At 59.0% G+C, this 56,375-nt stretch carries 54 protein-coding genes (2 of these 54 cut by a window edge); 27 read left to right on the top strand and 27 right to left on the bottom strand.

The features are described from left to right. From ACR0AJ_RS08650 to ACR0AJ_RS08610, 9 genes are all read left to right on the top strand, one after another. Positions 1–737, top strand: the 3' portion of a protein-coding gene (locus ACR0AJ_RS08650; RefSeq protein WP_480740608.1) for a heme/hemin ABC transporter substrate-binding protein. Its footprint begins 115 nt before the window's first position; 737 of the gene's 852 nt are visible here — the last part of the coding sequence; its start codon lies beyond the left edge, outside the window; its stop codon occupies positions 735–737. After that, on the top strand, positions 730–1,794 hold the full coding sequence (locus ACR0AJ_RS08645; protein WP_480740607.1) for a FecCD family ABC transporter permease: 1,065 nt from the start codon (positions 730–732) through the stop codon (positions 1,792–1,794). The genes ACR0AJ_RS08650 and ACR0AJ_RS08645 overlap by 8 nt, the downstream gene beginning before the upstream one ends. Positions 1,795–1,797: 3 nt before the next feature. Then, entirely contained in the window at positions 1,798–2,568 is a 771-nt protein-coding gene (locus ACR0AJ_RS08640) for a heme ABC transporter ATP-binding protein (protein ID WP_480740605.1), read from the top strand. A 106-nt stretch (positions 2,569–2,674) separates the two neighbouring features. Then, positions 2,675–3,655 carry a biotin synthase BioB gene (gene bioB, locus ACR0AJ_RS08635; RefSeq protein WP_170349946.1) on the top strand — a complete coding sequence of 327 codons (981 nt, stop codon included), beginning with the start codon at positions 2,675–2,677 and terminating at the stop codon, positions 3,653–3,655. After that, the gene (locus ACR0AJ_RS08630; protein WP_480740604.1) at positions 3,652–4,785 is read left to right on the top strand and encodes an 8-amino-7-oxononanoate synthase; all 1,134 of its coding nucleotides are present in this window, start codon (positions 3,652–3,654) and stop codon (positions 4,783–4,785) included. Before bioB ends, ACR0AJ_RS08630 begins: the two co-directional genes overlap by 4 nt. Further along, positions 4,782–5,402 (top strand): dethiobiotin synthase, encoded by a 621-nt coding sequence (bioD, locus tag ACR0AJ_RS08625; protein ID WP_170349944.1) that lies wholly within the window; start codon positions 4,782–4,784, stop codon positions 5,400–5,402. The genes ACR0AJ_RS08630 and bioD overlap by 4 nt, the downstream gene beginning before the upstream one ends. Then, a complete protein-coding gene (gene bioA, locus ACR0AJ_RS08620; RefSeq protein ID WP_480706028.1) occupies positions 5,399–6,685 on the top strand; it encodes an adenosylmethionine--8-amino-7-oxononanoate transaminase in 1,287 nt (428 codons plus the stop codon). Before bioD ends, bioA begins: the two co-directional genes overlap by 4 nt. Further along, positions 6,682–7,302: a pimeloyl-ACP methyl esterase BioG family protein gene (locus tag ACR0AJ_RS08615; protein WP_170551998.1), complete on the top strand. Its 621-nt coding sequence runs from the start codon at positions 6,682–6,684 to the stop codon at positions 7,300–7,302. Before bioA ends, ACR0AJ_RS08615 begins: the two co-directional genes overlap by 4 nt. Continuing rightward, positions 7,299–8,057: a methyltransferase domain-containing protein gene (locus tag ACR0AJ_RS08610; RefSeq protein ID WP_480740601.1), complete on the top strand. Its 759-nt coding sequence runs from the start codon at positions 7,299–7,301 to the stop codon at positions 8,055–8,057. Before ACR0AJ_RS08615 ends, ACR0AJ_RS08610 begins: the two co-directional genes overlap by 4 nt. A 6-nt stretch (positions 8,058–8,063) precedes the next feature. Here ACR0AJ_RS08610 and ACR0AJ_RS08605 read toward each other — a convergent pair whose 3' ends face one another. Beyond that, complete coding sequence (locus tag ACR0AJ_RS08605) at positions 8,064–8,672, bottom strand: GntR family transcriptional regulator (RefSeq protein ID WP_170349940.1); 609 nt, start codon at positions 8,670–8,672, stop codon at positions 8,064–8,066. A 265-nt stretch (positions 8,673–8,937) separates the two neighbouring features. On the opposite strand from ACR0AJ_RS08605, the gene ACR0AJ_RS08600 reads away from it, so the two are divergent. Beyond that, positions 8,938–10,179 carry an acyl-CoA dehydrogenase family protein gene (locus ACR0AJ_RS08600; RefSeq protein WP_480647306.1) on the top strand — a complete coding sequence of 414 codons (1,242 nt, stop codon included), beginning with the start codon at positions 8,938–8,940 and terminating at the stop codon, positions 10,177–10,179. 4 nt (positions 10,180–10,183) lie between these two features. Here the strand turns inward: ACR0AJ_RS08600 and ACR0AJ_RS08595 are convergent, their stop codons facing one another. The 3 genes from ACR0AJ_RS08595 to ACR0AJ_RS08585 are packed head-to-tail and all read right to left on the bottom strand — an operon-like array spanning position 10,184 to position 14,145. Further along, positions 10,184–10,963, bottom strand: a complete 780-nt coding sequence (locus ACR0AJ_RS08595; RefSeq protein WP_480647304.1) for a carnitinyl-CoA dehydratase — start codon at positions 10,961–10,963, stop codon at positions 10,184–10,186. A 3-nt stretch (positions 10,964–10,966) separates the two neighbouring features. Further along, a complete protein-coding gene (locus tag ACR0AJ_RS08590; protein WP_480740598.1) occupies positions 10,967–12,982 on the bottom strand; it encodes an acetate--CoA ligase family protein in 2,016 nt (671 codons plus the stop codon). A gap of 2 nt (positions 12,983–12,984) precedes the next feature. Further along, complete coding sequence (locus tag ACR0AJ_RS08585) at positions 12,985–14,145, bottom strand: acyl-CoA dehydrogenase family protein (protein ID WP_170349936.1); 1,161 nt, start codon at positions 14,143–14,145, stop codon at positions 12,985–12,987. Positions 14,146–14,242: 97 nt separating this feature from the next. On the opposite strand from ACR0AJ_RS08585, the gene ACR0AJ_RS08580 reads away from it, so the two are divergent. Continuing rightward, the gene (locus ACR0AJ_RS08580) at positions 14,243–15,166 is read left to right on the top strand and encodes a GlxA family transcriptional regulator (RefSeq protein ID WP_254440210.1); all 924 of its coding nucleotides are present in this window, start codon (positions 14,243–14,245) and stop codon (positions 15,164–15,166) included. A gap of 17 nt (positions 15,167–15,183) precedes the next feature. Here ACR0AJ_RS08580 and ACR0AJ_RS08575 read toward each other — a convergent pair whose 3' ends face one another. Genes ACR0AJ_RS08575 through napF form a run of 8 tightly spaced genes read right to left on the bottom strand, consistent with a single transcriptional unit; the run spans position 15,184 to position 21,690 of the window. After that, positions 15,184–15,441, bottom strand: coding sequence for a hypothetical protein (locus ACR0AJ_RS08575; protein WP_480740596.1), 258 nt, complete (start codon positions 15,439–15,441; stop codon positions 15,184–15,186). Positions 15,442–15,454: 13 nt separating this feature from the next. Then, positions 15,455–16,156, bottom strand: coding sequence for a NapC/NirT family cytochrome c (locus ACR0AJ_RS08570; RefSeq protein ID WP_170349934.1), 702 nt, complete (start codon positions 16,154–16,156; stop codon positions 15,455–15,457). A 29-nt stretch (positions 16,157–16,185) separates the two neighbouring features. Further along, entirely contained in the window at positions 16,186–16,623 is a 438-nt protein-coding gene (locus ACR0AJ_RS08565; protein ID WP_170349933.1) for a nitrate reductase cytochrome c-type subunit, read from the bottom strand. A gap of 12 nt (positions 16,624–16,635) precedes the next feature. Further along, complete coding sequence (napH, locus tag ACR0AJ_RS08560; RefSeq protein ID WP_480740594.1) at positions 16,636–17,553, bottom strand: quinol dehydrogenase ferredoxin subunit NapH; 918 nt, start codon at positions 17,551–17,553, stop codon at positions 16,636–16,638. Next, positions 17,550–18,368 carry a ferredoxin-type protein NapG gene (gene napG / locus ACR0AJ_RS08555; protein ID WP_170349931.1) on the bottom strand — a complete coding sequence of 273 codons (819 nt, stop codon included), beginning with the start codon at positions 18,366–18,368 and terminating at the stop codon, positions 17,550–17,552. The genes napH and napG overlap by 4 nt, the downstream gene beginning before the upstream one ends. 27 nt (positions 18,369–18,395) lie before the next feature. After that, positions 18,396–20,888 (bottom strand): nitrate reductase catalytic subunit NapA, encoded by a 2,493-nt coding sequence (gene napA / locus ACR0AJ_RS08550; protein WP_170349930.1) that lies wholly within the window; start codon positions 20,886–20,888, stop codon positions 18,396–18,398. Then, complete coding sequence (locus tag ACR0AJ_RS08545) at positions 20,885–21,178, bottom strand: chaperone NapD (RefSeq protein ID WP_170349929.1); 294 nt, start codon at positions 21,176–21,178, stop codon at positions 20,885–20,887. Before ACR0AJ_RS08545 ends, napA begins: the two co-directional genes overlap by 4 nt. Further along, positions 21,175–21,690, bottom strand: a complete 516-nt coding sequence (napF, locus tag ACR0AJ_RS08540) for a ferredoxin-type protein NapF (RefSeq protein ID WP_170349928.1) — start codon at positions 21,688–21,690, stop codon at positions 21,175–21,177. The genes ACR0AJ_RS08545 and napF overlap by 4 nt, the downstream gene beginning before the upstream one ends. Before the next feature lie 312 nt (positions 21,691–22,002). Between napF and ACR0AJ_RS08535 the strand changes: the two genes are divergently transcribed. The 3 genes from ACR0AJ_RS08535 to ACR0AJ_RS08525 are packed head-to-tail and all read left to right on the top strand — an operon-like array spanning position 22,003 to position 26,970. Next, positions 22,003–24,414 (top strand): DUF3141 domain-containing protein, encoded by a 2,412-nt coding sequence (locus ACR0AJ_RS08535; RefSeq protein WP_480740591.1) that lies wholly within the window; start codon positions 22,003–22,005, stop codon positions 24,412–24,414. Continuing rightward, positions 24,411–25,805 carry a bifunctional enoyl-CoA hydratase/phosphate acetyltransferase gene (locus ACR0AJ_RS08530; protein WP_170349926.1) on the top strand — a complete coding sequence of 465 codons (1,395 nt, stop codon included), beginning with the start codon at positions 24,411–24,413 and terminating at the stop codon, positions 25,803–25,805. Before ACR0AJ_RS08535 ends, ACR0AJ_RS08530 begins: the two co-directional genes overlap by 4 nt. Further along, entirely contained in the window at positions 25,798–26,970 is a 1,173-nt protein-coding gene (locus ACR0AJ_RS08525) for an acetate/propionate family kinase (protein ID WP_170349925.1), read from the top strand. The genes ACR0AJ_RS08530 and ACR0AJ_RS08525 overlap by 8 nt, the downstream gene beginning before the upstream one ends. Before the next feature lie 3 nt (positions 26,971–26,973). On the opposite strand, the gene ACR0AJ_RS08520 is transcribed toward ACR0AJ_RS08525, so the two are convergent. The 5 genes from ACR0AJ_RS08520 to ACR0AJ_RS08500 form a co-directional block, all read right to left on the bottom strand. Continuing rightward, positions 26,974–27,447, bottom strand: a complete 474-nt coding sequence (locus ACR0AJ_RS08520; RefSeq protein WP_170551961.1) for a hypothetical protein — start codon at positions 27,445–27,447, stop codon at positions 26,974–26,976. A gap of 10 nt (positions 27,448–27,457) precedes the next feature. Next, positions 27,458–27,715, bottom strand: a complete 258-nt coding sequence (locus ACR0AJ_RS08515) for a hypothetical protein (RefSeq protein WP_170349923.1) — start codon at positions 27,713–27,715, stop codon at positions 27,458–27,460. A gap of 145 nt (positions 27,716–27,860) precedes the next feature. Continuing rightward, positions 27,861–28,532 (bottom strand): D-lyxose/D-mannose family sugar isomerase, encoded by a 672-nt coding sequence (locus tag ACR0AJ_RS08510; protein WP_170349922.1) that lies wholly within the window; start codon positions 28,530–28,532, stop codon positions 27,861–27,863. Between the two features lie 17 nt (positions 28,533–28,549). Then, positions 28,550–29,476: a carbohydrate kinase family protein gene (locus tag ACR0AJ_RS08505; protein ID WP_170349921.1), complete on the bottom strand. Its 927-nt coding sequence runs from the start codon at positions 29,474–29,476 to the stop codon at positions 28,550–28,552. Between the two features lie 38 nt (positions 29,477–29,514). Beyond that, the gene (locus tag ACR0AJ_RS08500; RefSeq protein ID WP_170349920.1) at positions 29,515–30,570 is read right to left on the bottom strand and encodes a glucokinase; all 1,056 of its coding nucleotides are present in this window, start codon (positions 30,568–30,570) and stop codon (positions 29,515–29,517) included. Between the two features lie 372 nt (positions 30,571–30,942). On the opposite strand from ACR0AJ_RS08500, the gene ACR0AJ_RS08495 reads away from it, so the two are divergent. The 7 genes from ACR0AJ_RS08495 (at position 30,943) to ACR0AJ_RS08465 (ending at position 39,005) form a co-directional block, all read left to right on the top strand. Continuing rightward, positions 30,943–31,494 carry a hypothetical protein gene (locus ACR0AJ_RS08495; RefSeq protein WP_170349919.1) on the top strand — a complete coding sequence of 184 codons (552 nt, stop codon included), beginning with the start codon at positions 30,943–30,945 and terminating at the stop codon, positions 31,492–31,494. Positions 31,495–31,568: 74 nt separating this feature from the next. Next, on the top strand, positions 31,569–32,321 hold the full coding sequence (locus ACR0AJ_RS08490; RefSeq protein WP_170349918.1) for a sugar phosphate isomerase/epimerase family protein: 753 nt from the start codon (positions 31,569–31,571) through the stop codon (positions 32,319–32,321). Beyond that, the gene (locus tag ACR0AJ_RS08485) at positions 32,321–33,367 is read left to right on the top strand and encodes a LacI family DNA-binding transcriptional regulator (protein ID WP_170349917.1); all 1,047 of its coding nucleotides are present in this window, start codon (positions 32,321–32,323) and stop codon (positions 33,365–33,367) included. Before ACR0AJ_RS08490 ends, ACR0AJ_RS08485 begins: the two co-directional genes overlap by 1 nt. Positions 33,368–33,389: 22 nt before the next feature. Continuing rightward, a complete protein-coding gene (locus ACR0AJ_RS08480; RefSeq protein ID WP_170349916.1) occupies positions 33,390–34,139 on the top strand; it encodes a basic amino acid ABC transporter substrate-binding protein in 750 nt (249 codons plus the stop codon). Positions 34,140–34,204: 65 nt separating this feature from the next. Further along, a complete protein-coding gene (locus ACR0AJ_RS08475; protein WP_480740588.1) occupies positions 34,205–35,848 on the top strand; it encodes an amino acid ABC transporter permease in 1,644 nt (547 codons plus the stop codon). Further along, positions 35,845–37,809 carry a beta-galactosidase gene (locus tag ACR0AJ_RS08470; protein WP_480639309.1) on the top strand — a complete coding sequence of 655 codons (1,965 nt, stop codon included), beginning with the start codon at positions 35,845–35,847 and terminating at the stop codon, positions 37,807–37,809. Before ACR0AJ_RS08475 ends, ACR0AJ_RS08470 begins: the two co-directional genes overlap by 4 nt. Before the next feature lie 71 nt (positions 37,810–37,880). Continuing rightward, on the top strand, positions 37,881–39,005 hold the full coding sequence (locus ACR0AJ_RS08465) for an ABC transporter substrate-binding protein (protein ID WP_226689454.1): 1,125 nt from the start codon (positions 37,881–37,883) through the stop codon (positions 39,003–39,005). 3 nt (positions 39,006–39,008) lie between these two features. On the opposite strand, the gene ACR0AJ_RS08460 is transcribed toward ACR0AJ_RS08465, so the two are convergent. The 10 genes from ACR0AJ_RS08460 to ACR0AJ_RS08415 all read right to left on the bottom strand — a co-directional run bounded on the left by ACR0AJ_RS08460 (position 39,009) and on the right by ACR0AJ_RS08415 (position 50,275). Then, entirely contained in the window at positions 39,009–40,928 is a 1,920-nt protein-coding gene (locus ACR0AJ_RS08460) for a beta-galactosidase (RefSeq protein ID WP_480647280.1), read from the bottom strand. Next, on the bottom strand, positions 40,925–41,785 hold the full coding sequence (locus ACR0AJ_RS08455) for an SMP-30/gluconolactonase/LRE family protein (RefSeq protein WP_170349911.1): 861 nt from the start codon (positions 41,783–41,785) through the stop codon (positions 40,925–40,927). The genes ACR0AJ_RS08460 and ACR0AJ_RS08455 overlap by 4 nt, the downstream gene beginning before the upstream one ends. Next, on the bottom strand, positions 41,782–42,387 hold the full coding sequence (locus ACR0AJ_RS08450) for a 2-dehydro-3-deoxy-6-phosphogalactonate aldolase (RefSeq protein WP_170349910.1): 606 nt from the start codon (positions 42,385–42,387) through the stop codon (positions 41,782–41,784). Before ACR0AJ_RS08450 ends, ACR0AJ_RS08455 begins: the two co-directional genes overlap by 4 nt. After that, positions 42,384–43,277 carry a 2-dehydro-3-deoxygalactonokinase gene (locus ACR0AJ_RS08445; protein WP_480639312.1) on the bottom strand — a complete coding sequence of 298 codons (894 nt, stop codon included), beginning with the start codon at positions 43,275–43,277 and terminating at the stop codon, positions 42,384–42,386. Before ACR0AJ_RS08445 ends, ACR0AJ_RS08450 begins: the two co-directional genes overlap by 4 nt. Before the next feature lie 4 nt (positions 43,278–43,281). Next, on the bottom strand, positions 43,282–44,049 hold the full coding sequence (locus tag ACR0AJ_RS08440; protein WP_170349908.1) for an SDR family NAD(P)-dependent oxidoreductase: 768 nt from the start codon (positions 44,047–44,049) through the stop codon (positions 43,282–43,284). Continuing rightward, a complete protein-coding gene (locus ACR0AJ_RS08435) occupies positions 44,049–45,758 on the bottom strand; it encodes an IlvD/Edd family dehydratase (RefSeq protein WP_170349907.1) in 1,710 nt (569 codons plus the stop codon). Before ACR0AJ_RS08435 ends, ACR0AJ_RS08440 begins: the two co-directional genes overlap by 1 nt. A gap of 24 nt (positions 45,759–45,782) precedes the next feature. Then, the gene (gene melA, locus ACR0AJ_RS08430) at positions 45,783–47,123 is read right to left on the bottom strand and encodes an alpha-galactosidase (RefSeq protein ID WP_480662606.1); all 1,341 of its coding nucleotides are present in this window, start codon (positions 47,121–47,123) and stop codon (positions 45,783–45,785) included. 21 nt (positions 47,124–47,144) lie between these two features. Then, the gene (locus ACR0AJ_RS08425) at positions 47,145–47,993 is read right to left on the bottom strand and encodes a carbohydrate ABC transporter permease (RefSeq protein WP_170349905.1); all 849 of its coding nucleotides are present in this window, start codon (positions 47,991–47,993) and stop codon (positions 47,145–47,147) included. Position 47,994: 1 nt separating this feature from the next. Further along, entirely contained in the window at positions 47,995–48,918 is a 924-nt protein-coding gene (locus tag ACR0AJ_RS08420; protein ID WP_170349904.1) for a carbohydrate ABC transporter permease, read from the bottom strand. A 97-nt stretch (positions 48,919–49,015) separates the two neighbouring features. Beyond that, positions 49,016–50,275 (bottom strand): ABC transporter substrate-binding protein, encoded by a 1,260-nt coding sequence (locus ACR0AJ_RS08415; RefSeq protein ID WP_170361732.1) that lies wholly within the window; start codon positions 50,273–50,275, stop codon positions 49,016–49,018. Positions 50,276–50,415: 140 nt separating this feature from the next. On the opposite strand from ACR0AJ_RS08415, the gene ACR0AJ_RS08410 reads away from it, so the two are divergent. The 6 genes from ACR0AJ_RS08410 to ACR0AJ_RS08385 all read left to right on the top strand — a co-directional run. Further along, on the top strand, positions 50,416–51,222 hold the full coding sequence (locus ACR0AJ_RS08410) for an IclR family transcriptional regulator (RefSeq protein ID WP_170349902.1): 807 nt from the start codon (positions 50,416–50,418) through the stop codon (positions 51,220–51,222). Further along, positions 51,219–52,277: an ABC transporter ATP-binding protein gene (locus tag ACR0AJ_RS08405; protein ID WP_170349901.1), complete on the top strand. Its 1,059-nt coding sequence runs from the start codon at positions 51,219–51,221 to the stop codon at positions 52,275–52,277. Before ACR0AJ_RS08410 ends, ACR0AJ_RS08405 begins: the two co-directional genes overlap by 4 nt. 160 nt (positions 52,278–52,437) lie before the next feature. Beyond that, positions 52,438–53,397, top strand: a complete 960-nt coding sequence (locus ACR0AJ_RS08400) for a dihydrodipicolinate synthase family protein (protein ID WP_170349900.1) — start codon at positions 52,438–52,440, stop codon at positions 53,395–53,397. Continuing rightward, positions 53,388–54,320 carry a 4-hydroxyproline epimerase gene (locus ACR0AJ_RS08395; protein ID WP_170551915.1) on the top strand — a complete coding sequence of 311 codons (933 nt, stop codon included), beginning with the start codon at positions 53,388–53,390 and terminating at the stop codon, positions 54,318–54,320. Before ACR0AJ_RS08400 ends, ACR0AJ_RS08395 begins: the two co-directional genes overlap by 10 nt. Then, complete coding sequence (locus tag ACR0AJ_RS08390; protein WP_480740584.1) at positions 54,317–55,555, top strand: NAD(P)/FAD-dependent oxidoreductase; 1,239 nt, start codon at positions 54,317–54,319, stop codon at positions 55,553–55,555. The genes ACR0AJ_RS08395 and ACR0AJ_RS08390 overlap by 4 nt, the downstream gene beginning before the upstream one ends. A 9-nt stretch (positions 55,556–55,564) precedes the next feature. Next, positions 55,565–56,375: the 5' portion of a trans-3-hydroxy-L-proline dehydratase gene (locus tag ACR0AJ_RS08385; RefSeq protein ID WP_480662601.1), read on the top strand. It continues 215 nt past the right edge of the window; 811 of the gene's 1,026 nt are visible here — the first part of the coding sequence; the start codon lies at positions 55,565–55,567; the stop codon falls past the right edge of the window.

Below are 56,375 nucleotides of genomic sequence, written 5' to 3'. Positions count from 1 at the left end.
AGATCATTTATGCGCTGGGACAAGAACACCGGTTGGTGGCACGCGACAGCACGTCGAACCATCCGCCGCAGGTCGCCGCATTGCCAAACATAGGCTACGTGCGCCGCTTGTCCGCCGAGGGGTTGCTGTCGGTCAGCCCCGATCTGATCTTGGCAGAAGAGGGCGCAGGCCCGCCGGAAACGCTGGAGGTTCTGGCCGAAACTCATATCCCTTTTGTCAGTATACCGATGGGCCATGATCGCGCGGCGGTTGTCGCCAAGATCAAGGCCGTTGCCAAGGCGCTGGATGTTCCTGACGAGGGCGAAGCACTGGCGCAACGCGTTGGCGGCGCAATCGATGCCGCCACTGCGCAAAGTGAATTGGCCGATCAGCGTGTTCTGTTTGTACTGGCAATGCAGAGTGGGCGCGTGCTGGCCGCTGGGCAGGATACGGCAGCGCAGGGTATTATCGAACTGGCCGGGGCCACAAATGCTGTTGAGGGGTTTCAGGGCTATAAACCGTTGGGGGATGAAGCGATCATTACAGCAGCCCCCGATGTCATCTTGCTGATGGAGAGCGGCCGACAGATTTCCCTGACAGATGAAGAGGTTCTCAAACACCCTGCGATTGCGGCCACACCGGCAGGTCAGAACGCTAAATTGTTGCGGATGGATGGCATGTTGTTGTTGGGTTTCTCGGTGCGCACCGGGCAGGCCATCTCTGATCTTGCAGCTGGATTGCGCGGCGCCAATGGCTGACCAAACCGCTGACGGGATGGCAATCGACGGCGACCGGAGCGTAACCGCGCGTCGGCTCAGCTGGGTTTTGATCGTTGTATTGAGTGTGGTGGTGCTGACCGGGCTTGCAACGGGATCAGCGGGCACGTCGTTGTGGCAGGCATTGATTGATATGGCACAGGGCCAAGACCTGTCCTTGCGGGACCGGGTGGTTTTGCTGGATATCCGCGCGCCCCGTGTGATCATGGGTTGTCTTGTTGGGGCGGCGCTGGCTGTGTCTGGGGCGGTGCTGCAGGGCTTATTCCGCAACCCGCTGGCCGATCCGGGCATAGTTGGAGCCAGCGCCGGGGCCAGCTTGGGGGCGGTCGGTGCGATTGTTCTGGGCGGGACTTTGACCGTTGCCGCCGGGCTGGCAACATGGCTTGTCCCGATTGCTGCGTTCCTTGGCGCCTGGATCACCACAATGCTGCTCTATCGGGTTGCAACGCGGCGTGGCCGAACCTCTGTTGCAACGATGCTGCTGGCCGGGATTGCGCTGACCGCACTGGCGATGGCATTGACAGGCATCCTTGTCTATGTGGCGGATGACGCGCAGTTGAGGGATTTCACCTTTTGGTCCATGGGCTCTCTGGCGGGCAGCAGTTGGGGCAAGATCATGGTTGCGGCCCCGTTGATCCTGATCCCCCTAATGCTGTCGCCATTTCTGGCGCTGGGTCTGAACGGTCTGGCCCTGGGCGAAGCCGCAGCCGGGCATATCGGCATCCGCGTGCAACATCTGAAAACCTGCTCCATTCTGGTCGTCGCCGCATCGACCGGGGCAGCTGTGGCCGTCAGTGGTGGGATAGGGTTTGTGGGTATCGTGGTGCCGCATCTGCTACGACTGGCCTCGGGGCCCGATCACAAATACCTGCTGGTCAATTCGGCCCTTCTGGGTGCGGCGCTTCTGGTGCTGGCCGACCTGATCAGCCGAATGATCATCGCGCCGTCTGAGCTGCCCATTGGGATTGTCACCGCAGTCATCGGCGCGCCGTTCTTTCTGTGGATTTTGTTGAGGCAACGCGGAATTGTGGACCTTTAGACCATGTTGATTGTCACAGACCTGAGCGTTCAGCGGGGACGCCGCACGATCCTAAGCAATCTGTTTTTCTCAGCCCAGCCCGGACAGGTGACTGCTGTTGTCGGCCCGTCGGGGGCGGGTAAATCTACCTTGTTGGCCGCGCTGACCGGCGATCTGGACCATGACGGGGCCGTTACGTTGAACGGTCGGGATATCGCGCGAACCAGCGCTGCTGAGCTATCCGACATTCGTGCCGTCTTGCCACAAGCGACTCCGATGAGCTTTCCTTTCACCGTGTTAGAGGTGATCCGCATGGGGCGTATGCGCAGGGCTATGGACGACCGGATTGCCCTGCAAGCGCTGACCCGTGTTGGTTTGGGTGGTTTTGAAGGGCGGTTCTATCAGGAACTGTCAGGGGGTGAGCAGCAGCGTGTTCAACTGGCCCGCGTTCTGGTGCAGGTGTGGCAACCGACCGGGCCGACAGGGTCGCGCTGGTTGTTTCTGGACGAACCCGTTTCCAGCCTGGATATCGGCCACCAATTGCAGGTGATGCAAATTGTTCGGGATTTCGCGGCCAGCGGCGGCGGGGTGGTCATGGTGATGCATGATCTGAACCTGACGGCCATGTGTGCCGACAATGTGATTCTACTGTCGGATGGGCAAATCCTCAGCCAGGGCACGCCGGTGGATACATTGTGCGACGATTTGCTCAGTCAGGCGTATGGCTGCCGTATTGCGGTCAATTGTGCCCCTGAAACAGGAGTCTACCTTTTACCGCAGGTGGCCGGGCTTTGATCACGCTTCGCGGTTCGGCGCTGTTGAATTAGATTTAAGTTGTAGTTTGTCGGATTATCGATATTAGAAAGGCTAGGCATGGAGTTTTGGATAGATTATCGATAAAATGGAAAACACCTCCCCCACTTGGACCCGCGAGGCGGCGCAGGCCGTATATGATCTTCCCCTGATGGATTTGCTGTTCCGCGCGCAGACCGTGCATCGCGAGAATTTCGATCCCAACAAGATTCAGACCTCCAAGCTGTTGTCGATCAAGACAGGTGGTTGTGCCGAAGATTGTGCCTATTGCTCGCAATCGGCGCGTAACGGCTCGAAGCTGTCGGCCTCGAAACTGATTGAGGTTCAGCGCGTGCTGGCCGAGGCCCGCAAGGCCAAGGATGGTGGTGCTACCCGGTTCTGCATGGGCGCGGCCTGGCGTGAACCGAAAGATCGCGACATGGATGCGCTGGTGGCCATGGTCGAAGGCGTTCGCGAGATGGGCATGGAGACTTGCATGACACTGGGCATGCTAGACGACAACCAGGTGTTTCGCCTGCGTGACGCCGGCCTGGACTATTACAACCACAACATCGACACGTCCGAGCGGTATTACCCCGAAGTGATCACCACCCGCACCTTTGCCGACCGGATCGATACAATGACCCGCGTGCAAGAAGCCGGGATCAAAGTGTGTTCCGGCGGTATCCTGGGGATGGGTGAAGAGGTCGGCGACCGTGTCGATATGTTGGTCACACTGGCCAATATGGGACCCGCACCTGAATCAGTGCCGATCAACATGCTGATGCCGCAGGAAGACACACCGCTGGCGGACGCCAAGCCGATCGATCCGATCGAGTTCGTGCGTGTGATCGCCACCGCCCGTATCATGATGCCGAAATCCTATGTTCGCTTGTCTGCCGGACGCAGCGACATGACCGATGAGCATCAGGCCATGTGTTTCCTGGCCGGGGCGAACTCGATCTTTGTGGGGGAAACGCTGCTGACGGCAGAGAACCCGGAAGAAGACACCGACGCGATCCTGTTTGCCAAGCTTGGGCTGCAAGCCGAAACCGTGGCCGGGCAAAGCTGTGCGGAGGCTGCTGAATGAAAGCATTGGGTCGCATGAACTCGATGCTTGAAACATTAGGCGCCCGGCATCGTCGCCGGGTGCTGACCCCGAGGCGTGGACTGGACTTTGCCTCGAATGATTATCTGGGTCTGTCAGAATCTGCATGGCTGCAAGGTGCCGCGCAAAAGGCGCTGGATCGCGGTGTGCCGCTGGGATCGGGTGGGTCGCGGTTGCTGCGCGGCAATCACCCGGAACATGAGGCGTTGGAGTCTGAGGCCGCCGCGTTTTTCGACGCCGAGGCCGCCTTGTTCATGGGCGGCGGGTTTCAGGCCAATCAGGCGATTTTTTCGACCCTTCCCGCCGGCGGTGATCTGATCCTGTATGACGATCTGGTTCATGCCAGCGCTCATGAAGGAATGCGTATGGGCCGGGCCGACACGCGGGCCTTTGCTCATAACGATGTGGCCGACGCACGCCGTGTTATTGCCGACTGGCTTTCCGCAGGAGGGTCCGGTCAAATCTGGATTGCCGTGGAAAGCGTTTATTCGATGGAGGGTGATCTCGCGCCCCTGAACGCGCTGTCCGATCTGGCTGTGGAGCAGGAAGCGGTGTTGGTCGTGGACGAAGCCCATGCAACCGGTGTTTTCGGCCCACACGGCAAAGGACTGGCGCATGGGTTGAAGACCGAAGTGCTGACATTGCATACCTGCGGTAAGGGTCTGGGCGTTTCGGGCGGACTGATCTGTGGCCCACGGCTGATGATCGACGCGCTGATCAACAGGGCACGGCCGTTCATTTTTGCGACCGCGCCATCTCCGTTTAACGCGGCCCTGGTGCGGGCTGTACTGGCGCATTTGCAATCAGACACCGGACTGACCGAGGCGGCGAACGCTCGAATACATCATGCCCATGCCGAAGCGCGCCGGAACGGCGTGTCGCCGGGTGCGCTGAACAGTCAGATCATCCCCGTCATTCTTGGGGACGAAGCGCGCACGATGCAGACGGCCGCAGCCCTGCAGTCGCAAGGCTTTGACGTGCGCGGCATTCGCCCTCCTACGGTTCCGCGCGGCACATCGCGGCTACGGGTTTCGATTACAGGCAATGTTTCACAGGCCAATATTACCGCCTTGTTCGAAACCCTAGCGCATCAACAAAGCGAGGCCGCATGAGCCCTGTCATCGTAGTCGGAACGGATACGGGCATCGGGAAAACTGTCTTTGCAGCGGGCCTGACAGCAGTCCTTGGCGCGCGGTATTGGAAACCTGTGCAGTCGGGGCTGGAAGAGGCCACAGACTCGGAAACCGTCAAGGCCCTGACCGGGGCCGAGGTGCTGCCCGAGGCGTATCGGTTGAACATGCCTGCCTCGCCACATCTCTCGGCCGAGGATATGGGGATTGAAATCGACCCGGCCCGCCTGACCTTGCCGCCGGTGCCCGGCCCACTTGTGGTTGAAGGCGCGGGCGGGTTGATGGTGCCGCTGAACCGTCAGGTCTTTTTCCTGGATGTGATTGCGCAGTGGCAGGCCCCGATTGTGCTGGTGGCGCGTACCGCACTGGGTACGATCAATCACACGACCCTGTCCCTGATGGCATTGCGCAATGCAGGGTGCAAAGTGATTGGTGTGGCCTTTGTTGGCGACCCAGAGCCGGACGTGGAACAGACCATCGCCGAAATGACCAATATCCGCCATTTGGGCAGGCTGCCCTTCGTCGAAAACCTTTCACGCGAAACTCTGTCTAACGCATTTTCTGCCATCGACATTGACGCGATCCGAGGTGCCTTATGACACCGCTGGAGTTTGATGCCCGCCATCTGTGGCACCCTTACACAAACGTGCTGGAACCCGGCCCGATGCACTTGATCACGGGGGCAGATGGGGTTTGGCTGACGGCTGAGGATGGCACACAGATGATCGACGCCATGTCGTCCTGGTGGTGCGCGGTGCACGGGCATCGTCACCCGGCCATCATCGCAGCCATGCAGTCGCAGTTGGATCGGATGCCGCATGTGATGTTTGGTGGGCTGACACATGAACCCGCGATTGAACTGGGCCGGAAAATGATCGGGCTTTTGCCCGACGGGCTGGATCGCATTTTCTACAGCGACAGCGGGTCGGTCGCCATCGAAGTAGCCCTGAAAATGGCGGTGCAGTACCAAATGGCGCAGGGTCGCAAGGGGCGAACGCAGTTTGCCACCATCCGCGGCGGCTATCACGGCGACACCTGGAAAGCGATGAGCGTATGCGACCCGGTCAACGGAATGCACGGGTTGTTTGCGGGCGCCCTGTCCGTTCAGCATTTCCTGCCGCGCCCACAGATCGCCTTTGGTCAGGACTGGTCCGAGGATGGTGACCTGAACGGGCTGAATGCACTGGAACAGTTGCTGGAGGCGAAAGCTGACCAGATCGCGGGGCTGATCCTTGAACCTGTGGTTCAGGGGGCAGGGGGGATGTATTTCTACCACCCGACCTGGCTGCAGCGCGCCCATGAGATGTGCAAGGCACATGACGTGCTAGTCATCTTCGATGAGATCGCCACTGGCTTTGGCCGCACCGGTGAGCTGTTTGCCCTGCACCATGCCGACATTGTGCCAGATATTCTGTGCGTGGGTAAGGCGCTGACAGGTGGGCATATCACGTTGGCGGCCACGGTCACCACCGAAACCGTCGCACGACGGATTGGGGAAAGCGAGGCCGGCGTCATGATGCACGGGCCCACCTATATGGCTAACCCGCTGGCCTGCGCGGCGGCGGTGGCCAGTCTGGAACAACTCTCGGCCCGCGATTGGCGGTCGGAAGTGGCGGGTATCGCTGTGCAGATGACGCAGGAGCTGGCTCTGGCGCGCAACTTGCCCGGCGTGGCGGATGTGCGCGTCTTGGGTGCCATCGGTGTTATCGAGATGGAAGGCCGGGTCGACCCGTCGGTGGCGCATGGGTTGGCATTGGAAACCGGCGTCTGGCTGCGACCGTTCGCGCGCAACATCTATTGCATGCCGCCCTATATCATCTCATCAGATGAGCTAAGCCGCGTAACCTCGGCCATGGTATCGCTGGTTCGAGGGATGTCATGAAACAGCGCTGGTTGTCCCGCTCAGGCACGGCCGAGGTGCTTTTGGTCTTCGGGGGCTGGGCCCTTGGCCCGGGTCCTTTCGAAAGCCTTGAGGGCAATACGGATGTCTTGTTCGTCGACGACTATATCCGTTTGGATAACCCACTGAGCGAGTTGTCAAACTATGACAGGGTCACCCTGATCGCGTTCTCGTTTGGCGTGGCCTCGGCCGCGCATTGGTTGGCACAAACGGGGGTGCGGCCAGATCGGCTGATCGCGGTCAGCGGCACTTTGCATCCCGCCGATGTCGAACGCGGCATCGCGCCGGACATGATCCGGGCCACGGCCGATCAACTCAGCACCGCCAGCTTTGCCAAGTTCTGCCGCCGAGCTGGGCTGGAAGGTCCGGCGCCCGAAATAGATATCGACACGGCAAAAGCAGAGTTGCACGCGGTGATCGAACGAGGCCCGGCATCCGATCCCGGGTTCGACCGGATTTGGATGCCGCTGAGGGACCGGATCATTTCCACATCCGCCCAAAAGGCAGCGTGGGTTGATCAACAAGAAGCAGTCCGAACTGTTCCAACCGCGCATATACCCTTTGCCAACGGTCAGAACTGGCAGGAGTGGATCGCATGAATGCCCAGATGACCAGCCGCGTCCAGCGTAGTTTTAGCCGCAGTTTCCGCTCGTACCACGAGGCTGCCAACCAACAGGCGCGGATAGCTGAGCGATTGGCGAAGGATTTGCAACGTGACGGTGCTCCGACGCATTTTGCGTCCGGATTGGAGTTTGGCTGTGGCACCGGTCATTTGACCCAAAGGCTTTGCGCGCAGTTCGCGTTTGGTGGTTTGATCGTCAACGATCTGTCACCCGAGGCATATGAGACCGCCGCGTCCTTTGGTGCAGGATTTCTGTGTGGTGATGCGGAAACGGTCGCATGGCCTGCGAAACCGGATCTGATTGCCTCGGCGTCAATGATCCAGTGGTTGCCCGATCCCGCCGCGTTCCTGCACCGGGCCGCGCAGGCGCTGGCCCCCGGAGGCTGGCTGGCGGTTTCCGGTTTTGGCCCGCTGCAATATCAGGAACTGGTGCAGATTGGATCGGCGGCGAAGGCGCCCGGCCTTTGTGGACCGGAGGTTTTGGCCGCTGCTGTCGAAGGTATTCTGAACGTCGTCAGTGCCGGAGAATCCAAACAGCAGATGCAGTTTTCCTCTCCTCGCGACGTGCTGGACCATCTGCGCAGAACCGGAGTGAACGGGCGCGCGCAGAAGCCGTGGACAAAGTCGAGCCTGCTTTCCTTCAATAATGACTATGTTCGGCAGTTTGGCGGCAAGGACGGGGTTCCGTTGACCTATCACCCGACCTGGATCATCGCCCGGAAACCCGACTGATCCCGCCTAAGGCAGGCGGGTCAGGTGGCGCTGCATAACCGAATGCGCCTTGGCCGCATCGCGATCCTTGATGGCGGCCAGAATTGCAGCGTGATCCGGATCGGCGCGCGGTCGCCATTTGGCGGTGTACAGGTTGTTGAAATGCCACGTGTACAGCACTTGCAGGTTCCTGATCTCGTCAATCATGCGCGGCATGTTGCAGGCCGCGATGACGGCCATATGAAAACGCTGATTGGCGTCTTCCCAATCTTCAGCAGTTTGGGCGCTGTCGCAGTCTTCGTGTACCTGTTCTATCTGGGCAATCTGCTGGGCCGTCAGGTTTGGAACGGAATGTAGCAAGGCCACCGGTTCAAGCGCGCGTCGCATCACGCGCAGCTCTTGAATGGCGTTCTGGTCCATTGGCGCCACGCACATACCTCGGCGTGGTACAGCGACGGCCAGTCCTTTTGATGCCAGGTTCAGCAGCGCCTCGCGTACAGTGACCTGGCTGACTCCGAACTCACGCGCGATCAGGTCCTGCCGCAGCTTTTCGCCGGGTTTCAATGCGCCACGGACAATCCTGGTCAACAGTTTCTGCGCAATGTCATCCGATTTTTTGATCTGCTGCTCAGACACCTGAACTCCGTCGCTTTGGTCATATGATCAGACGATTATCGCTCTGCAAGGTGATGGGCAACAGGTGATGGTTGTCGTCGCAACAGCTTGGTCGTTAACTCTGCCACGCTTGACGATACAAAACCCGGCAAGTCCTGTCGCAACTCAAATGACCTTGCGGCAAAAACCGTTGGAAACCAACTGGCAGCTTTCACAAATGCGGTGGGTGCGGATAGGGTACCCGCAGAGGCAACGTAGTGTTGCAACGTTCTGAAAAGGGACCGTCATGGACTTTGCCCCATCGCCACGCGCTGCGGAAATCCGCGAGCAGCTGAAACGCTTTATGCAGGCGCATATCTACCCTCGCATCCGTGCTCATAAGGAAGAGATTGAAGCAGGCAAATTCCCGGTCTCATTCATGGAAGACCTCAAGGCGCTGGCCCGGGCCGAAGGGCTGTGGAACCTGTTCCTGCCTTCCTTGCGCGACGATGAACCCGGCACCCGGCTGAGCAATCTGGAATACGCCCCGCTGGCCGAGTTGATGGGGCAGGTCAGCTGGTCCTCTGAGGTGTTCAACTGCAATGCGCCGGACACCGGCAATATGGAGCTGTTGCACATGTTCGCCATGCCCGAGCAGCGCCAAGAATGGCTGGTGCCATTGCTGAACGGCGAAATCCGTTCGGCCTTTGCGATGACGGAACCGGATGTGGCCAGTTCGGACGCGACAAACATCACCACCTCGATCCGGCGCGAGGGGGATGAATATGTCATCAACGGGCGCAAGTGGTTCATCACCAATGCCTGCCATCCGAACACCAGAATGTTCATTGTCATGGGCAAGACCGATCCCAATGCCGACAGGCATAAACAGCAAAGCATGGTGATCGTGCCCAAAAACACATCCGGCCTGGAGATTGTCCGAAACCCCACGATCCTGAATATGCATGACCCCGAAGGCCATGCCGAGCTGCTGTTCAAGGATGTACGCGTGCCGGTCGGCAATCTTCTGGGCGAAGAAGGCAGCGGGTTTGCTCTGGCGCAGGCGCGGCTGGGGCCGGGACGTATCCATCACTGTATGCGCTCAATCGGGGCCGCAGAGATGGCGTTGTCGCTGATGGTTGAACGCGCGCAAGAACGGAAAACCTTTGGCAAGCAACTATCAGACCAAGGCGTAATCCGGGAATGGATCGCGAAATCGCGGCTTGAGATCGAACAGGCACGTTTGCTGACCCTGCAGGCTGCGTGGAAGATTGACCAGGTGGGCGCCAAGGCGGCGCGGCGTGAGATTTCCCTAATCAAAGTGGTGGCACCCAATGTGCATGCCGCCGTGACCGACCGCGCAATGCAGGTCTTTGGTGCCATGGGGATGACGCCGGATACGCCGCTGGCCGACAGCTATACATGGGCGCGGGCATTGCGATATGCGGACGGCCCGGACGAGGTGCATTTGCAGGCCATCGCGAAACAAGAGATCAAAGAGTCAAACTTCGGGATGTCAGCGCAATGGCTGACTCCGCCGCCGCGCTGAACGCTTACTTTCCTTTCCAGACCGGGTCGCGTTTTTCCGCAAAGGCGCGCGCGCCTTCCAACTGATCTTCGCTGGCATACAGCACATCTACCGTGCGCAACTGGCGCTTGGTGATGCGGTTCATGGCATCCTGGAACTTACTGTCCTCGGCGTCGCGCACGACCTCTTTGATCGCGGCGTAAACCAGAGGAGGGCCCGAGGCCAGCAGCCGCGCCAGCTCCCATGCGCGGGCCATCAGCTGATCTGCGGCGATGATCTCATTCACCAGACCCCAGCGGTTGGCTTCTTCGGCATCGAACCAGCGCCCGGTCAGCAGCAGCTCCATCGCGATATGATAGGGGATACGCTTGGGCAGTTTGACGCTGGCCGCATCCGCAACCGTGCCCGAGCGGATTTCGGGCAGGGCGAATGTGGCATGTTCGGCCGCCAGAATCATATCAGCCGACAGGGCCAGTTCCAAACCGCCGCCACAGGCGATCCCGTTCACCGCTGCGATCACCGGCTTGTTCAGATCGCGCAGTTCTTGCAGGCCGCCGAACCCGCCAACGCCGTAATCGCCGTCAACTGCATCGCCATCGGCAGCGGCTTTCAGATCCCAGCCGGGGCAGAAGAACTTTTCGCCCGCGCCTGTCAGAATGGCGACGCGTAATTCGGGGTCATCGCGAAATTCGGCAAAGACCTCACCCATTCTGCGGCTGGTGATCAGGTCGATAGCATTGGCCTTGGGCCGGTCCAGCGTCACCTCAAGGATCGCTCCGTCGCGTCGGGTTTTGATCGGGTCCATGTCTCAGGCCTTTCTAATCAGGGCATCCACTGCAACCGCCGTGTCGGGCGTGCAGAGAAGCGGGTTAATTTCGACCTCGCCAAGCGTGTCGGCATTTTGCATGACATAGGCCTGAACGGCCTGAATTGCGGTGATGATCGCATCCATATCAGCGGCAGGTTGGCCGCGATAGCCCGCAAGTAACGGGGCTATTTTCAACTTGGCCAGTGCGGCGCGGATATCGTCGGATGTGCTGGGTACCAACAGTGACGCGGTATCGCGTAGCACTTCGGTCAGCACACCGCCTGCGCCCAGCGTCAGGACGAACCCATGCGCCGGATCGCGGACGACGCCGATTAAAAGCTCGACTACGGTACCGGTGATCATCTCTTCGATCAGCACCTCGTCCGTCCCGATATCGGCGGCCACATCGGCCACGTCGTCAACCTGGACGCCAAGGCATACTGCGCCGTGTTCGGATTTATGGGCCAACCCGATGCCTTTGATGGCAAAGGGCGCGGTCATATCCGACGCCGCAGCGCGTGCTTCGTCAGCGCCCCGAACTGTGCGGTTCTGAGGGACGCGCAAGCCACACACTTCCAACGCTGATTTCGCCTCGGCCTCGGTCAATGTACGCGTTGCCTCGATCGTGCCGGGCAGGCAAACTACGGCCTCGGCGGGTGCTTTGATCTGACCCGCTGCACGGGTGGCGCTAAGCGCTTCTTGCAGACCCATAAGAGGGGCTACGCCACCGGCCATAAGGTCTTGCGCGATGTCCTGGGGCAGAAGTTCAGGCAGAGTTGCCGCGATAGCGAAACGAGCTCCGGTCTCGGCCCGCACTTTCAGCGCCGCTCGCGATGCGCAGGCCCAATCTGTCGGATCAGTGGTCGGGTAATCGACGATCGAGAAGGTCAGGTCGATATCGTCGCCTGTCATTCCCGACCACGCCCGCGTCATCGCACCCTCATCGCGCCAGATATAAGTGTGGTAGTCCAGCGGGTTATTCAAAGCGACCATCGGACCAAGCGCATCACGCAGTTGGGTTTTCTTGTCGTCAGTCAACTGAGGGAAACTCAGACCAGTGCCAATGGCCATATCGGCGATCAAGCTGGCCTCGCCCCCCGAGCAACTGATCGAGGCGATGTTGCCACCCGGCAATGGCCCGTAGCAGTGCAACAGTTTCAGCGTTTCCAGGAAATCAGGCAAGGCAGACAGGCGCGGTATGCCCAACCGCTCCAGCAGCGCCTGCGCCCCGGCGTCGCTGCCTGCCAGAGACGCGGTGTGCGACACGGTTGCCGCCTGCGCCTGTTCCGACGCGCCGACCTTGAGCGCTATCAGGGGGATGCCCTTTGCATGCGCCTTAGCGGCTAGCGCCTCCCACTGTCGGATATCCTTGAACCCTTCGATATGTAGGCCAACGGCGGTCACGCGCGGGTCGTCGATCAGGGCCGAGGCAATCTCGGCCTGACTGGTTTGAGCCATGTTTCCGCAAGTCACCATATAGGCAATCGGCAGCGCGCGTTTCTGCATCGTCAAGTTGATCGAGATGTTCGAGCTTTGCGTCAAGATCGCAACGCCCTTGTCTACCGGCGTTGCACCATGCTGATCCGGCCATAGCAGCGCCCCGTCGAGCGCGTTGATGAAGCCGTAACAATTCGGTCCCAGAATGGGCATGTCTCCTGCGGCGGCTAGCAGCTGCTCCTGCAGGTCCGCGCCGGTGTCATCTTCGGCCACTGCTTCGGAAAAGCCCGAGGCGAAGCATACCGCCCCACCGGCACCCATGGCGGACAGCGTCTGTACCGCCTCAATCGTGGCGTGTCGGTTGATGCCGATGAAAACGGCATCCGGGGCCTGTGGCAAGTCTTCCAGACGGGCGAAAACCGTGTGCCCTGCGATGTCACTTGCCTTGGGATGGACCGGCCAGACCTGGCCGGCATAGCCCATGCGTTCCGATTGCAGGATGACCTGCTGACACCACGCGCCACCGCCGATAACGGCAATGGATTTCGGGCGTAGCAGCCGGTTCAGATCTTTGCTCATCTTCAGGCGCCCAAGGGACGCAGCAGATCGCGGCTGATGATGTGGCGCTGAATCTCGCTGGTGCCGTCCCAGATACGTTCAACTCTTGCATCGCGCCAGAACCGTTCGATCGGGAAGTCATCCATCAGACCCATGCCGCCGAAGATTTGCAGTGTGGTATCGGTCACCCGCGCCAGCGTCTCGGAGGCATAGAGCTTGGCCGAGGCGATCTCGCGGTTCGATGGCAAGTTCTGGTCCAGTCGCCACGCGGCGGCGAGGGTCAGCCAGTCGGCAGCGTCAATCTCGGTGATCATGTCGGCGATCTGAAAGCCGACGCCCTGAAACTTGCCGATGGGTTGGCCGAACTGCTTACGCTCGGCCGCATAGTTCAGCGCATAGTCAAAGCACCGGCGCGCACGCCCGACTGAAAAGGCCGCGACCGTCAGCCGGGTAGCATATAGCCATTCGTTCATCACCGCAAAGCCACCATCGACTTCGCCGAGGACCTGCGCATCGGGCAGGCGGCAATTGTCGAAATAAAGGATGTAGTTCTTGTAACCTTTATGGCTGACCGAGTTATAGCCCTCGCGAACCTCGAACCCCGGCGTGCCGCGATCCACGAGAAAGGTGGTGATCCGCTTCTTTGGACCTTTCGGGGTCTCATCGACCCCGGTTGCGATGAAGACAATGAAGAAATCCGCGTGTTCCGCGCCCGAGATGAAGTGTTTCGAACCATTGACGACCCAGTCCCCGCCATCGCGCACGGCCTGGCATTTCATGCCCCGCACGTCCGACCCGGCATCCGGTTCGGTCATCGCCAGCGCGTCCATTCTTTCACCACGCACGGCGGGCAGAAGATAGCGCTCGCGCTGATCATCGTTGCAGGCCATCAGGATGTTTTGCGGACGGCCAAAGAAGTGGGTCAGCGCCATGGAACCGCGGCCCAATTCACGTTCGACCAATGTGAAATCCAGATGCGACAGACCAGCGCCGCCGACTTCTTCGGGGAAGTTGCAGGCGTAAAAGCCAAGGTCGATACACTTCTGTTTGATCTCTTCGCCCAGCTCTGATGGCACGGTTCCGCTGCGCTCGACCGCGTCTTCGTGGGGGTAGATCTCTTTCTCGACAAAGCTGCGGACCGTTGAAACGATCATTTCCTGTTCTTCTGACAGACCGAATTGCATGGCGCGTGTTCCCTGGCTGGTGGTTGACGAATGAAACGCCACAGGTCACGGTCACGACATGCAAAGTTAGTCGCTTAGTATGCAGAGTTAGAAAAAATTGTCCCAACGCTATAACATTCTGTTGTTTGATGGGTTTTCGAACCACTGCCTCGCCAACATGGTCGAACCGCTACGGGCGGCCAACTCGTTGTCGCGGCAGACGCTGTATCTCTGGCGATTCTGTTCGTTGGATGGCAAGCCCGTGCAAAGTTCCAGCGGGCTGGTCGTCACGCCGCATGGGGCCTTGCACGTTCACAGCGGCGATGTATTGGTCGTGATGCCATCTTACGGCTATTTGTCGCTGGATACTCGTGCCACCACGCGCGCCCTGCTGGCGGCGGCGCGGACCCATCCGCAAGTGGCCGGGCTGGATACCGGCAGTTGGCTACTGGCGCGCGCTGGCTTGCTGGACGATCACCGCGCGACGATTCACTGGGATGAGCTATCGCGGTTCGAAGAAGCCTTTCCAGCAGTTGACGTTGTGCAGGAACGCTTTGTCATAGACGGCAATCGGTTGACTTGTTCGGGGGCGATGGCGGCCTTTGATCTGGCCTCGGCCCTCATTCGTCGGGATCATGGCCCGCTACTGTCGATGGAGGTAGCCCACCTGCTGATGAGCCGCAGCGCGACCGATCCCTATGCCTTGCCTTTGAAATCCGAAGATACGCTGGTCAATCGCACGTTGACGGTGATGCAGGGGAACATAGAAACGCCGCTGACGATCCGGGACGTTGCCCGCAAACTTGGCTGTTCGCAAAAGAAGATCGAAATGCGGGTTCAGGCCGAATTACGCACCACGCCGCAGGCACTGTATCGGCGCCTGCGGCTGACTATGGCCCGGAAACTGGTCGAGGAGACCGAACAAACCATCGCGGATATTGCCGGTCGCTGCGGGTATGAAAACGCCAGCGCCATGACCCGTGCGTTCAAGGCCGAATTCGGGCGAACCCCGACTGCATTCCGCAGCGGGGCGCCGAATTGATGCAAAGTTTGGCGAATTCAGACTGTCGCACCCTTGATGCGGATGACCGAACCCACCGTACCTGCGCACAGGCCGATGACGACGGCGATTAACAGTTCGACCATACTGACATTGGCAAAGTTCCAATGGGCGAAGATCACCGTTTCCAGCACGCCGACCACGGCCCCCATCAAGCCGCCCAGCCACAGGCGGCGGGTCATCATGCCAAGCGCAAGGCCCAGAATGCCCGGAAGGCTGATGATGTTGGCCCCGATTGTTCCCAGAAGTTCCAGCATATCGTGCCTCTCTTTAATCCGCGCTCTTGTTCAGAAATGACCGGATCTCATCGCTGCTATCTGCAACCTGATGCGATTGTGCGCCCGTTGTCTCACCGGCCAGCTCATCCGTGACTCTCTGGTATTCCTCAAGGTAATCCGAAGGCAGGCTGTGCGCGATGCCCTGGTGGCAATCGATGCACGTCATGTTGGTGTCGATGGCGCGCTGGTGTTCGGATGCGGCGCGAGTTTCCTGGATGGTGAAATCCATATAGTCGAAGTTGTGGCAATTGCGGCATTCGCGGCTGTCCGACGCCTTCATCTTTTTCCAGACGGCCGAAGCCATGCTCAGACGGTGCGCTTCGTATTTTTCGGGCGTGCTGATGGTTCCGGCCAGTTCGTGATAGACGTCTTTGACGGCCATGATCTTGGCCTTGATCTTGTGGTTCCACTCATGCGGCACGTGGCAGTCGGAACAAATCGCGCGCACGCCGGAATGGTTGTTGTAGTGGATCGTTTCGCGATATTCGCCCAGATTGACCTCCATCGTATGGCACGAGGTACAAAACTCCTCGGTGTTGGTCAGTTCCAGTGTCCAGTGGAACCCACCCCAGAACAGGATGCCGGCCAGAAAGCCCGCTAGGATCAGAAAGCCCGAGCTGAACGCCACGGCCGGTGTCCAGATCCAGTTCCAGAGGCGGCCAATCCAACCGCGTTTTTCGGGGGAGTCTGCCATCTTGGTGCTCCTTTCAGACATGCGTTGGATTAGTTGCCAGAAGAGGGTTCAAACACGTTGTCGACCAACGCAGGCGCGTCTGCCTGAGGCACGTGACATTGGTTGCAGAAATAGCGGGTGCCCGCAATGTGATCCAGCTCGTTGCCGTCGCGATCCAGATAGTGGGTCATCGACAGGGTCGGAGCGTTGCGTTCACCTGCCTTGGTCCAGTCGTGGCAGGACAGACACTGATTGGTGCGCACGTCGATCTGGTATTGTTCGATCGAATGAGGAACCAGCGGCGGTTGCTGGCGATAGTTGCGCTGCATGCGCCCTTCGACATTTTTGTGGATCTGATCGAGTGGAATAAGCTCATCCACTTCCGCCCCACGCAGGGTTTCCACTTGGGCCGACTGGGCAAGGGCGAACCCGCTCAGGAGCAAAACGGGGATCAGGGCCATTCCGCCTGTCACGATTGATTTTTTCATCTTGGCACTCCCTTAAATAGGTCTGGCTGCGCGCCGGTCGGGCGCGGGAACTGGATCGGAAGGCGCGGCGACATGGTCGTCGAACCGGTGAGTAAAGGTGAAGACATCGACAGCGCATACGTCGATGCAGCGGCCGCAATTGGTGCAGTCCGGGGAAAGGATCAGTGGCGTTGTCCCGGGCTTGCCCTTCAACGCGGGGGATATGATTTGATTTTCTGGGCAGACGGCATAGCAATCCATGCAATCGTCACAGGCCGCCCGGTTTGCGGCGCTGACTCGCAGCAAGCTTTTGCTGCCGATCAGACCATAGAAAGCGCCGACCGGGCAGATATGACCGCACCATCCGTGGCGCGCGACGAACAGGTCAAAGATAAAGATCGCAGCAACCATGGCCCAGACAAAACCCGCGCCAAAAATCAGCCCGCGATGCAGCATGGTGATGGGGTTGATCAGCTCCCAAGCGATCACGCCGGTCAGGCCCGACACGACCAGGACCATTGCCAGTACCCATAGGCGTGTGCTGCGTTTTGGTTGCCAACCTTTCGGCAGGTCCAGTCGCCGGTGCAGCCAATTGGCGGCGTCGGTTACCGGGTTGATTGGGCAGACCCAGGAGCAATAGACACGGCCCCCGATCAGCGCATAGGCGACCAGAACGATTAGCCCGCCGATCAGAGCAGTCAATTCAGGCCAATGCCCGGCAATGATGCTTTGCAATACGATAAACGGATCGGTCAGAGGCAACACGCCTAGGGTCAGGGATCCGGCCAGTGTGCCTTGCACGATCCAGATGCCGAACCAAGGGCCCAGCAGGAACAGGACCAGAAAGAACAACTGGCTGGTACGACGCAGTAGCAGAAAACGATGCGCTCCGATCCAGCCTTTGGCTTCGATCGCTTCGTGACCGACAGGAATATGCGTGCGCGCGCTCATTGGCCTACCCCCGGCAGGTCATATGACGGTGCAAAGCCGCCCGGTGTGGTCAGGTTGTCTGTGCCCGGTCCCGGCAAGCGGTCGGGCAGATCGATCAAGCCGTCCACCAAAGGCCCGCCATGGGCCTCTTTTTCTTCCCAGCCTTTGCGATAGTGGTCGGCCGCGCTGCCCCGCGCCAGTCGTTCCGGCAGAACCTTGATGGCAGCTTCCGGTAGGACACAGCTTTTTTCGCACATGCCGCAACCGGTGCAGCGCTCGGCATGCACGGTGGGGATGAACATCGCATGATGGCCCGATCGGGCGTCATGGGCCGCTTCCAGCGTGATCGCGTCATCAATGACGGGGCAGACGCGATAGCAGACGTCGCAGCGCAGGCCCTGAAAGTTCAGACAGTTCTCCTGATCGACCAGAACGGCAACGCCCATTTTCGCGTCGTCGATATTGTCCAGCCCCGGGTCCAGCGCACCTGTGGGGCAAGCGGCAACGCAGGGAATGTCGTCGCACATCTCACACGGCACATTGCGCGCCGTGAAATAGGGGGTGCCGGTGGCCACGGCATCCACCCCAAGTTCGGCCAGTTTCAACGTATCGTAAGGGCAGTCCCGCACGCACAGCCCACAGCGGATGCAGGCCGACAGGAACGCCTCCTCAGGCAGTGCGCCGGGTGGACGCAGCGCCTCGGCCGGTAACGCACGGGCATCACGGGCCAGCCAGGCCAGCAAAGACCCTGCGACCACGCAGCCGCCTGCCGCGCGCGCCGAATCCTGCAGGAAACGGCGCCGTTGAGGCGAGAGGGGGGTACCAGCCAGAGACATGGGGGCTACCTTTGCGATCCGGGCCGGTTACGCGCGCTCGACCTTGCAGGCGCACTTTTTATAGTCGGTTTCTTTCGACAGTGGGCAGGTCGCGTCCAGCGTCAGTTTGTTGGTCAGCTGGTGTTCGTCGAACCACGGCATGAAGACCAAACCGCGCGGCACCTTGTTGCGTCCGCGGGTTTCGACCCGGCTGGTAACCTCGCCACGGCGAGTGGACAGAATGATCTCTTGCCCGCGGCGCAGACCCCGATCCTTGGCGTCCTGCGGATGCATGTAGACGACAGCGGATGGGAAGGCGCGGTGCAATTCCGGCACCCGGCGGGTCATCGAGCCCGAGTGCCAATGTTCAAGCACACGTCCCGTGGACAACCACAGATCAAATTCTTCATCCGGCTCTTCAGCCGCGGGTTCGTAGGGCGCAAAGATGATCTTGGCCTTGCCATCCTTGTGGCCGTAGAATTTTACGTCAGCCCCTTCGGGAACATACGGGTCAAAGCCTTCGCGGAAGCGGTATAGCGTTTCTTTGCCATCCACGACCGGCCAGCGCATACCGCGTGCCTGATGGTACATTTCGAACGGAGCCAGATCGTGCGCATGGCCGCGACCGAATTCAGCGTATTCTTCGAATAGACCTTTCTGAACGTAGAACCCAAAGTGCTCGGCGTCGTCGTTATGGAACCCTTCTGCCGTTTCGGACAGCGGGAACTGATCCACCTTACCGTTGGCATAAAGCACGTCGAACATGGTCTTACCGCGATGCTCGGGCATCTTGGCCAGCAGTTCTTCGCCCCAAACCTCTTCAACCGTGAAGCGTTTGGAAAATTCCATAAGTTGCCACAGGTCGGACTTGGCCTCACCTGGGGCCTGCACCTGCTGCCGCCAGAACTGGGTGCGGCGTTCGGCGTTGCCATAGGCGCCTTCCTTCTCGACCCACATGGCGGTGGGCAGGATCAGGTCGGCAGAGACAGCGGTGACCGTGGGATAAGGGTCAGAGACAGTGATGAAGTTTTCGGGGTTGCGATAACCGGGATAGCCTTCTTCGTTGATGTTGGGCGCGGCCTGCATGTTGTTGTTGCACTGCACCCAATAGGCGTTCAGCTCACCATCTTTCAGCTTGCGGTGTTGCAACACAGCGTGGAAGCCCGGTTTGGGCGGAATGGTACCTTCGGGGATGTTCCACGCAGTTTCGCAAATCTCGCGGTGTTCATCATTCGCCACCACCATGTCGGCGGGCAGGCGGTGGGCAAAAGTGCCGACTTCGCGTGCAGTCCCGCAAGCTGACGGCTGACCGGTCAGCGAGAAGGGCGAGTTGCCCGGTTCGGAAATCTTACCCACCAGCAGATGGACGTTGTACATCAGCGAGTTCACCCAAGATCCGCGGGTGTGCTGGTTGAAACCCATAGTCCAAAGGCTCATGACCTTGCGGGTCGGGTCCGCGTATTGCTGCGCGAGCTTCTCGAGCTTATCCGCCGGAACGCCCGACAATTCCGAGGTGTATTCCAGCGTATAGGGCGCAACCGCTTCGGCGTATTCTTCAAAGCTGATGCTCTCAAGCGCGCCAGAGTTCGGGTTTTCTGCTTCTTGTTGCAGCGCGTTGGTTTCTCGCAGGCCATAGCCGATATCGGTGGCAGTCTTCGTGATGTTGACGTGATTTCTGACGAAATACTCGTTCACCGCGTTGTTCTGGATGATGTAGTTCGCGATGTAATTCAGGATCGCCAGATCGGTCTGTGGTTCAAACACGATGCCGTTGTCTGCCAGTTCGAACGAACGGTGTTCGAAGGTCGACAGCACGTGGACTTCACATCCCGGCTTGGTCAGGCGCGTATCGGTCAGGCGCGACCACAGGATCGGGTGCATCTCGGCCATGTTCGAGCCCCACAGCACAAAAGTGTCCGCGTGTTCGAAATCGTCATAACAGCCCATCGGCTCATCAATGCCGAATGTGCGCATGAACCCGACAACGGCGGATGCCATACAGTGCCGCGCGTTGGGATCGATATTGTTAGACCGGAATCCGGCCTTCATCAATTTGGAGGCGGCATAGCCTTCCCAGATTGTCCACTGACCCGAACCGAACATTCCAACACTGGTTGGACCCTTCTTGGCCAGGGCCTCTTTCCACTTGGCGGCCATGACGTCGAAGGCTTCGTCCCAGCTGACCGGCTCGAATTCACCGTTCTTGTCGTATTCGCCGTTGGTCTTGCGCAGTAGCGGCGTAGTCAGACGGTCCTTGCCGTACATGATCTTGGACAGGAAATAGCCCTTGATGCAGTTCAGGCCACGGTTGACCGGCGCGTCCGGGTCGCCTTGCGTGGCCACCACACGGCCGTCCTTGGTGCCGACCAGCACCGAACATCCGGTACCGCAGAACCGGCAGGCCGCCTTGTCCCAGCGGATATCGGGGGCCCCGGCCTGCGCGTTGGCCTGACCGGTGGCCAGAGGAATGCCAGCGGCTGACGCAGTGGCAGCGGCCGCTGAGGCCTTGAGAAAAGTCCGGCGAGATTCTGAAGTAGTCATAGCGTGAGCCTCCGGCTGGTGGTTTGGCTTTGGGCATCGGGATGCGGGGTAGCCTCCGCAAGATCCTCGAAATGGTGATAGGTCAGCGTTAGTGAGACCACTCCGGGGATCTGATGCAGATCCATGATGATCTCGGACGCCAGGTGATCGGATGTGTCTTCGACGACGACGACGAAACGGCCGTCTTCGGCCTGGGCATGCACCTCGACGCCTGGTGTGTCGCGCATCGTTTGCGCCGCGGCCTCAGCTTGGTCAGGGACGATATGTACAAGGCAACCGCAAATATTCATTGTATCGCTTCCGTTTTAGATGTGGGCTGACGGTCAAGCGCGATGGCATTGACAGGGCAGGAGGGCACGCAAGCACCACACCCAACGCAGGTGTCGGCATCCAGCGAAGGCTCGGCCAGACCGCCCAGTTGCAACCTGAAGCGGATGGCATTCTGTTCGCAATTATCCTGACATACGCGGCAGCTGACCCCGTTCATGGACAGGCAAGAGGATGTCTCGATCGCCGCGCGCCAGGGCCAGTCCGGCAGGCGTTCGATTTGCAACGCGTCTGTCGGGCAGACCGTGGCGCAATCGCCGCAAAAGGTGCAGGGGTTTTCACTGGGCTTAAACACGGGGAAACCGTCCTGACCGACGACAATCACCGTTTCCTGACAGGCGTCGACGCAGTCGCCACATTTGGTGCAGTGATCCAGGAAACCCGGCACATGTGATCCCGGAGGACGGACAATGCTGCTGTCCTCCCGACATATTTTGGCGCTTAGAAACGCCCGACGACTGGTCATCTGGCTCATTTGGCTGGACTGTACGCGCTTGATTCCCTTACTAGGTTATCCCAATAGCGTTTCCGAATGTGATGAATCTTGATCCAGATCATTATTGAAACATTTATTTTTCGCCTTTTCGCCAGTCACCTGACAGTTGAAGGTGTCCAATGCCGCTCAGGCGGTGGCTGCACCAACGGTTAGAACCAAGACGGCGCGGCGCAGAGTTGGGTTTGAGTATCATTTCGAAACAAACTATGCTGCGTCGCAGAAATCGACTCGGCCACTGGCAGAATTTCACGGTGGTGGCGCATGTGTTTTCGATGGTTAGAGGACAGGCTCATGGTGACCAATGTGCAGAAGACCTCGTTGAACCTTCGGTCCGAGACGGCTGAAAATGCGGCTGCGGCTCAGGACCGAACGGTTGATATCGTAACCCGCGCTTTGGATCGGTCCGGCGTACAATGGACCCTGTTGTCCCAATCCGCCCGGCTGCAATCGACGCGGATTATCGAAACGCATTCAGAGCGGACCCGAGATCTGATGCAGGGCTTCGCCGAGGTTTCGCAGCGCATTGCGCGTTCGCAATCGATTGTCGACGATTGGACAGCTTATCTGAAAGACGCCACCCAGCGCGTGGTGCTGACCATGGACGCGCTGCGTGAACGCGGAGATGCTTTTCTGGAGCATGAAGCCGCGGGTTGCCCGCCAGTGCTGATCTATGACTATGAGGTCATCGTCGACGGGGCGACCCTGAAACGCCCCTGCAATTACCAACTGCTGCGCATCCTGCCGCCCAAAGGTGTAACCATTGACGACACCCGGCGTCCCTACATCATCATCGATCCGCGTGCCGGTCACGGCGGCGGCATCGGTGGATTCAAACCAGACAGTCAGGTTGGCGTTGCCCTGTCAAAAGGGCATCCGGTTTATTTCGTCAGTTTCGGGCGAGACCCTGTGCCGGGGCAGACCCTTGCCGACGTCATGCATGCCGAGGCCGGGTTCGTGCGCACTGTCCGCGCGCGCCATCCCGACAGCCCGCAGCCGGTCGTGACCGGCAATTGCCAAGGTGGGTGGGCCACTTTGCTGATGGCCGCCTGCAACCCGGATCTGACCGGACCGCTGATCTTGAATGGCGCCCCCATTGCGCCATGGTCGGGCGAGGTGGGGGAAAATCCGATGCGGTATAACGCCGGTGTTCTGGGCGGCACCTGGCAACCGATGTTCTGGTCGGACGTCGGCGCGGGCATGTTCGATGGCGCCAATCTGGTGATGAATTTTGAACAGCTGAACCCCAGCCGGAATTATTTCGGCAAGTATTTCGACCTCTACCGCGACCCTGACGGCGGTCGGAAACGCTTCATTGATTTTGAGCGCTGGTGGGGTGGTTACTTCCTATTGAACGAGGCCGAGATTCACTGGATCGTCGAGCAGCTGTTCGTTGGCAATCGGCTGATCAAGAACACCGCGCAGTTGGAACCGGGCGTGCCGATCGACATCAAGGCGGTGAAAGGCCCGATATTTGTCTTTGCCAGCCAAGGTGATAACATCACCCCGCCCCAGCAGGCACTCAACTGGATTGCCGCCACATACGCAGATGAAGAGGATATCCGTCTGCGCGGTCAGCGGATCATCTACATGTTGCATGATGAGGTTGGCCATCTGGGCATTTTTGTTTCGTCCAAAGTGGCGCGTAAGGAACATACGCAGATGGCTTCGACCCTGGAAACGGTCGAAGCAATGGCACCAGGCCTCTACGAGATGGTGATCGAAAACACCCAAGGCGAAGGCCAGGATAAACAGTTCGAGGTTCGGTTCTATGACCGCACACTCGGGGATGTAGCCGCGTTAGACGACGGCCAGCAGGATGAGGCCAGCTTTGCCGCGGTGGCCCATATGTCCGAAGTGCAGGCGAATGCGTATGAAACCTTCGGGCGTCCTTTTGTGCGGTCCGTGACGACACCGATGGGCGCAAAGGCTTTGCGTGATCTGCACCCTCTGCGCGTTCAACGCACGGCGATGTCTTCGGACAATCCGATGATGAAGGGGGTTGCGCAATTAGCCGGGATGACGCGCGAACTGCGCGCCCCGGCGACAGCTGATAACCCGTTTCTTGAGATGGAAAAGCTGACCGGCGACTGGGTCGAACAGGCCATGGATCTGAGTCGAGACCTGCGCGACGCCTGGTATGAAGGGATGTTCTATGCGCTTTGGGGTGGTCCGCAGGCCGCGTGGTTCGGCAAGAAGAACGCTGCCCACCGTACCTTGCCTGATCCTGAAACCCTGAAAGCCCTGCCCGAGGTTGAGGCAGCATTGGCGCACATGAAACAGGGCGGGCTGCCCGAGGCCGTGATCCGGTTGTTGCTGTTGCTGGCCTCAAGCAACCAAAGCTTTCGGGCTGAAATTCTGCATCGCTGGGCGCATGTGTTCCAACATGAGGCCCCGTTCAGGGATCTCACCGTCGAAGACCGCCAACGCATGTTGCGCGAACAGACAGTGATTGTCACTTTTGACGAACAGGGTGCGATCGATACGTTGCCCGACCTGTTGCCGCGGGTTGCTGACAGAAAACAGGCGGTTGATCTGCTCAAGCGTGTTCTGGGTGAAATTCCGAACCCTTCACCTGAGCTTGTCGAGATGGCACAAGCGCTATACGACACGCTTGATCTTGCTGAGATCAAACAGAAAGCCGGAACTCGGTCCAAATCTCAAGGGCGCAGTTCGGCTACTGCGAACAAGGCCAAACAGAAATGAAAATAACGGAAAACCGCACCTACACGCAGATCAAGGTCGGGGACGTGGCGCAGGTGACGCGCTTATGTACGGTCGATGATCTTTATGCCTTTGCCTCGGCCTCGGGCGATCATAATCCATTGCATCTGGCAGGATATGATGGCGATGGCGATGGCCACCCCGAGGCAGTGGCCCCAGCCCTGTGGCCTGCCGGTTTGATTGCGGCAATTTTGGGCAATATCCTGCCCGGCGCGGGCACCCAGGCGCGGTCGGCGAACCTGTCTTTTCATGCGCCTGTTCTGGCAGATGACGAGGTGACCGCCACGCTGACCGTGACCGAAAAGCGGGACGACGGTGATTTGCTTTGTGCGACCGAAGTGCGCCGCGTGGGCGACAACGCTCTGATCCTCAGTGGTGAGGTGCAAGTGACGCCGCCAGCCAAACACCTGACGTTTGACTCGGTTGACGTGCCCGGCCTGATCGTTCAGCGCCATCGCCATTTCGATGCACTGATCGCAAAGGCAAAGCCTCTGGATCCGATGCCCACAGCCGTGATCGCCCCGGAAGAGCCGAACTCGCTGGGCGGCGCCTTGCTAGGGCATTCCAAGGGTATTATTGCGCCGATCCTTCTGGGTGATCCTGACAAAATCGCTGCTGCAGCCGCCGAGTTGAAGGCCGATTTGTCGAGTATCGAGATCATTGAAGCCCGCAGTCATGAAAATGCGGCCCATCGCGCTGTGGACCTGGTGGTTGAAGGTAAGGCGCAAACCCTGATGAAGGGGCATTTGCACACCGATGTTTTGCTGCGAGCGGTTCTGCGTCGGGACAAAGGTCTGCGGACAGGCCGTCGCTTGTCGCATGTGTTTGTGATGGATGTGCCAGGCTTTTCACGGCCCATCATGGTGACGGATGCGGCCGTGAACATCGCTCCGGACCTCGAGACCAAGGCAGACATTGTGCAGAATGCCATCCATCTGGCACACTCGATCGGGATAGAAACACCAAAGGTTGGCGTCTTGTCGGCGGTTGAGACGATCAACCCGCATATGCCCTCGTCTGTGGATGCGGCGCTGTTGTCGAAAATGGCCGAGCGGGGTCAGATCACCGGTGGGCTGGTCGATGGCCCACTGGCGATGGACAACGCGGTTGATCTGAAGGCGGCGCGAACAAAGGGCATCAAGTCCGCCGTCGCCGGGGCGGCGGATATTCTCGTGGCCCCGAATATCGAAGCTGGCAATATGGTGGCCAAACAGCTGACTTACATTTCCCATGCCGAGGCAGCGGGAATTGTGGTAGGTGCCGCCGCCCCGATCATTCTGACGTCCCGAGCGGATGATGATGCCTCGCGGTTGGCTTCCTGCGCGGTAGCGGCGCTGCATGCGCAGGCAAATAAGGGTAAAATTCATGGCTGACCATGTGCTGGCGCTGAACGCCGGGTCGTCTTCGTTAAAATTCGGGCTGTATGAACTGGTCGAAGGCAATCGCCCCAGCATGCGTTGGCACGGCCAGATCGAACGCTTGGGGGATGCGCCGCGCTTGTTGGCGGAATCTGCCGGGGGCCGCTCGATCAACCAGGCGCTGACGGATACCCAAAGCCATGACGAGGCAATCCAGGCCTTTCTGGACATGACACGCGAATATCTGCCGGACATCCAAATCCGGGCCATAGGTCACCGGGTTGTGCATGGGGGGACGGTGTATTCCGAACCCGTGCGGATCGACGACAAGGTTCTGGATACTCTGGCCGGGTTCATCCCCTTTGCGCCGCTGCACCAGCCATTCAGTCTGGCCGGTATCCGTGCAGCCAGCGCCGCCTTTCCAGACACGGTTCAGGTGGCCTGTTTCGACACCGCCTTTCACCGCACCCATCCATGGGTCAACGATACCTTCGCCCTGCCGCAGAGCTATTATGACAAGGGCGTGCGCCGGTATGGCTTTCACGGCCTGAGCTATGACTACATCACGCAAAAGCTGAAAGAGATCGCGCCCAGCCTGTATGATGGCCGCGTTGTCATCGCGCATCTGGGCAACGGCGCGTCGATGTGTGCTGTGTCAGGCGGGCGGGCTGTGGCGTCGACCATGGGTTTTTCCGCATTGGACGGCCTGCCGATGGGCACCCGCAGCGGTCAGCTGGACCCGGGTGTCGTGCTGTACATGATGCAGCAGGAAGGGATGAGCGCGGATGAAATCGCCGACATGCTCTATCGTAATTCCGGCCTGCTGGGTCTGTCGGGGATGTCATCGGACATGCGCACCCTGCTGGCCGCCGAAACGCCCGAGGCCCGCAAGGCGATCGATTATTATGTCTTTCGCATTCGCCGAGAGCTTGGCGCCATGTCTGCTGCGCTGGAAGGGTTGGACGCGCTGGTGTTCACGGGCGGCATTGGTGAGAATGCAGTACAGATCCGTCAGCGGGTTTGTGACGGGATGCGCTGGATCGGGATTGAAATGGATCCCAACAGGAACGCCGACAATGGCACGGTTCTGTCGACCGATTTCAGCCGCGTGCGCATTCTGGCAATTCCCACGAACGAAGAGATGGTGATCGCCCGCGCCGCCGCCCGGATGGTGCAATAGTCGCTATTGCTCGGGTTTGTCTTTGCGACGCTTGGCGTATTTGATCAGCGTACTCAGAATGGCGCTGATAACATCGGGTGTCAGGGCACCCAGCGGGTCGCGCCGGATGCCTGTCACGGTGTTACGTGCGTCGGACAGAGTGTCTTTGATCTCGGTTTCGATATCTAACAGTGCCATATCGCGCAATTCGACCGCGGCTGTCGTATCCGCCTGCGCGTTCTGCGTGTTGGCCATCAGAACCAGGATCACACCCAGCAACAGGTTGGCCCCAGCCATGATCAGCGCGGCCAGCGGTTTGGACAGGGTTGCTGACAACCAGAAAAAACCAGCCACGTTCAGCATGATGACAGCCAGCCCCACGGCCAGCCCCGCCGCAGCGTAAAAGCCGGTACGCCGTGCGGCCACGGCAACATGGCGTTGGGCAATCAACCGTTCGGCGCGCAGAATGATCGAGATATTGCGGGAAATGCGGCTCATGTTCAGGCTCCTACCGGGATCGGCCTAGCAGATAGCCAAGCGTAAAAATGCCAAGCGCAAACAGGATCGGTCTTTTGTGCGGCAGATCCTCCAACTCGGTCAGGGCTTCTTCAAGCTGTCCGGTCCAGTTGTCGATGTTCTCGGCAATCCTGTCGGCCACAGTATCGTGTGGTTCCGGCCTTTGTGCCTGTTCACGGGTCGCAGTTTGCTCGGCCAGTTGGCGGCGCAGATCGGCAACTTGCGCTTCAAGCTCAGCTTTCGTGACCATTGGACCGGCCCCCTAACAGTTGTTGCTGTAACAGGTCAGGGTTGGAACCCCCACCCACGGTTTCGCAGCCCATGTTAATGCGTTTTTCCGGTTTAAGAAAAGGGACTTATCATTTTGCGGGTCAGGTCAGCCTGAAAACTGCGTATCAAGCGTAGTAATCCGCGACCAACAGGAAATCCGGCGCGACGTCTTCTTCGATGGTTGCAAAGCGCGGGATCGGGTCTTCGAACACGTTGTCGGTTCGGTCGTCATTGACGGTCGAGACCTCGCCAATCAGGCAATCGCCTTGTTCGGCCCAGAAGGCGTGCCATATGCCGGGCATCAGAGTGACGCTTTCGCCGGGTTTCAAGCGAAGCAACTCACCGGGCCGAATTGTGACGGGGCAACCGTCGCTGGGCACGACAACAGGATTTTCACGGTCGATACCGCCTTGCGGGTCCGAGGCATAGATCTCCATCACCAGATCACCACCGCCGCGGTTTATGATGTCTTCGGCTTTCACAATGTGGCGGTGCATTGGCGACAGCTGTTTGTCTCGCGACACCAGCAGCTTTTCGGCATAGAGCATGCCCCGACCACTGTTCAGATCACCCACATCGCCGTTGCGCAAGGTGAACAGGAACAGGCCCAACTCATCAAAGCGACCCTGCCCGTAATCGGTGATGTCCCAACCCAGCCCGCGTTCGCGAATGCCTGCGGCTTTGTCACTGCGCATTTGGTCAGGCGACCAATTGGCAAAGGGGGGCAGGACCGCACCGAAGGAGCGTATAAAGGCCTCGGCTTCGGTTTTGATGGCGTTGATGTCAGAACGTTTCATTTAGATCTCTTTGGGGTTCAAAGCTCGTGCGCCCAGGGCGGGTTGGCCCCGGCGCGGGAAACGGTGATGGCTGCAACCTCTGCGCCTTTGGCCAAAGCGGCGCGCAGGTTTTCGGTACTCAGGGTGCGCAGCGCGGTTTTGGTCAGGTGCCCACCGCGCTCCAGCTCGGCCAGCACACCGGCGTTGAACGTGTCACCTGCACCGACGGTATCGACAACTTGAACCGGTCGAACGGGGACTGAGGTTTCGGACCCGTCCGCCAGATAGCCTGACGCGCCGTCACCGCCACGCGTTACAATAACCACGGCAGGCCCGGCTTGCAGCAACAGCGGCACTTTCTCAGTGATGCTTTCCGGGCCGGGAATGATCCAATCCAGATCCTCGTCCGAGACCTTTACGATATCCGCCTGTGCGATCATCCGGTTCAGACGGGTGCGATACCGGGTTTGATCCTTGATGAAATCGGGCCGGATATTGGGATCAATCATCACCGCCCGATCCGCCCCTTGCCGGTCCAGCAATGCGGCGTAAGCGTCGGCGCAAGGCTCGCAGGCCAGGCTGATGCCGCCGAAATACAGCGCCGAAATAGCGGGGAGCTGATCCGGCATATCCTCGGGCATCAGCATGCGACCCGCCGAGTTTTCGTCGATAAAGCTGTAAGAGGCGTGCCCGTCCTTCAACTGCACAAAGGCCAGCGTCGTGGGGCGATCTGCTCGGATCACATGGCTTGCATCCACATGGCTGGTCTTCAGGGCATCGGTCAGTTGCTCTCCGAACATATCCGAAGACAGACCGGTCAGCAGCCCAACCGGCGACCCCAGCCGCCCCAAGGCAATGGCAGTGTTAAAGACCGCGCCACCGGAATGGGGCACAAATCCATCACCGCCCGAAATGGTCGGGGTGGCGATCATGTCGATCAGGGCTTCACCGCAGCACAGGATCATGCCGGGTCCTTTCTGTCTTGTGGGATCAGGCGGCCATATTAACGCGCGAGCGCACTTTTACAGAAATTGTTAGCGCCAACAATGCCAAATTCGTCCTGTTCCGAAACATACAGGCTCATTGACCTTCGCAAATCGGTAAACCGCCCGCCCGCGTTGAACGCATCGCGGAAGGCTTCCTTGAAGAGCCAGCGGTTTTTCTCGGCCACACCGCCCACAAGGAACACACCGCCCACAGGCATCAGCACGACGGCAAGATCACCCATCACTGCGCCCAGATGGGTGGTGAACATATGCGCCGTTTTTTCGGCGATCGGATCTGTCTGCGCGCGCGCGTCATCAAGAATGTCCTTGGCGCTGCGCATTGGCGTGTTGGTCTGTCCTGCGGCCATGCTTGCAGCTTGATAGAGGACCGGCAGACCTGTGCCGCTAAGGAACATTTCCGCCTCAAGCACCAAAGTTTCATCAAAGAAACAATCCGGCGCGATGTGCCGGGCGGCTTTGAAAATCTCGACCTCATCCACATGGCGCGGTGACAGGCCAATATGGCCGCCTTCACCAGATGCGGTGTGATACCGGCCCTCAGAATAAAGCAACGCCCCAACCCCAAGACCTGTGCCGGGACCGACAACCAACCGGGTGCCAGGGGGTGGGTTCGCGGTGCCTTGCAACACCTCGACATCATCGCCTGTGATTTCGGCCACCGACCAAGCAGCGGCGGTAAAGTCGTTGATGACAAAGGTATGCTGCGCGCCCGTGGCCTTGCCGATATCACCCTCGGACAGGTCGAGCTTTGCATTCGTCAGGCAGATCTTCCCGTTCTTCACAGGCCCGGCCCCGGCGGCCACCACGGCGCGTGGATCGGTGCCGATCTCATCGCGCAGGGTGTGAAAGGCGTTAAGCAATTCTGGCAGGGTGCCGGTTGGGTATTTGCGCAGATCGGTCAGCTTTCCGTCAGCGATCACGCCCAAGCGCGTATTGGTGCCGCCGATATCCGCGACCAAGTTCCAATGCGCGCGGTTGGAAGCAGTGGGTTGCAATAGGGGCAAAGAATCTGATTTTCCAGACAGGGTGGTTTTTAAGTCCTTGGTAGACATTTCAGATTGCGTTCCAGTTATGAGAATTCTATGTCAACAAAGCCATTCTGGCATAGTCGATCGTGTGCCCGAGCATCCCGATCCAGACGTGAACAGAACTCTGCGGGGAAATCGATGCAAGTGTAGTGCATTGTAGAAGCCTGTCGGAACGCATTGAGATGCCAACTAACAGTTCAGCCATCTGCAATCCAGTTTTAAACAGACCGGCTGCGGATTTGACACACTTGGCTTGCAGGAGCATCAACCCTTCGATCACAAGGAAACAGGCAACCCTTACGACCCAAGACCAAGGAGTAACCTCTTGTTATTTCTTGTGTACCGTGAGAACAGATTTTGGCTTGGAAAGTAAAATAGGCGGTACCCAGCTAGGATATGTCTGACAACAATAATACTGTATTTTATCTGAATTTGATTGAAAAAGAAAATGCACTGGTAAACCAAAGGCTGCATTGGGGCATGATTTTTCAGGGTATACTGTTTGCCGCCATTTTCATTGGGTCCGGCAACAAAGGCGGTTTTTCCCTGACTGCAGAAAACATTGTTCTTACCAGCCTGGGTGCAGTAGCTTCGATGTCCTTGATTTTGGGTACCCTAGCCGCACACTTCGTAATCCGTGGATCGCAAGCTGAAGTTCAAAAGCTGACTAATCGTGTTGGTGCCGCTGAGCAAACCGGTTTGAACTCAATCCTCTTTACGGTGCTTATGCCACATTTTTGTCTTCCCGCGCTCAGTCTGGTGTGCTGGGTCTATCTTGCAACACATGCTTTGATCTCCAGTAGAACGGATAAATTGAGCAATTCAGCGCAGGACCAGTGGCAATTCCTGTTTGTTTTGAATTTCGCAGTGATATTGCTGTTCCTCGCTGTCTTTTCCACACTGGTAGTTCAGAAAGTACTTCAAAATAGGGCTACCGTTCCAAGCTAAACGCTGGGCTTGACAAACATAGTGCGGCTGTTTCACCGTTATTGAAACGTTTCAATCGCGGTGAATCTCAGGAAATGCGGATAGCGGCACAGCTTTATACCGTCAGGCAGCTCGGGGGTCTGGCTGCGCAGTTGGATCTGATCCTCGCCTGCGGTATTGCGGATGTTGAAACAGTTGGATTTCACGATCTGTCCCCTAAACACATGGCGTTGCAGGTTGCGCAGTCGGGCCTGACCGTCCGGTCGGCGCATTTCGATTGGGAGGAATTCGAAGCCCGGTTTGACGATATTCTGACCCTGCTTGATCTTTTGAACTGCCCGGTTGCCGTGATGCCATGGCTGGCGCCACAGGCCCGCCCCGGCACGGTCGCGGGATGGCAGGATGTAGCAGACCAACTCTCTGCTTGGGCGGCGCGATTGGCGGGCCAGGGGGTTCGACTGGCTTATCACAACCATGATTTTGATCTGGTTGGCCCTGTTGGAGAAACGCCTTTGGACCTGATCCTGGCCCATGACACGCTGCATTGGCAGCCCGATATCGGATGGTTGGCCGTCTCGGTGCCGGACCCGGCCGAGGTGTTGCAGCGGTACGCGGGGCGGATCGTATCAGTACACGCCAAGGATGCAGAACCGGCTTCGGGGCAGGGTGATGATCGCTGGCGCAATCTGGGGCAGGGCGTGGTCGATTGGCCCCGGCTGTTGCGCATTCTGAATGACAGCCCCTGCAGCGATCTGTTTGTCGAACACGATGAAACGCCCGACCACGCCGAGACCTTGCGGACGGGGCGAAAGTTTCTGATGGGACAGATGTCTTCGGAGGTCGGATAATGGCGCGCGCAACGATCAAGTCGATCGCCAAGGAGACGGGCTATTCTGTTGGCACCGTCTCGAACGCGCTGCGGGGGGCTGCGTCAGTTCGGGAAGAAACACGCCAAGAGATTCAGGCTGTAGCCACGCGTCTCGGGTACCGTGTCAATATGGACGGTTTGAAGCTGCGCACCAACAAATCCTACCGTATCGCGGTGCTGGTCAGCGTGTCACCTGACGCAGCAGAGGAATGGGAAGGGGTAGAATTCACCCGCATTCTGGCCGGTATCTCGGCGTCCTTGCAGGGTTCGCGATACGAGATGTCTGTGTTCAACGTGGCCGATCTGCCGGATGCCATGGCCGTTCTGGCGCGGATTGTTCAGGACGGTTTGGCCGATGGTGTCATCTTCTCGGGCACATTGCAGGGCGACCCGCGCATCGCTTTTCTACAGCGACACAGTTTTCCCTTCGTGACCATGGGTATGAGCGACAGCAAGACAGCCCATGCCTATGTCGATTTCGACAGTCAGGCGGCTGCGTTTGACGCAACCGCGCGGTTGGTGGGGTTGGGGCACTGGCGTATTGCCTTGGTGAACCCCCCGGCCGAACTGATCTATGCAGCACAACGTCAAACCGGATACGAACAGGCTTTGGCCAATGGTGGCCTTGCGCCTGACCCAGCGCTGATTTTCAATGGCCCCACAACCGCTCGTACTGGGCAGTTGTGTTTTGAGGCACTGATGCAGCTAAGCGACCGACCCACGGCCTGTATCTGCGCGAATGAGGCGATGACACTAGGCGTTTTGTCCGCAGCCCATGCTGCGGGTGTGCAGATTGGCCGGGACATGGTGGTGATTTCCACCGATGATCTGCAACTCAGTCGATATTTCGTACCCCCGCCCAGCACCTATTATGTGCCCATCGAAGAAACCAGCCGTCTTCTGGGCGAGTACATGTTGAAAGCTTTGGAAGGGGGTGACCCGTCCGAGACCCAGAAAAAGATCAGGGCCACGCTGATCGAGCGCCAACCTGACACCCCCGCGCCGCAAAAGGCGCCCACCACGTAAATCAACTCAGGAGGACTTGAAGATGTTTAAAAATCTACTGGCCGCAGCGGTCGTGACCGCGATAGCAGCCCCCGCAGTTTTTGCTGCCGACCTGGACGGGCGCGTTCTGAAAATCGGAACCGACGCCACCTATCCGCCGATGGAAACTGTCGATGAGACGACCGGTCAGATCGTGGGTTTCGATGTGGATGTGATGAATGCGATCTGCGAACGGGTCAATTGCGTCCCGAATTTCGTCAACACCGCATGGGACGGCATCTTTGCCGCGCTTCAGCAGGGTGAGTTCGATCTGGTGATCTCGGGCGTCTCAATCACGCCGGAACGCGAAGAGACGATGGATTTCTCAGAACCCTACATTGTGGTCAGTCAGGCCATTCTGCTCCAGGTCGACAATGCGGACATGACGCTTGAGGATTTCAAAGCCGGTGGTCAGAAGCTGGCGGCGCAGACCGGTACCACCAACGCGCAATTGGCCGAGGATCTAGTAGGGCGCGAAAATGTCAGCCTGTATGACAACTTCTCTGCCGCGATACTGGCACTGCAAAATGCGGATGTGCAGGGTGTGATCATCGACGGCACCTCGGCCGCCGCATACGAGCAGGAGTTCGCGGGTGAGCTGACCGTGGGCATCACCGGCCTGCAATCCGACCCGCTGGGTATCGTGTTTCAGGAAGGCGACGCTACGGTCGACGCCATCAACGAAGGGCTGGCAGCGATCAAGGCCGACGGCACGCTGGACAAGTTGGTCGGCAAATATTGGGGCACCGAATAAACCTGTCCGATCCGAAACGGCCCGGTGCCGATGGCAACCGGGCCGCCTGTTTGCAGTGAGGTCCCATGAAGCGTCTAAGCTCGATCCGCCCGAGCAATCTTGTTCTGCTCGCCGCGGCCCCGTTCATTATCTACCTGTTCGCTACCTCTTCAAAATACCTGCGCTCTTTGATCGCAATTCTCGGGATCGGGAATAATGCCGGCCCGATTTTTGTCGGGTTCCTGCTGGTTCTTGCGGTGGCCATTCTGGGATATCTCTGCGCCCGAAACGCGCGGTTTCAGACGGCGCCGGGTTGGGTGCGTATCTCGGCATGGGCGGCCTTGCCCGCAGCGTTGGCGCTGGCGGTCTTGGTTTTCGTCGCGCCGCAGGTGCTGATGCCATTTGCCGAGTCCGTCTTCTTTCATGCGCTCAGCGAAAATACTTCGACCTTGATCGACCGCTCCGCGCAGACTTGGGTACTCTTTCCAGACGTTGTTGATCAGGTTCAGGCAGGTCTTCAGGTGTTACTGCTAATCTATGCGCTTGTGGTTGCTGGTATTTTGCTGTCGGGCCGGTTGCCCGTCAGGGCGCGGGGACTTGCTCAGCTTGGGTTTGAAATCCTGACCGGGGCCGCGCTGTTCTATCTGATGTTTATGGCCCATTGGCAATTTGCAACCGGAGTGGCTATCACGTTTCGCGCCGCCATTTTTGCTTATATCTTCGCCGCCATTCTGGGGTTGATCTGGGTCGGGCTGCAATCGTTCAAACCCAAGGCGCGCACGACTGTTGTCTATGGCTGCATCAGCCTGACTTTGCTGGGTGTATCGGCGTTTTTCTTCATGCAGCCACAGGTCAAATACGAACTGATAGGTACGCTGGATGCGCGCATCGCCATTGTGCGCGGCACCCCGCAGGCGCAGGCCGACATCATCAGGTTTGGCGAATTCGACGGGGGCGAAGACCAGCAATACCGCATCCGTAGCGCCCCAAACGCTGCCAGCGCGGTGGAACAGATCGAAACCGTCGACAGCGTGTCGGGCGCCTTTGTCCCGGTCGGTGCCAACACCAAGGGCTATCCGGTGATCTGGCAGACGCAATTCCTGCCGGATCAGTACCGCAACCCAGCGCTGGCTTTTGCCGTGTTTGGTTTTCTATTGCTGACGCTGACGGTGGGCGGTGCGCAGCACAAGCTGCATCCGCTGGCCGTAGGGGCCGAGTTCTTCGTGGACACGATCCGTGGCATTCCGATGCTAGTGATCATCCTCTATATCGGCCTGCCTCTGGCGGGGGCGGTCAAAGATGCCACGGGTGGCGGTATCGATATGACCAATATGACTCGCGGGATCATCGCGATCTCGGTCGGCTATTCCGCTTATATGGCCGAGATTTTCCGATCCGGGATCGAGGCCATCCCACGGGGTCAGATCGAGGCTGGTGGCTCGCTGGGTCTTTCGCGCTGGCAAACTGCGCGGCTGATCATCCTGCCGCAGGCGCTGCGCATCGTCACGCCGCCCTTGGGCAATGAGTTCATTGCGATGATCAAGGATACCTCACTGCTGTCGATCCTGTCAGTCCGCGATATGACCCAGCGGATGCGCGAATTTCAGGCCGCCAGTTTTCTGCCCTTTGCGCCGTTTAATACAGCCGCAATCCTCTATGTGGTGATCACGTTGGGCTGCGCCAGCTTCCTCAAATGGATCGAACGCCGCACGGCAAGGGAAGATCGATGAGCAGGTTGGAACTTGGGGTATGCTATTACCCCGAACAATGGGACCGGTCGCTCTGGTGTGAAGACGCGCAGCGAATGGTCGAGATGGGACTGGATTGGGTGCGCATCGCCGAATTCACTTGGGGCCTGATTGAACCGGAGCGCGGCGTTTTCCACTGGGATTGGCTGGATGAGGTGATCGACATTCTGGGCGAGGCAGGCCTGCGCGTGATGATGTCCACGCCCACCGCCGCCCCGCCGAAATGGCTGATCGACGAACATCCGGAAATTCTGCCAGTTGGGCCGGACGGGCGCGTGCGAAGGTTTGGATCGCGGCGGCACTATTGCTTTTCCAGCGATTTCTATCTGGCCGAAGCCCGCCGGATTGCCACCGAATATGCCCGTCGTTATGGCCAGAACCCCTATGTTCACGCTTGGCAGATCGACAATGAATATAACGATCACGACACGGTGCTTAGCTATTCGGATGCGGCGCGGGTCGGATTCCAGCGGTGGCTGGCGGATAGGTACGGGTCGATCGCGATACTGAATGAAATTTGGGGGACCGTGTTCTGGGGATCTGCCTATTCCAGCTTTGACCAGATCGAATTGCCCAACGGGCTGGTGGCCAGCCCCAACCCAACCCATGCACTGGATTTTGCGCGATACTCCTCGGACCGGGTGCGGCTTTTCAACCGCGCGCAGGTGGATGTGCTGCGTCAATACGCGCCGGGTCGGGACATCACCCATAATTTCATGGCGGGCAGTTTTGAGTTCGATCACCATGCCGTTGCCGCCGATCTGGATATTGTTGGCTTCGACAGTTACCCCTTAGGAAATCTGTTGGGCTCGACCCTGTCTGACGACGAAAAGCACCGCTATTTGCGGACTGGCGCGCCGGATTATCAGGGGTTTCACTGCGATCTGTATCGCTCTCAAGGCAAGGGGCGGATGTGGGTGTTGGAGCAGCAACCCGGCCCGGTGGACTGGGCCGAGAAAAACCCCTCACCCGCGGACGGGATGGTGCGACTGTGGACCTGGGCAGCCTATGCGCATGGCGCGCAGGCGGTGATGTTTTTTCGCTGGCGACAGGCTAAATTTGCGCAGGAACAGTATCACACAGCATTGTTGCGTTCGGACGGCAGCCCGGATCAGGCCGCCGTGGAATTGGCGCAGGTCGCGGCAGAGCGCGACTTGTTGCCCGCCGTGGTACGTGAGCGGGCGCAGGTGGCCATAATTCTGGATTACGAATCCATCTGGGCGGCGGATATCCTGCCGCATGACGATGCCTTCCCAAATGCTCAGGTCATCCGCGAATGGTATGCCGGGCTGTGCGCGCTTGGGGTCGATCTGGATTTTGTGGGGCCACAAGATGAGCTGAACGGGTATGCCCTGATTGTTGTCCCGCAAAGCATGATCGTTCCAAACGATCTGGCCAACAAACTGCGGGACAGTGGGGCGAAACTGCTGATCGGCGCGCGCGCGGGCAGCAAGACACCCGACATGCACACACCGCACAACCTTGCGCCCGGAGCGTTGGCTGAGCTTACCGGTGTGACGGTCTTGCGGGTGGAATCGCTACCAGAACTGGCGCAGGAATCGGTGCGCTTGCAGGACGGAACGACGTATGACTTCACCGGTTGGCGGGAAATCATCGACACCAGCGGAATGGTAACGGCAGAGTTTAGCAGCGCATACCGGGATGGCAGCCCGGCGATTGTACGCTCGGACCGAGCGATCTATCTGGCAATGATCCCACGCGGCCAATTGCTGCATGCCATACTTTCGGACGCGTTAAGCTGGGCGGGCCTTCCCGTCACGGATTGCGGACCGGATCTGCGGATCACACGTCGCGGAGGATTGAAATTTGCCTTCAATTTCGGGGCAGATGGGTTGTCATTACCGACTGACGAACCACATGCCTATTTGGTTGGGGGCACTGAAATCCCACCCTATGGGGTTTCAATCTGGCGGGACACGTGATCTTGCCAGTCCACATTCCTGTTGGCAGCAAGTAGAAGGCTGCAAAACAACTCAATAGCAGGAGAATCAAAATGGCTGAACGGAAAACCCTTTCCAGACGCTCGATGCTGAAAGGCGCGGGCGCGGCTGTTTTGGCGGCTCCGCTTTACAGCAAAAGCGCGCTGGCCTCTTCGGGTGAGATCAACGTGGTGATGTGGTCGGATTACCTGCCGCCTGAGTTCCTGGAAGGGTTCGAAGCGGAAACGGGGATCAGGGTCAATCATATCGGGATCGGATCGAACGAAGAAATCCTCAACATGATGACTGCGTCGAATGGCCAGGGGTTTGACCTTGTCGCGCCTACCAACATGCGGTCTTTGCAATGGGCGCCGCTGGACCTGCTGCAACCGTTTGATCTGGATAAGGTGAACCTGGACGCGGTTAACCCTTCCATGGTTAGAATTGGGACCGACGCTTGGAATTTCAACAAAAGCGGAGCGCACTGGCTGCCGCATATCTGGGGGACTGAGGGCATAGCCTACCGTACCGATCTGTGGTCGCCCGAAGGCGACGCTCCATCCTATGGGGATGTCTGGGCGGAAGAAAATGCCGGTATGACCATGGGTCGTGCGCATTCTATGATGCTGTGTGCGGGTCTGTATTTGGAACGCTTGGGTGAGATGGAGCCCGAGTCCGTCTGGGATGCCTATGACGACGAAGACACCATGCGCAGGGTCTGGGACCGGATCACGGACTGGTGCATTGAACGCAGGGATCGGATCAAGCTGATTTGGAACGATGCTGAAACTCAGAAATACGGCTTGCTGAATGGCGGCGTGGTTGTGGGGCAAACATGGGACGGGCCGCCGCTGGCTTTGAAATCAGCAGGGGAACCGGTGAATTATCAGGCTCCGATCGAAGGAGCGATGGCGTGGGTGGATGGTCTTGCAATGCCAGTCGGTGCGGAAAACATCGAACAGGTCTATGCGCTCATCAACTATTTGTACCGACCTGAGCCAGCCGGAGCTGCCGCTGCAGTGAACGGATATAACACAGCCGTACTGGGCGCCGAGGATTTCGCGGGCGATGAGTTCAGAAAGAACTTTGCCGAGGCCTATCCGGGCGACGCGTTGGCCAACCTCAACCCGTGGCTGGCCGAAGCTCCGTGGTATGCCAAAGCACGGGCCGAGTTTGTCGACAGATTTTTAAACGCCTGAGCATTACCCCTGTGCGGGTGGACCCTTTGGTAGGATGACGACGTCACACGCTGCGATTTCGTGCCCGTTCCAAAGGACGGGTGCGGCGGTGTAGTTGATCAGAAAAATATACTGCACGGTTTCCCGTCGGCGCAGGCCCTCGGGCATTGCATGCAAGGTCAGGTCGACCGTTTTGGCGGCCATCGAGATGACCCTGTCCCAAAGAGCCTCATCCGGGAAACCCGCAAGGTACCAAAGACCGTTTTCGCCTTTTAGGGCAGATGTGCCATCAACAAAGGTCAAAAGGTCTGGGGCATCTCCGGAGAGGCGGTCAACCCAGTGTTGCGCCGCGCCACCTCCGTTAACATCACGCTGCACGTTAGGGGGCAGGGTTTCCACAAGATCAACTCCGCAATCCAGCCCGGACAGGCCCGGGCGGCCTGAGGTTGGAATTTGGAAATCGCGAGTGATCGCGCCTGTACGGGGGCCAAGGATGGCCAGATCACAACCCTCAGTCAGGCGGGTTTCCAGATCGTCATCCAGCGTGGCAAGACCGGGGGCGAGGATCAGTTTGTAACCGGTCTTGGGCGTTTCCGAGGCCGCAATGAAGTCCACCGAAAGCCCGGCCCGCCGCAGCGCGCGATAGGCTGAAAAAACCAGCCGGAAATAGTTGAACCCGGCCCCTTGCGGTTGTGTCGCCCAGGCCCAGTCCGAGGCATAATCGAACACAATCGCCACGTCCGCCTGCGTTTGCGTCAGCGCGCCAAGCTCGGCCAGATCAACTGCGGTTTGACGTGCCTCAGCCAGTGCCGGGGCGGGTGTGTTGTTCGGTGTCAAAAGGCCAGCGTGCATTTGTTCCTGCGCGAACGGAGCCTGCCGCCAGCGGAAATAGCTGACCACTTCGGCCCCATGAGCCACCGCCTCAAGCGACCACAGGCGCACCATGCCGGGCAGGGGGGCAGGGTTATAAGGAGCCCAGTTCACCGGGCCCGGTTGTTGTTCCATCACCCACCAGCGCCCGCGCCCAACGGCGCGATAAAGGTCGTGATGAAAGGCCTGCATATCCGGATCGCCCTGTTGCAGGAACGCGGCTTTATGGGCCTCGTCCGCCTCAAGGCGGTCTGAGAGAAACCCAATCGGGTAGCTGTCCCATGTGGCGATATCCAGATCCGCACCGACTTTGAAATGATCGAAATCCAGAACCCGACCCATATAATTATGCAGCAGTGGCGCGTCGGTCAGTGGCCGCAACGCATCAACCTGCGCTTTGTTGAACATCACCACCTGATCCGAGCTGAACCAGCGGAAGGCCAGAACATGCGCTGGGTTGGGTTCGGTCACAGTCAGATTGGGCAGGTCGATCTGATCGAAACCTGCGTATTCCATCGACCAAAACACATTGCCCCAGGCGGCGTTCAGAGCGTCGACCGAGCCATATTGATCGGCCAGCCACCGCTGAAACTCTCGCAAGGCAGGCTGGCTGTAGCTGACGGTCGTGTCATGGCAGCCATATTCGTTGTCGATCTGCCAGGCGGCGACATGCGGGTTGCGCCCATACCGTTCGCCCATGAGCCGGACAATGCGGGCGCATTCGGCGATATATCCCTGATGACTAAAGCAATAGTGCCTGCGTGAACCGAATTTGCGCGGCTGCCCCTGAGCATCCACCGCCAGCATGTCAGGGTGTTTCTCAAGCATCCATCGGGGCGGCGTTGCTGTCGGCGTGCCCAGAACAACCTTAAGGCCCACAGCCCCCAGCACCTCAATCGCTCGGTCCAACCAGTCGAATTGCAGATCACCCGGAGTTGGCTCCATCCGGCTCCAGGCAAACTCACCGATCCGCACCCAGCTCAGGCCGGTTTCGACCATCTGCGCGGCGTCCGTGGCCCACATTTCTTCGGGCCAGTGTTCGGGATAGTAGCAAACACCAAGTTCGGGCTTCATAGAATGACTCTGTGTTCGGCCTGCCCAGTACCCGTGCTGGGGGCGGCAAAGGTCATACCGTTGGTAGGGTGTGCAGCAAGCGTGTCCTCGTCCAGCCCCTCGCGGGCAGTGGTGCAGTAGAGTGTGGTCAAGTCGTTGCCGCCAAATGCGGGGCATGACACATGGGTGGCTTCAAATGGGATGGCCGTCAGGAACTGTCCTGACGGTTTATAGGCTGCAACACGGCTTGCACCCCATTGCGCGATCCAGAGGTTGCCTTTCGCATCAACCACGGCGCCGTCGGGGTTCAAACCGTCGACGCGTAGGTCCAGGAATACCGTGCTGTCGCCCTTGGGCCAGCCGGTTTCGGAATTCAGCGGCCATTGAATGACCTGCTTGGTGGCCGTGTCCGTGTAATAGGCGCAAGACCGGTCCGGGGCGAAGCAGATCGCGTTCGAGATCGTGACATCGTTCACCAGTTGCCGAAGTTCCCCCCGCCAATACCGATAAATCGCGCCTGCACCGGGTTCGGCGGTTTTACCCATCGTCCCGATCCAGAACCCACCCCAAGGATCCGCACGCCCGTCATTTGAGCGCGTGACCGGATTGTCCGCCTCAAGTGGGGCGATCAGGTCTTTCTGGTCGTTTTGCAGGTTGAACCGCCACAGGCCCGTTTCAGAGGCTATCAACAGCCTATCCCGGTCTACCCAGCCCGCGGCCGAGACATGTTCGTCGAACTGCCAATTGCGCTGCGCTTCGCCGTCCCGTGTCATCAGACGTTTGCCCAGGATGTCAAACCAGAACAGCTGTTGCCGTTCCGGGTGCCACAACGGCCCTTCGCCCAGTTCACAGGCGCGGTTGTCGTAGACGATGCTCATCCAGCGGCCTTGTCGTAGGCGGTGACGATTTGGGTCGCCCGCTCTGCGACTTCCGAGGCGGTCATGCCGGGTTTGAACAGCGCCGATCCGATGCCGAACCCATCAGCGCTTGCCTTGATCCACAGGTCGAAATTCTCGGGGCCTGCCCCGCCGACGGCATAAACCTGCGTGCCTGTAGGTAGCACCGCACGTAAGGCCGCCAACCCTGTTGGTCCTGCCAGCGCTCCGGGGAACAGTTTCAACCCTGATGCCCCTGCTTGGAGCGCGGCGAAAGCTTCGGTCGGGGTAAAAATACCCGGCCAGCTTTCCAGTCCCAGCCGATGTGTGTGCGAGATCACCTCGGGGTCGCAATTCGGTGAGACGATCAGACGACCGCCGACCTCTGATACCATGTCGACCTGCTGGGACGTCAAAACCGTGCCTGCCCCGATCAAAGCACGATCACTGAACTCATTGGCCAGAACGGCGATCGAGGCCAGCGGATCGGGTGAATTCAGCGGCACTTCGATCTTGTCGATGCCAGCGTCGATCAGCGCCCGTCCAACGTCGGTTGCGTCCGAGGGGGCTATTCCGCGCAAAATGGCGATGATGGGTCGGCTCATGCGGTTTGCCTCGTGAGGTTGCGGGCCTGTTGCAGACCGGCCAGGGTACATTTCGTGCTGTTGGCGGTTTCTACAAACGCGCCCTGTTGTTGTAGCGCCTTGGCATAAACTTCCGACAGGCTCTCGGCCCCGATGATTGCCAATTGCTGACCCAACCAATAGGGGCGGGTGGCCGCCAATTCCGCGCCGATCAGATAACCTGACAGCCGTGCCCGGATAACGCCGCCATCCTGCCCTTGCAGCAGATCAGCGGCCCGCAGGCCAAACAGACGCGCCGCCAGTTGTTCAGGTTTCGACAACGCATCGGCAGTGGCCTCGGCAAAGGCGGCATCCTCCCAGCCCTCGCCGATCGAATGTTTTAGCACCGATTGCCCGCCCAGCAGATCGAACATCTCGCCCGTCATGAAGGTGCGAAAGCTGACAACCTCTCCGGCGCTGACCTGCACCCATTTCGTATGGGTCCCGGGCAGGCAAATCACCCCGTCCCAGTTTTGATGAGTGGCCAGAAAACCAGCGATCTGGGTTTCTTCGCCGCGCATGACGTCCGGCGGGGCCGTTTGTTTTAATCCGGGCACCACAAAGGCGCGAATTCGGGGATCTGTATTCGGCACGCGGAAGGGGGCAACCGGTGTCGGTTCACACGGAACCGCCGAATACGGGGCCTCGACCCAGCCCTGGCGCGCGCCGACCATTCCACAGGCCACCACATCAATCGGAGCAGTGCTCAGCCAACCTTCGATCAGTTCGAACAGCGCGGCTTGGAACCCGCCTTTGTCCACCCGCGCCATGCCTTTGACCGACTGCGCCTGATCCAGCACCGCATCACCCTGCATCGCCCAAGCCCGCAGATGCGAGGTTCCCCAATCGACTGCAATCCATTCCGTATTCATGGCTTTACCCCGTTACGACAACGCCGCCATCGACGGCCATGCATTGCCCGGTCATCGCGCGGCTGGCGTTTGAGGCCAGAAACAAGGTCGGTGCGACCATATCCTCGGGCGTCAGGTGTTCTTTCAGGCATTGACGGTCCAAATGCGCGGCCAGATCTTCGGGCGTGGCCCACATGTCCAGCTGTTTCTGCGTCAGAACCCAGCCCGGAGCCAGCGCATTCACGCGGATGTTCTGCGGCCCAAGCTCGCGCGCCAAGGATCGCGTCATCCCGGTGATCCCGGCATTTGAGGTGGTGTAGATCGGATAGCCTGCATTGCCCATCATATAGCTGATAGAACTGAAATTGATGATTGCTCCACCCTTGCCCTGCATCTGGCGCGCGGCCTCCTGACAGGCAAAGAAATAAGCCTTGAGGTTCACCTCGATCATCCAGTCCCAGAATTCGGTGGTGGTTTCGTCCAGCGAATGGCGTTTGTCATTGGCGGCGTTGTTGATCAGCACGTTCAGCGGGCCATGCGCCTCGGCGGCTTTTTGCATGGTGACGTGAAGCAGCTCGGTGTCGGTCATGTCGCCTTGCATGAACAGGGGCGCGCGGCCGTGTTTGTCGCGCATTTCCTCGACAAACCCACTGGCGTCGGACCGGCCGATGAAGGCGACATTGGCGCCCTGCGCAAGAAACCCATCGGTCAGCGCCGCGCCAACCCCCGAGCCACCGCCGGTGATATAGACCGAAGCCCCGTTGAGATCGTGGAAAGTGGCTGGTTGATCCATCAGTGGCTCTCTCTGGTCACAAGGCGGGTGTCTTTGCCGACAAGAAAATCAAGGTCCGCGCCCTGATCGGCCTGCAGCACGTGGTCGATATAGAGTTTCGCATAACCGCGTGTGTAATGCGGGTCATCCGGTTGCCACGTGGCGCGACGGGCGTCCAGTTCCTTTTGATCGACCAACAGTTCCAGCTCACCCTTGCTGGCGGAAACCCGGATGCGGTCACCGGTTTTGACCAGTGCCAGCGTGCCGCCTGCCTGCGCTTCGGGGCTGACATGCAGGATGACGGTGCCATAGGCGGTGCCGGACATGCGCGCGTCCGAGATACGGATCATGTCGCGCACACCTTCCTTCACCAGCTTGGCCGGGATCGGCATGTTGCCGACCTCGGGCATCCCCGGATAGCCCTTGGGGCCGCAGCCCTTGAGCACCAGAATGGTCTCGGGTGTCACCGGCAGGTCGTCGCGGTCGATATTGGCCTTGAGATCTTCGATGTTCTCAAAGACATAGACTTCGGCCTCGGTCTCCAACAGCGCGTCCGTCGCGGCCGAGGGTTTCACGATGGCGCCGTTCGGGGCCAGATTGCCGCGCAGCACGCGCAGGCCCGCGGCGGGTTTCACCGGATCGTCAAAGGGGCGGATGACGTCGCGGTTAAAACATTCAGCCCCTTCAGAATGGGCCGAGATATCCTTGTTCAAAACCGTTTTCGCGGGCCGCAGGAAGGGTTTCAGCTCGGACAGAACGACGGGAACGCCGCCTGCGTAACAGAAATCCTCCATCAGGTACTTGCCCGAGGGCATGCAGTTCACCAAAAGGGGAATGTCTGAACCGATTTCGAAGTCTTTCAGGGTCAGATCGACTCCGACGCGGCCTGCCAATGCCAGCAAATGAACCACCGCATTTGTCGATCCACCCACGGCTGCATTAGCCAGGATGGCGTTTTCAAACGCTTCCTTGGTCAGGATGTCCGAGGGTTTGAGGTCTTCGTCCACCATCTCGACAATCCGTTTGCCGGTCAGATGTGCCAGCGCCATGCGACGGGCGTCGACAGCGGGCAGGGCGGCGTTGGTGGGCAGGCTCATGCCCATCGCCTCGACCAGCGACGCCATTGTGCTGGCCGTGCCCATCGTCATGCAAACGCCCGCACTGCGCGACATGCCGGATTCCGCACTCATGAAATCCTGCAGGGTCATTTCACCTGCGCGTACGGCTTCAGAGAATTTCCAGACGTCTGTGCCTGACCCGATATCCTGGCCGCGATATTTACCATTCAGCATCGGGCCGGAACTGACCACAATAGATGGCAGATCAACCGAGGCCGCACCCATCAATTGACCCGGTGTGGTTTTGTCGCAACCTCCCAACAGGACAACGCCGTCGATACCATAGGCGCGGATCGATTCCTCAACATCCATCGCCAACAGATTGCGAAACAGCATGGCGGTGGGTTTCATCTGCGTCTCGCCCAGCGACATGACCGGAAACTCAACCGGAAAACCTCCGGCCTCCCACACGCCGCGTTTGACCCCTTCGGCCAGGTCACGCAGGCCCGAGTTGCAGGGCGTTAGTTCCGACCATGTGTTGCAGATCCCGATGATGGGGCGCCCGTCAAACGCGTGGTCTGGAAAGCCCTGGTTCTTCATCCACGAGCGGTGGATGAACCCATCTTTGTCCAGCTTGCCATACCAGTGCTGTGATCGGCGTTTCTTAGTCATTTGGTCTGCCTTCTATTCTTGGGGTCAGGCGGCTTTTGCCGGTTTGCACCAGTCCGGCAGCCAATCGGCATGGGCGATGAGAAGATCATCAACCAGGTTGCGGATTTGGCGCAGGTCCAGTTCGGCGGCAGTGTGCGGGTCCATCATAGCGGCGTGATATATGTATTCTGGGTTCCGGTCGACCAGCGCACGCACCGTTAGCTCCTGCACGTTGATCTGACTGCGCATCAGCGCGATCAACTGCGGTGGGATGTCCGCGACCACCGAGGGCTGCACACCGTTGCTGTCCACCAAGCACGGGGTTTCAACCGCAGCCCCCAAGGGCAATTGCGGGATTTGGCCTGTGTTGGGCAGGTTGCCATAGGCAACGTAGGGCGTGTCGGTGACGATGGCGTTCATCAGATCGGCGGCGAATTCATGGCTGCGGGTGACATTAATATTGCGCCCGTCGGTCAGGGTCTTGGCCTGTTCTTTCCAACTGGCCACCTGTTCGACGCAGCGGGTGGGGTATTCGTCCAGCGGGATCGAAAACTGCTCGATCAGGTCCGACCGCCCATCCTTGATGAACCACGGCACGTATTCCGCCAGATGCTCGGAGCTTTCGGTGCAGAAATAGCCCAGATGGTCCATTACCTCATACCGGACTTTGTTGGGGCAACGTGGCATCAGCAGCGGGGCCTTGGGTATTTGACCGCTTGCGTATCCCTGCCGCAATGCGGGGTAGAGATCGCGCCCCTGGTGTTCCAACCGTAGAAAGAAGGCGACGTGATTTACGCCAGCGACCTTATAGCGAAACTCGTCCTTAGGCAGGTCCAGATCATGGGCCAGCTCTTCGACCGTGTTCTGAACCGAGTGGCAGAGGCCAACATGCTTCACCGCTGGAAATTGCTCGGCCAGCGCCCAAGTGTTGATCGCCATTGGGTTGACGTATTGCAACAGGGTTGCATTCGGGCACAGCTGCATCATGTCTCGCGCCACATCCCACAGCACAGGAACCGTGCGCAGGCCGCGCATGATGCCCCCAATGCCCAGCGTATCAGCTATGGTTTGTCGCAGACCGTATTGCTTGGGAATTTCAAAATCGGTGACTGTGCAGGGTTCATAGCCGCCAATCTGGAAGGCGGTGATCACGAAATCCGCCCCGTCCAGCGCCGCGCGGCGGTCATTATGGGTGGATACGGTCGCACCCGATCCGACCGAGCGGATCATCGCACGGGCGACCGCCTCGCTTTCAGCCAGGCGTTCGGCGTCGATATCCATCAGCGCAAAGTGGCTGTCGGCCAGCGCAGGGGTCAGCAGGGCATCGCCCACGATGTTCTGCATGAAAATCGTGGAACCCGCACCAATAAAGGTGATCTTGGTCATAAGGCGAACTCCGGTTCGAAGCTATTTGACGGCACCGAGGGTCAGGCCCGCGATGAAGTGTTTCTGCATCAGGAAGAACATAGCGACCGGCGGCAAGGCTGCCACGATGGAGCCGGCGCTCATCAACTGATAGGCGGCGCGGAATTGCGCGTTAAAGCTGGTGATGCCTGCGGTAACAGGTTGGCTTTCGGCCCCTTGGGTCAGGACAACGGCCCAGAAATAATCGTTCCAGATGAAGGTGAAGATCAGCACGCTGAGCGCGGCGATGGCTGGTTTCATCAGTGGCAGGACCACATACCAGAATATACGCCATTCGCTGATACCTTCGACCCGGGCAGCTTCGATCAGCTCAAACGGAAGGGCGCGGATGAAGTTGCGCATGAACAAGGTGCAGAACCCAGTCTGGAAGGCAATGTGGAACAGCACGAGCCCGGTTTTGGTGTTGTAGAGACCCAATTGCAGGGTCAGGTCACGAACCGGCACCATCAGAATTTGAAACGGCACGAAATTGCCTGCCACGAACATGAAGAATATCCAGATGTTCGATTTGAACTTGTAGATCCCCAGCGCGAACCCGGTCATCGTACTGAGCGCGACACACCCGACCACCGTCGGGATGGTGATCAGGAACGAGTTCAGCAGATACCGTGGCATGTCTGAATTAAAGAAGACCTGCCCATAGTTGAACGCGCCCTCAAAGCTGGACGGCATGCCCCAATAGTTCGCGTTGGTGAAGTCCGCAGCCGGTTTGACCGAGAACAGGGCGACCGCCAACAACGGCCCCAGCCACAACAGCAAAGCCAAAGGCAGCATAGCCTGATAGCTGATTTGCGCCGCGCGGGATTGTTTTTCGATAGGTTTGGGAAACATCTCAGTGCCCCTTTTCTTCGCGATACATCGACCACAGGAAGTAGGCGATGAAGCAGAGCATGATCAGGAACAGGATCACAGCGATGGCGGCACCATATCCCATACGGAAGCCGTATTCGGACAGGGCGACCTCGAACATGTAATAGGCCAGCACGCGGGATGATCCGAACGGGCCGCCCTGGGTCATGATTGAAATCAGATCGAAGCTGCGCAGCGCGCCGATGATGGTCACGACAAAGGCGATGAACGTGGCGGGGCGCAGTTGCGGCAGGATGATGTGCCATAACATCCGCAGGCCCTTGGCGCCGTCCAGACGCCCGGCCTCGATCTGTTCGGGGTCCACGGCGTTCAGGCCGGTCAGGTACAGGATCATGCAATAGGCCGTTTGCGGCCACAGACCGGCAAAGATGATGCCATAGGTGACAAAGCGCTCATCCCCTAGCACGTTCAGCGGCTCGATGCCGAACAGACCGAGGAATTCATTGAGCAGGCCGAAGGTCGGGTCATAGAACCACGTAAAAACGAGGCCGACGACGACCTGAGAAATAACGAAGGGGAAGAAAAACAGTGATTTGTACAGGCGGATGCCCCAGACCGTCTGGTTTAAGAGCAGCGCGATGAACAGGCCCGCCGGGATCGCGGCCAGATAGAGGATCAGCCAGATCAGGTTGTTTTTCAACGAGGTATAGAATGCATCCCGGTCAACCCATTCCCAATAGAGGTCTTCATAGTTGCGAAAGCCCACATATTCAGCCGCCCCAAGTCCATCCCATTCATAGAGGGACAGGTTGAAGGACTGGAACACCGGGATGATCACATAAACCATGAAGAACAGCAGGCCCGGGGCCAGAAACAGCCAGGGCGCAATGCGTTGTTGGTTTCTGTGGAACCAGCTTTCCTGTTCTGGGACGTCGACGGCTGACATGAGCAAACTCGGGTTTTAGGTAGGTTGAGTAAGACGGGTTGCCACCCGTCTTACGCAGGATGAGGTGCAGGCCGGGCTTTCGCCCGACCCGACCGGTTCAGTTGTCGTAGATGCGCTGACGTGCGCGTTCCAGTTTGGCCAGAATGCGGTCGGCATTGTCCGGCTTGACCATGAATTCCTGAAACCCTTCCATTGACACTTTGGCCATTTCGGCAGGTGCGTCACGATCCCAGAACTGCGCCACGCCACCGGGGCTGTTCGACGACAGCATCTCGAAACCCTGTAGCAGGAACTTGTCGTCATCAACGGTTGATTGCGCGTTCACTGGCAGTTGGCCGAGATTGGCGCCGTTGTTGATCTGGGACTGTTCGTCCGCGGATACAACGAAGCGCAGGAACTCACGTGCGGCTTCCTTGTTCGATGCGTTGGCCGGGATGTGGAACGTGTCGGTCGGCGCGTCCTCGGCCAGTTCAACGTCTGGGTTGATGGCAACGAACTGGTAGAAATCCAGTTGATCATCGGTCAGCCCGGCCTCGCGCAGCGGAGCGACGGCGAAGTTGCCCATCAGATACGCCGCGGCCTCGCCGTTGACCATGAAGGGTAGGGCCTCTTGCCAGCTATAGGTCTGGTGGTTGTCGATGAACGCACCCATGTCGATCAGCTGTTTCCAGTTGGCGAAGGTTTGCTTGACCCGGTCGTCTTCCCAGCTGATTTCGCCATTGGCAAGTTGGTTGTGGAAGTCGAAGCCGTTTGTGCGCATGTTCAGGTAGTCGAACCAGCCACCGGCAGTCCAAAGGAACTTGGTGCCGATGGTGTAACAGGCGCGACCGGAATCGACGATCTTCTGACAGTTGACCAGCTCTTCTTCCCAGGTGGTCGGCTCGGTCAGGCCCAGTTCATCAAAGATGTCTTTGCGGTAGTAAACGCCCCATTGATAGTAGGTATAGGGCACGCCCCATTGCTTACCATCAAGGGTCATCGCGCCTTTGGTCGAGGCGAGATTGTCTGCGATCTCGGGTTCGGCCCAAAGATCGGACACGTCTTCGAACAGGCCGGCCTCAACATAGGGCTTCATCCGGTTGGCTGCATACCATGTCGCAACGTCCGGTGTGTCCGCCGTAAGGAAGTTGCGGATCTGAGTCTTATACGCCTCGCGGTCGATCACGGTAGTTTCAATCTCGAGCCCCGGATGCTGTTGCGCGAACCGATCGATCATCGCTTCCATCGTCGCGCGGGGCGCCGGGTTCGATGTGTCGAGGAAGATTCGCAGCTCGCCGGACAGTTCGGCTGCTACGGGCGCGGCAAGTGCCGCACTGGCCGCCAGCGCCACCGCGGTACGCTTGAACATGGAATGCATGGTTTCCTCCCTTAGCTTCCATTTTAGTTTCAAATAATGAAACCGTGTTTTATATATTGAAAACTACACATCGACTCGGTTAGTCTTGTCAAGACCCTCGTGAAGATGGCGATGGGTCAATAGGAGGAGAACAGACGCCCGTGGCAGGTGACGGAACAATAGGAAAAGCATGTGAGGTGCTGGATCAGGTGGCGGCTTTTGCGCGCCCGGTCCGATTTGCGGAACTATTGGAGAGCAGCGATTTCCCCAAGGCTACGCTCTATCGGTTTCTGCAAACGCTGACCAATCAGGGCATGTTGTCATATGACCCTGATCGGCAAACCTATACGCCCGGTTTGCGGCTGGTGCGGCTTGCGCATTCGGCCTGGACACAAAGCTCATTGGCGCCGATAGCGCGGCCGTTTCTGGATGCTTTGAGCGCAGAGACTGGGGAAACGGTGCATCTGGCGCAGCTGGATGCCAGTCAGGTTCTGTACGTCGACAAGCGCAACGCCGCGCAACCGATCGAGATGTATTCGCAGGCGGGCAAGGTCGGCCCGGCCTATTGTACCGGCGTCGGTAAGGCGATGATGGCGTATTTGGATGAGGTCGCGCTGGAGCGCGCCGTTTCTCAGCAGAGCTATCACCGATTCACGGATAAAACCCTGACCTCTGAGGCGGCGCTGCGCGCTGACCTCGACCTGATCCGCAGTCGCGGCTATGCCATCGACGATGAAGAACACGAGCCGGGCATTATTTGCATCGCTTGTCCGATTCTGACGTCGGGCGGGCGGATGCTGGGGGCAATTTCGGTCACCGGATCGACCGAGCGGATGAATTTCGAACAATTGGAAACCTGGATTCCCCGTGTTCGCCGAGTGGCCGAACAGATCGGAGCCGAAGCACAGGCCTGGCGGTTCCCCGAGACCCGCCAAAGCGCCGACAACAACAGGATGCAAGCGACATGACCGGAGTTACTCTGAACCAGGCGATCAAGCGATATGGCGAGACGCAGGTAATCCACGGTATTGATCTGGACATCGAAGATGGTGAGTTCTGTGTTTTCGTTGGCCCCTCTGGCTGCGGCAAATCCACTTTGCTGCGCATGATCGCGGGGCTTGAAGAGACGACCGAGGGTCAGATTAATATTGGTGCGCGAGACGTAACCCATATGGATCCGGCCAAGCGCGGCGTGGCGATGGTGTTTCAGACTTACGCTCTGTATCCGCATATGACTGTGGCCGAGAACATGGGCTTTGGTCTGCGTATGAACGGGGTCGCCAAATCCGAGATCGACCAAAAGGTTCAGCAGGCGTCGAATATCCTGAAGCTGGATCAGTACCTCAAGCGTAAGCCCAAGGCCCTGTCTGGCGGTCAGCGTCAGCGGGTTGCCATTGGCCGCGCCATCGTGCGGGGACCCGAGGTGTTTTTGTTCGACGAACCTCTGTCTAACCTCGACGCTGAATTGCGTGTCGAGATGCGGGTGGAGATCGCGCGGCTGCACAATGAGATCGGCGCAACGATGATCTATGTGACCCATGATCAGGTCGAGGCGATGACCATGGCCGACAAGATCGTGGTATTGCGGGACGGCCGGATTGAACAGGTCGGCGCGCCGATGGATCTGTATCGCGACCCGGACAACCGCTTTGTTGCGGGGTTCATCGGCTCGCCCGCGATGAATTTTCTGGAGTGTGATTTTGCGGACGGTAAAGTCTCGCATCCCGCCCTTAGCGCACCGTTGGAGGTGACGGCCAATGTACCTGCGGGTCTGAACAAGGTGACCCTGGGCATCCGCCCCGAACATATCGAAGTTGATCGTGCAGCCGAAACCTGCGCCGTTGATCTGACCGAAGCGCTTGGTGGGGTAAGTTATACCTATCTGTTGACCCCCAATGGCGACAAGCTGATCATTGAAGAGCGCGAAGACCAGCGTAGCAGGCAAGGCGAGCGTATCGGTATCACCGTGCGGTCAGATCGTGCAATGCTATTCGATCCTGAAACCGGGCAACGGTTCCGGTAATCGCAAGATCCTGAGTGAAGCAAAACGCACCGGTCTCTGTGATCTGGTGCGTTTTTTGTCAGTCGTAAATTTTCTGGATTTTGTATCCAATATCCGTTATGGCGAGTCAAAAGGGTGAATTCAACCCGCCTCTACGTTGCCTTTTGGAAGGAAAACTTCGATGACGACCAATGTTTTCACCGGCACCATGCCTGCTCTTATGACCCCCTGTAAGGCTGATCGCACGCCTGATTTCGACGCGCTGGTGCGTAAGGGAAAGCAGATGATCGACGCGGGAATGTCAGCGGTGGTCTATTGCGGCTCGATGGGGGATTGGCCGTTGTTGACAGACGCACAGCGGATGGAGGGTGTTGAACGGTTGATCGATGCAGGGTTGCCCGTGGTGGTCGGGACCGGGGCCATCAATACAAAATCTGCTGTGGCCCATGCGGCCCATGCGCAAAAGGTTGGGGCGGTTGGCCTGATGGTGATCCCGCGCGTGTTGTCGCGTGGCAGCTCTCCGGCAGCGCAAAAGAACCATTTCCAGGCGATCCTGACCGCCGCGCCGGATGTGCCCGCGATCATCTACAACAGCCCGTATTACGGATTCGCCACGCGGGCAGACCTGTTTTTTGCCTTGCGCTCCGAGCATCCAAACCTAATCGGATTCAAGGAATTCGGCGGCAAGGAAGATCTGCGTTATGCGGCCGAGAACATCACCAGTCAGGATGATCAGGTCACCCTGATGGTTGGCGTGGATACCGAGGTTTATCATGGCTTTGTCAATTGCGGCGCGACGGGCTCGATCACCGGGATAGGCACCGCCTTGCCGCGTGAGGCATTGTTGCTGGCCGGGTTGTCCAAAAAGGCGGCCCAAGGCCATGCCGAGGCCCGCCAGCGCGCGCGAGAGCTGACCGAGGCGATCCATGTGCTGTCCAGCTTTGACGAAGGTCCGGACCTGGTGCTGTATTACAAGCATCTTCTGGTGCTGAACGGGGAACAGGAATACCGTCTGCACTTCAATGAAACGGACGAGTTGACAGGTGCGCAGCGCAACTATTGCGAACAGCAATATGACCTATTCCGCACATGGTTCGCCGACTGGTCCAAACAGGGCGGAGTAATCGCTGAATGCATGTGATCGACAGCCACACCGGGGGCGAACCCACACGGGTTATCCTAAGTGGCGCACCCGATTTGGGTTCCGGCCCGTTGGGCGAACGCGCCCACCGGTTGGCGACAGACCATGAGGAGTTCTATCGCTCGATCATGTTAGAGCCGCGCGGTCAGCCTGCCATGGTTGGCGCGCTGCTGGTCGAGCCGGTTGATCCGACCTGTGTGACTGGCGTGATCTATTTTGACGTGGATGCCGTGCTGGGCATGTGCGGTCACGGAACCATCGGGCTAACCGTCACGTTGGCCCATCTGGGGAGGATCGGTGTTGGACAACATCGCATTGAAACGCCTGCTGGGATCGTGACGGTCGACCTGCACGACGCCAACACTGTCACCGTCACGAATATCGAAAGCCGCCGGGTGCATCGCGGGGTGACGCTGGATGTGCCGGGTTATGGCGCGGTGACCGGCGATGTGGCTTATGGCGGCAACTGGTTCTTTATTGTCGATCCCAGCCCGATACCGGTGGAAACCGAAAATATCCCTCAGCTGACCGATATGACCGTTGCGATCCGAGAGGCCTCGATTGCGCAAGGGATTGGCGGAGAACAGGGTGAACCGATTGACCATGTGATCTTTCAGGACGCTTCGGATAATCCGACGGTCCATGGTCGCAACTTTGTGCTGTGCCCGGACGACAATTATGACCGGTCCCCCTGTGGCACCGGCAGTTCCGCGCGTCTGGCCTGTCTGGCCGCTGATGGGGTGCTGAAACCCGGCGAAGAGATTGTGCAACATAGCGTCATCGGCAGCGCCTATCACCTGTCCTATCAGCCCGGCACGAATGGTGGAGTCATCCCGTCGATAACCGGGCGGGCCCATATTATGGCCGAGGCGACGCTAATCTTTGGGGACAATGACCCCTTCAAGGCGGGCATCAACCTATGACCTCGCGGGTCGTCGTGATCGGCGCTGGCGTGATCGGCATCACAACCGCGCTTGAGTTGCAGCGCCGGGGCCATCGCGTTCTGGTTCTGGATCGTGAGGGTGTTGCAGCACAGGCCTCGGCCGGGAACGCAGGCGCGTTTGCCTTTTCCGAGGTCGAACCTCTGGCAAAGCCAGGGATTATGCACAAGGCACCTAAATGGCTTCTGGACCCGCTGGGGCCGCTGTCCGTACCACCTGCTTATGCACTGAAAATCGCGCCGTGGATGTACCGGTTTTGGCGGGCCAGCCGACCGGGACGGTATCAAGACCACCTGCGCGCGCAGGCGCGTCTGATGGACTTGTCCTGCGCGGCTTTGGACCGTTTGGTTACTTCGGTGAACGGCGAAGCGATGATGCGGCGTGACGGACAAATGCAGCTGTACGAAAGCGAGGCCGAGTTCCGCGACAGCCTGCCCGAGTGGGAGCTGCGGCGCCAACATGGGATCGATTTCGAACTGCTGGACAGTCGCGAGGCACTTGCCGAAAAACAACCCGGCCTGAGCCCCCGTTTTACCCATGCAGGGTTCACGCCGAACTGGATGAACACTGTCGACCCAAAGAAATGGGTTGCGCATCTGGCCCAGACCTTTCGCGATCGCGGAGGGCAGATTGAAATTCATGACACGCGCGGGCTGACTGCTGATGAAGGCGGCGTTCGGATCGCACTGTCTGACGGTGAGAAAAAGGCAGCCAAGGTGGTTCTGTGTGCTGGCGCATGGTCGCATCACCTTGCGTGGACACTGGGCGACGCGATTCCGCTTGAGACTGAACGTGGCTACAACACTACCCTTCCTGCTGGTGCGTTTGACCTGCGCATGCATCTGACATTTGCGGGCCACGGGTTTGTCGCCACGCGGATCAATGGCGGCGTTCGGATCGGCGGAGCGGTTGAATTGGGTGGGCTGACCCTTCCGCCGAATTACAAACGAGCGGACGCGTTGCTGAAAAAAGCGGTGCAATTCCTGCCCGGATTGAACACCGATGGGGGATCGCAGTGGATGGGGTTCCGCCCATCCCTGCCAGACAGTCTGCCGGTGATCGGAGCCTCGCCGAACGCGCCGGACGTCATTTATGCCTTTGGCCACGGTCATCTGGGTCTGACGCAATCGGCAGGAACGGCTGAATTAGTCGGAGCTTTGATTGACGGTCAACCTTCTCAGATTTCCCTAACCCCTTTTTCCGCCACCCGGTTCTAAGGACAAGACATGCGCAGCATCAAAACCATTCACGTGATTTCGGCCCATGCAGAAGGTGAGGTGGGGGATGTCATCGTCGGCGGGGTCCAGCCACCGCCCGGAGAAACCCTGTGGGAACAGCGCTCGTTCATCGCCCAGGATCAGACTCTGCGCAATTTCGTATTGAACGAACCCCGCGGCGGCGTGTTTCGCCATGTCAATCTGTTAGTGCCACCCAAAAACCCCGAGGCGGACGCCGCCTTTATCATCATGGAGCCCGAAGACACGCCGCCCATGTCGGGATCGAACTCGATCTGCGTGTCGACGGTGTTGCTGGATGGCGGGATCATCCCGATGCAGGAACCGGAAACGGACATAACGCTCGAGGCGCCGGGCGGATTGGTCCGGGTCCGCGCAGAATGCCGGGACGGCAAGGCCCAGCGTATTCACGTGCAGAACTTGCCAAGTTTCGCCGACAAGATCGCAGTGCCATTGGAGGTTCCGGGCGTTGGCACGTTGACCGTGGACACGGCCTACGGCGGCGACAGCTTTGTGGTGGTCGACGCCGCCGCGCTTGGGATCGAGATTGTTGAAAATGAGGCCCGCGATATTGCGCGCATGGGTGTGGCGATCACGAATGCCGCCAACGAACAGCTTGGCTTTGCCCATCCCGAGAACCCGGATTGGAGCCACATCTCATTCTGCGCCTTTTGTGGCCCGCTTGAGACCACCGAGACTGGCCTGACCGGCAAATCCGCAGTTGCCATCCAACCGGGCAAAGTTGACCGGTCACCCACCGGTACCGCAGTCTCGGCGCGTATGGCATTGATGGCGGCCAAGG

The sequence above is a fragment of the Ruegeria sp. CJ9 genome, assembly GCF_056536625.1.
This window is presented reverse-complemented; position numbering and strand designations above follow the sequence as displayed.

Excerpts from the sequence above, each read along its gene's own strand:
- ACR0AJ_RS08645 (WP_480740607.1), top strand. The coding sequence starts at position 730 with ATGGCTGACCAAACCGCTGACGGGATGGCAATCGACGGCGACCGGAGC.
- ACR0AJ_RS08640 (WP_480740605.1), top strand. The coding sequence starts at position 1,798 with ATGTTGATTGTCACAGACCTGAGCGTTCAGCGGGGACGCCGCACGATC.
- bioB (WP_170349946.1), top strand. The coding sequence starts at position 2,675 with ATGGAAAACACCTCCCCCACTTGGACCCGCGAGGCGGCGCAGGCCGTA.
- ACR0AJ_RS08630 (WP_480740604.1), top strand. The coding sequence starts at position 3,652 with ATGAAAGCATTGGGTCGCATGAACTCGATGCTTGAAACATTAGGCGCC.
- bioD (WP_170349944.1), top strand. The coding sequence starts at position 4,782 with ATGAGCCCTGTCATCGTAGTCGGAACGGATACGGGCATCGGGAAAACT.
- bioA (WP_480706028.1), top strand. The coding sequence starts at position 5,399 with ATGACACCGCTGGAGTTTGATGCCCGCCATCTGTGGCACCCTTACACA.
- ACR0AJ_RS08615 (WP_170551998.1), top strand. The coding sequence starts at position 6,682 with ATGAAACAGCGCTGGTTGTCCCGCTCAGGCACGGCCGAGGTGCTTTTG.
- ACR0AJ_RS08610 (WP_480740601.1), top strand. The coding sequence starts at position 7,299 with ATGAATGCCCAGATGACCAGCCGCGTCCAGCGTAGTTTTAGCCGCAGT.
- ACR0AJ_RS08600 (WP_480647306.1), top strand. The coding sequence starts at position 8,938 with ATGGACTTTGCCCCATCGCCACGCGCTGCGGAAATCCGCGAGCAGCTG.
- ACR0AJ_RS08595 (WP_480647304.1), bottom strand. The coding sequence starts at position 10,963 with ATGGACCCGATCAAAACCCGACGCGACGGAGCGATCCTTGAGGTGACG.
- ACR0AJ_RS08590 (WP_480740598.1), bottom strand. The coding sequence starts at position 12,982 with ATGAGCAAAGATCTGAACCGGCTGCTACGCCCGAAATCCATTGCCGTT.
- ACR0AJ_RS08585 (WP_170349936.1), bottom strand. The coding sequence starts at position 14,145 with ATGCAATTCGGTCTGTCAGAAGAACAGGAAATGATCGTTTCAACGGTC.
- ACR0AJ_RS08575 (WP_480740596.1), bottom strand. The coding sequence starts at position 15,441 with ATGCTGGAACTTCTGGGAACAATCGGGGCCAACATCATCAGCCTTCCG.
- ACR0AJ_RS08570 (WP_170349934.1), bottom strand. The coding sequence starts at position 16,156 with ATGGCAGACTCCCCCGAAAAACGCGGTTGGATTGGCCGCCTCTGGAAC.
- ACR0AJ_RS08565 (WP_170349933.1), bottom strand. The coding sequence starts at position 16,623 with ATGAAAAAATCAATCGTGACAGGCGGAATGGCCCTGATCCCCGTTTTG.
- napH (WP_480740594.1), bottom strand. The coding sequence starts at position 17,553 with ATGAGCGCGCGCACGCATATTCCTGTCGGTCACGAAGCGATCGAAGCC.
- napG (WP_170349931.1), bottom strand. The coding sequence starts at position 18,368 with ATGTCTCTGGCTGGTACCCCCCTCTCGCCTCAACGGCGCCGTTTCCTG.
- napA (WP_170349930.1), bottom strand. The coding sequence starts at position 20,888 with ATGACTACTTCAGAATCTCGCCGGACTTTTCTCAAGGCCTCAGCGGCC.
- ACR0AJ_RS08545 (WP_170349929.1), bottom strand. The coding sequence starts at position 21,178 with ATGAATATTTGCGGTTGCCTTGTACATATCGTCCCTGACCAAGCTGAG.
- napF (WP_170349928.1), bottom strand. The coding sequence starts at position 21,690 with ATGAGCCAGATGACCAGTCGTCGGGCGTTTCTAAGCGCCAAAATATGT.
- ACR0AJ_RS08535 (WP_480740591.1), top strand. The coding sequence starts at position 22,003 with ATGGTGACCAATGTGCAGAAGACCTCGTTGAACCTTCGGTCCGAGACG.
- ACR0AJ_RS08530 (WP_170349926.1), top strand. The coding sequence starts at position 24,411 with ATGAAAATAACGGAAAACCGCACCTACACGCAGATCAAGGTCGGGGAC.
- ACR0AJ_RS08525 (WP_170349925.1), top strand. The coding sequence starts at position 25,798 with ATGGCTGACCATGTGCTGGCGCTGAACGCCGGGTCGTCTTCGTTAAAA.
- ACR0AJ_RS08520 (WP_170551961.1), bottom strand. The coding sequence starts at position 27,447 with ATGAGCCGCATTTCCCGCAATATCTCGATCATTCTGCGCGCCGAACGG.
- ACR0AJ_RS08515 (WP_170349923.1), bottom strand. The coding sequence starts at position 27,715 with ATGGTCACGAAAGCTGAGCTTGAAGCGCAAGTTGCCGATCTGCGCCGC.
- ACR0AJ_RS08510 (WP_170349922.1), bottom strand. The coding sequence starts at position 28,532 with ATGAAACGTTCTGACATCAACGCCATCAAAACCGAAGCCGAGGCCTTT.
- ACR0AJ_RS08505 (WP_170349921.1), bottom strand. The coding sequence starts at position 29,476 with ATGATCCTGTGCTGCGGTGAAGCCCTGATCGACATGATCGCCACCCCG.
- ACR0AJ_RS08500 (WP_170349920.1), bottom strand. The coding sequence starts at position 30,570 with ATGTCTACCAAGGACTTAAAAACCACCCTGTCTGGAAAATCAGATTCT.
- ACR0AJ_RS08495 (WP_170349919.1), top strand. The coding sequence starts at position 30,943 with ATGTCTGACAACAATAATACTGTATTTTATCTGAATTTGATTGAAAAA.
- ACR0AJ_RS08490 (WP_170349918.1), top strand. The coding sequence starts at position 31,569 with ATGCGGATAGCGGCACAGCTTTATACCGTCAGGCAGCTCGGGGGTCTG.
- ACR0AJ_RS08485 (WP_170349917.1), top strand. The coding sequence starts at position 32,321 with ATGGCGCGCGCAACGATCAAGTCGATCGCCAAGGAGACGGGCTATTCT.
- ACR0AJ_RS08480 (WP_170349916.1), top strand. The coding sequence starts at position 33,390 with ATGTTTAAAAATCTACTGGCCGCAGCGGTCGTGACCGCGATAGCAGCC.
- ACR0AJ_RS08475 (WP_480740588.1), top strand. The coding sequence starts at position 34,205 with ATGAAGCGTCTAAGCTCGATCCGCCCGAGCAATCTTGTTCTGCTCGCC.
- ACR0AJ_RS08470 (WP_480639309.1), top strand. The coding sequence starts at position 35,845 with ATGAGCAGGTTGGAACTTGGGGTATGCTATTACCCCGAACAATGGGAC.
- ACR0AJ_RS08465 (WP_226689454.1), top strand. The coding sequence starts at position 37,881 with ATGGCTGAACGGAAAACCCTTTCCAGACGCTCGATGCTGAAAGGCGCG.
- ACR0AJ_RS08460 (WP_480647280.1), bottom strand. The coding sequence starts at position 40,928 with ATGAAGCCCGAACTTGGTGTTTGCTACTATCCCGAACACTGGCCCGAA.
- ACR0AJ_RS08455 (WP_170349911.1), bottom strand. The coding sequence starts at position 41,785 with ATGAGCATCGTCTACGACAACCGCGCCTGTGAACTGGGCGAAGGGCCG.
- ACR0AJ_RS08450 (WP_170349910.1), bottom strand. The coding sequence starts at position 42,387 with ATGAGCCGACCCATCATCGCCATTTTGCGCGGAATAGCCCCCTCGGAC.
- ACR0AJ_RS08445 (WP_480639312.1), bottom strand. The coding sequence starts at position 43,277 with ATGAATACGGAATGGATTGCAGTCGATTGGGGAACCTCGCATCTGCGG.
- ACR0AJ_RS08440 (WP_170349908.1), bottom strand. The coding sequence starts at position 44,049 with ATGGATCAACCAGCCACTTTCCACGATCTCAACGGGGCTTCGGTCTAT.
- ACR0AJ_RS08435 (WP_170349907.1), bottom strand. The coding sequence starts at position 45,758 with ATGACTAAGAAACGCCGATCACAGCACTGGTATGGCAAGCTGGACAAA.
- melA (WP_480662606.1), bottom strand. The coding sequence starts at position 47,123 with ATGACCAAGATCACCTTTATTGGTGCGGGTTCCACGATTTTCATGCAG.
- ACR0AJ_RS08425 (WP_170349905.1), bottom strand. The coding sequence starts at position 47,993 with ATGTTTCCCAAACCTATCGAAAAACAATCCCGCGCGGCGCAAATCAGC.
- ACR0AJ_RS08420 (WP_170349904.1), bottom strand. The coding sequence starts at position 48,918 with ATGTCAGCCGTCGACGTCCCAGAACAGGAAAGCTGGTTCCACAGAAAC.
- ACR0AJ_RS08415 (WP_170361732.1), bottom strand. The coding sequence starts at position 50,275 with ATGCATTCCATGTTCAAGCGTACCGCGGTGGCGCTGGCGGCCAGTGCG.
- ACR0AJ_RS08405 (WP_170349901.1), top strand. The coding sequence starts at position 51,219 with ATGACCGGAGTTACTCTGAACCAGGCGATCAAGCGATATGGCGAGACG.
- ACR0AJ_RS08400 (WP_170349900.1), top strand. The coding sequence starts at position 52,438 with ATGACGACCAATGTTTTCACCGGCACCATGCCTGCTCTTATGACCCCC.
- ACR0AJ_RS08395 (WP_170551915.1), top strand. The coding sequence starts at position 53,388 with ATGCATGTGATCGACAGCCACACCGGGGGCGAACCCACACGGGTTATC.
- ACR0AJ_RS08390 (WP_480740584.1), top strand. The coding sequence starts at position 54,317 with ATGACCTCGCGGGTCGTCGTGATCGGCGCTGGCGTGATCGGCATCACA.